This window comes from Collinsella aerofaciens (genome assembly GCF_902501475.1).
In the GTDB taxonomy this organism is placed as follows: Bacteria; Actinomycetota; Coriobacteriia; order Coriobacteriales; family Coriobacteriaceae; genus Collinsella; species Collinsella aerofaciens_AL.
Map to the genome: position 1 here is coordinate 1 of NZ_CABWIF010000057.1, position 57,671 is coordinate 57,671.

Consider the following 57,671-nt stretch of genomic DNA (forward strand, 5'->3'; position numbering starts at 1 on the left):
TCGTGGTCCATTGGAACACGAGGAGGCGCCAGGTTAAACTGAAGGGACTGACCCCGGAGGAGTTCCGGAGACAGTCCCTTGCGGCGTAGTTCTTATTTAAGCCGTCCAAGTTTTGGGGTGCAGTTCACAATGAAATCGGGGTCGTCGTTTCTAAAGCCTTCGATAGACAATCGGTGTTTACCTTAGCTCCCTATCCAAGTTAATTATCCACGCTCGTTCTCCGGTCGGAAGATTTTCTTCGCTCGCGTGTCCAGAAATCCACGCTCGAGCAGAACATCCAGGTCCGCACCCGCCCTTGTCTCGATCTGTAACAGCAAGAGGCCTATTCCGCTTCTACATGTTACAGATCAAGATATTCCTAAAACACCCTAAGTTTCATCTCAATCTGTAACAGTTAGATGCCAAATATCGGTCTTGGTGTTACAGATTTAGACAAACTGGAGGACGAGACAAACCAAAAACGGGATGGGCGCTAACCTGATGGCGCGCCACCTAAATAGAAACGGGCTCTGTCCCATATAGAGACAGAGCCCGAAACTCTCATGGAGCCAGTGACAGGAATCGAACCTGCAACCCACTGATTACAAATCAGTTGCGCTACCGTTGCGCCACACTGGCACACTTGGCGCTTTTGCGCGAAGCTAGTTAAGAATAGAGGAATTGCGGACGGGGTGCAACAGGCCGCACGGCGTTATACAAATATGCAAAATCCAGCAACGACACGTACCAGGCCCGTTCATTTCTGTCAGTTCGCCCTCAATCTTAAAACCCTTCGCAAGAACGAATAGTTTTTATTACAATTGGCTATATAAAACTATTCGTTCTGGCGAAGGGTTTCGCGATGTTGACCACGAAGGAAGCTGCAGAGTTACTCGACATCACCCCGCGCAGGGTGCAAGAGCTCATAAAAAACGGAGCACTTGAGGCACGCAAGGCTTCTGGTGTATGGCTCATCGATAAAGACAGCGTCAATGCACGACTCCGTTCCGTGACCAAAACGGGGGGACGGCCTCGTCGTGGGTACGGGAAAAGCGAGATTGCATTTACCCTCATGAACCGCACGCACGAAGTGGCCCAGCTGGTCTACAGCAGATCACGGAAAGACTTCACCCACATCGGCGCCGACGTCGATCGTGCCCACGCCCCTATTGGGGTTTTTGCTCCCAGCAAACCTGTATCGCTCGACTCCTTCCGCATCTGGTGGCGCGGCCGCGGTATCCCGCTCGCACGCATTGGGCTAGCCTCCCTGCTTGCAGAAGCCGCAGTCGATGTTCCCGATGAACTCGTGCAACGAAATCTTGGCCTCTCCTTATCCGACCAGTATTGGATTAGGCCCGAAGATTCCGGTCTCGCGTGGGAAGATATCAATTTCTTCAATAATGCTTTTGATGACGTCTCTCTCAGCATCGCACCCTTCGCCCCAGAGGGCAAAGCAGCCGCCGCAAAGCCCGACAACACCTCGGACGGCAATCTTCAAAAGTACTGGACGTGCGAGGGCAATCGCCGAATTCTGCATAAGGCAGGAGCGCACCTGAACCAGGAACCTTATAACGAGCTGGTGGCGACCGCGCTCCACCGTCGCATCCTAAACGCCTGCGATTATGTACCTTACTCGCTCGAGGGCACGGGCACTTCCGCCCTGAGCACATGCGATGTCTTCTTAACTGATGAAGAGGAATATGTCCCTGCGTTCTATGTAAACCAGCACGCAAACGCAGATGAACGGCTAACCGACTACGAGCGATATGTAGCAAACTGCGAGGAGCTCGGGGTGACAGGCGTCAAGGATGCCCTTGACCGCATGATCGTATGCGATGACATCATTGCCAACTACGATCGTCATTGGCGCAACTTCGGCCTCGTGCGAAACGTCAACTCACTGGTCTGCAGACCAGCCCCCATCTTCGATTCGGGCTCATCACTCTGGTGCAACATATCACTAGAGGAGCTTAGAGCGGGAGAGCACAGTTTTACCAGCGCACAATTTCATTCAAGCCCCGCCAAACAAATGCTGCTCGTCGAGGACATGGGTTGGTTTGACGGCGACAAACTCGAAGGCTTCGTTGGCGAGGCAATCGAGATTCTGTCCAGAAACGACGCGCTCACGGCAAGGCTGCCATATCTAAAAGAGGCGCTTACATGGCGCCTCCGTAGAATGATCGACATCGCTGAATGGAGTTAGCGAGACAGCGCCACGCCGCCAACTCCCCTACCTCCCGCGCAGAGCCTTGAGCTTGGCCAGGGCATCGGGGCTCAGGCGACTGCCCAGAGTCATCTTGATCTGCGGAGCTTCCTCTGCCTCGTGAACGTCGTTATCGATCTGCTTGATCTCGTCCACCAGCATGCGGCTCGAGATGCGCGTAACACCCTTGCCCATGACGACGGCCTGGATTGTGCCGTCACTCGATACCACGGAGCACGCGCGGCCCTCCTCACGTGCCTCGATGCAGAGCTTCTGTACCACGGTATCGGCAGAAACGCCCGTCGGCGAAAACTCGATGCGCACGCCGCGGGCCGGCAGGTTGGGGCGCTCGCTGGAGATATTGCCCGCACCGTCAAACACGATCACGGCCTCGTAGCGGCCCTGGGCAAACGCCGCCACGTCGTTGATGAGGGCGGTGCGCGCCATATCGTGAACGTCGCTGGAATACGGATCGTCGGAATGGTCGTATACGAGCTTTTCGTAGCGTGGCGTGCAGTGGATCACATTGTAGCCGTCGACCACCAGCAGCTCGGGCTTATTGGAGTGCACCGTCGAGACCGGATCGGCTATGGCCTGCGCAAACGCATTGCCGCCCACACCATAGGTCGCGGCCGAAACAATCGGCTTGGCCGAGCCTTCGCCAAAGCGCTTGGCCTTGGACTTGGCGCGGTTCTTCTTGGACATGCGCTACTCCTCCCCCATGAGCTCGCCGGCGTTGCGACGCAGCCACTCAAAGCACAGCGCCGTGGTCGCCTGGGCAACGTTGAGGCTCTCGGTCATGCCGCGCTGGGGAAGCTTGGTCAAAAAGTCGCATTTCTCGAGCACCAGGCGCGAGATGCCGTCGCCCTCGGAGCCCATGACGAGCGCCACGCGACCCTCGAAGGGAGCATTCCAGCAACTGCCTTCGGCGTACTCGGAGGCACCACCCACCCAAAAGCCAGCGGCCTTGAGGTCATCGAGCGCACGGGCGATATTGGGAACCTGTGCGATGGGCAGATGCATGACGGCGCCGGCAGAAGTCTTGTAGCTGCCGACGGTCACACCGGCGGCACGCTTGTTGGCAATGATGACGCCCGCCGCGCCCACGACCTCGGCGGAGCGCACGATGGCACCAAAGTTGCCGTCGTCAGTCACATGGTCGAGCACCACGACAAGTGCCGGGCCCTCGCCTGCGCGGTCGAGAATATCGACGACATCGGCATAGGGGAAGTTGCCAACCTCGAGCGCGATGCCCTGGTGAGCGCCATGGCTCGACAGTGCGTCGAGCTGCGCGCGCTGCACATACTTAATGCGGACGCCCGCGGCGTTGAGGTCGTCGACCAGGCGCGACAAGGCTGCATCGAGCTCCCCGCCCTCGGCAATGAGCGCGCACTTGATGGGAAAACCGGTGCGTAGCGCCTCGGCGGCAGCACGACGGCCTTCGATAAACTCGCCCTTGGGAGCCTGGACAGTGTCGCGGTTGCGATCGTGCTGCGGACGTGCGGCCTGGGTGCGATCGCGCCGGCCCTTGGGAGCGGTAGCGCGGTCATTGCGGCGAATCGGACGCGAGCCAGAAGCAGCCTGCTTGCCACCACGAGGTGCACGCTTGCGATTGTCGGCCATAAGACGGCCTCCTTAAATAGATAACGAACAAGAATCGACCGTCCGAGCCGCGGCACCTTGCCTTTCAATCGTCGGGCATGACCACCAGGTCTATGCCCTCCTCTTTCAAGGCAATCTGCCGCACCTCAAACGGTCGACAAATACTAGAGACTCTTAATACGAGTGCCCGCAGCAGTATCCTCGATCGTCAGCCCGAGGTCCTTGAGCTGGTCGCGGATGGCATCTGCCAGATCCCAGTTCTTGGCGGCACGGGCCTCGGCGCGGGCCTCGAGAATCTTGGCAGCTGCCTCGTCCACATCGTCACCCGTGTAGGCAACCAGACCGGCGGCAACGCCCAGCAGACCCAGCGGCAGCTCGACCTTGGGCTCGGGAAGCTCGACGCCAAACGTATCGAGCAGCTCGGTCAGCGTATCGGCGGCAGCCAAGACTGCGGCCTTGTCGGCAGCATCGCCCGCCTGCTCCAAATATTGATTGCACTCGGTGACAAAGCCAAAGACGGCACCCATGGCACCGGCGGTGTTAAAGTCGTCGTCCATGCACTCCTTAAAGGTGGCACGGGTCTCGGCGGCCTTGGCGGCAAACGCCTCGGATGCTACCTCATCGGCGTCGGCCGTCGCATGGTTCGCGGCCCAGCGCAGGTTCTCGACCGTACCGGCGATACGCGTGAGCGAGTTCTCGGCACCCTCCAGGCGCTCCCAAGAGAAGTCGAGCGGCGAGCGATAGCTCGTCTGCAGCATCAACAGGCGCAGAGCCGCGGCAGAGTGCTGCTCGAGCACCTCGGCCAGCGTAAAGAAGTTACCAAGCGACTTGGACATCTTCTCGCCGTCGACCAGCAGCATGCCCGTGTGCATCCAGGTGTTGGAGAAGCCCTGGTGCCAGGCGCAGGTGGCCTGGGCGCACTCGTTCTCGTGATGCGGGAAGGCAAGGTCGGAGCCGCCGCCATGAATGTCGATCGGGGTGCCCAGATAGCGGTGCACCATGGCGGCGCACTCGGTGTGCCAACCGGGGCGGCCCTCACCCCAGGGGCTCGGCCAGCTGGGCTCGCCGGGCTTGGCGGCCTTCCACAGAGCAAAGTCGAGCGGGTCGTTCTTATCCTCGTTTTCCTCGATGCGCGCGCCAACCATAAGGTCGTCGATGTTGCGGCCCGAGACCTGACCATAGTTGGGATCGCTGCGCACGGCAAAGTACACATCGCCGTTATCGGCTGCGTAAGCGTGGCCCTGCTCGATAAGCGTCTTGATCATGGCGATCATGGGGCCGATCTCTTTGGTGGCGCGGGGGCGCACATCGGGATCGAGCACGTTGGCGGCGCGCATGACGCCGATGAACTTGTCGGAGAACTCCGTCGCGACCTCGGCGGCCGTACGGCCCTGCTCGTTGGCGCGCTTGATGATCTTGTCGTCGACATCGGTGAGGTTCTGGGCGAACGTGACCTCGTAGCCGCTCGCGATGAGCCAGCGGCGAATCACGTCAAAGCTGATGAACGTGCGAGCGTTGCCGATGTGAATGTTGTCGTAGACCGTGGGGCCGCACACGTACATGCGAACCTTGCCGGACTCGATGGGCTGGAACTCTTCCTTTTTATGGGTAGCGCTGTTGTAGATACGCATTCGTTACTCCTTAGCGGTTTTCTGTAGCAGGCAGACGGCCCAAGCGCCGACCCCCTCGCCTTGGCCTTCCCAGCCGAGCTTTTCGGTCGTAGTGGCGGCGACGCCCACGTTTTCGACGTCAACGCCCAGGGCATGGGCAAGGTTGGCGCGCATGGCATCGCGGTGCGGGGTGATCTTGGGTTGCTGACAGGCAATGGTGCAATCGGCATCGACAAACTCGAAGCCCAGCTCACGCGCATAGTCCATCACGCGAGCGAGCAGCACCATCGAATCGGCACCCTCGTAGGCGGGGTCGGTATCGGGGAACAGCTTGCCGATGTCTCCCCCACGGCAGGCGCCCAGAATGGCGTCGGCCAACGCGTGCGCGAGCACATCGGCATCCGAGTGGCCCAGCAAGCCGCGCTCGTAGGGAATGTCGACACCGCCGATAATACATCGACGCCCCTCCACCAGACGGTGAACGTCGTAGCCGTGTCCAATGCGCAGGTTACTGAACATGGGGAAGGTCCTCTCCCTCGGCCATGCGGCCGAGCAGAATCGCGGTTACGGGACGCAGGTCCTCGGGCACCGTCACCTTAAGGTTATCGCGCGGGCTCTGGACGCAGCGGACGCGCCCACCCATGCGCTCGACCAGCGATGAATCGTCGGTGCCGATAAAGCCCTCGGCAATGGCTGCAGCGTGGGCGCGCTTCATAGCATCGACGCTAAAGATCTGCGGCGTCTGCGCAGCCCAGTAGAGCTCACGCGGCGGCGTCTCGACGATGTTGTCGCCATCGACGATCTTGAGCGTGTCGATCGCGGGCTGACCACACACGACACCGTCGAGAGCACGGTCGCTCACGAGCACGTCGATCGCATGATCGATGGCCTCGGTCGTAATGAGCGGACGAGCGCCATCGTGAATGGCGACGTATTCAAAGCCCGCCGGAACCGCATGCACGCCGGCACGGGTGGAATCCTGACGGGTATCGCCGGCATCGGCAAAGCTGATGGGCGTGTCATAGTCAAACGGGTCGATGGCTAGGCGGCGCATCTCGGCACGGCGCTCGGCAGGACACACCACCACAATGTGGCCGACCTTGTCGCTACGATCGAACGCGCGGATGGACCAGCTCATAAGCGGACGGCCCGCTACATTGACGAGCTGCTTGCCACCGGGATTACCAAAGCGCTGGCCGCTGCCACCGGCAACGACCACGGCGCATACGGGCGCCATTATGCGTTCCCCTGTTTGGTGCCCTTCATGCGGTACAGGGAGTCCGCAAGAATGGCAGGGTTGTTAACGCCAAAGTCGCCCAGGCGCTCCGGATCCTCGCTGATGTCGTCCATGAGCTCCTGCAGCGAGCCGTACTCGTCGACGATCTTCTCGGCCACGCCGTCGCGCACGACGGACACGCGCGAAAGCGTGCGCAGGCCCAGCGGTGTCATGACGGAGTCCTCGTCCAGGTCGTCATAGCCCAGAACTGCCGCCACGTGCTGCGGGTCGGACAGGTCCTTAGGCGTCATGCGGCTCAGCTCGGCGCGGATCTTCTCGGCGTTTGCCTCGGAGGAATCGCTTGCGTAGTCGCGGATCATCAAGTCGTATTCGGTATCCATACTGGAGCCCGCGAGCTGCTCGAGCTGCATCTGCACGAGCTTGCCCTGGTTACCCAGCTTGACGATGCAATCCTTAAGCTCGGTCTTTGCCTGTTGCATGATCTCGAAACTCGAGAAGATGCCGGTGATGTCGGCGAGCGTAACGTAGTCGTCGAGCTCAAGGGCCGTCAGGCGCAGCAAGGAGCGATCGAGCGACTGACGGGTGGTCTGAAGCGTGGCGACGAGCTGGTTGACCGAGCTCATGATGGTGGTGACGGGCTGGATCTCGTAGCTCTTGCCGTGAACGTACACGTTAACGACGGCGCGACGGGCCGAGACCGAGATCACGATGGCATCGGTGAGCACCGACATGCGAGCGGCAGTACGGTGACGCATGCCCGTCTCACTCGTGGCAAGCGAGGGATCGGGATTGAGGTGGAAGTTGGCGCGCAGGATCTGGGTGAGGTCGCCATCGATAACGATGGCGCCGTCCATCTTGGAAAGCTCGAACAGGCGGTTCGAGGTAAACGAAATGTTGAGCGGGAAGCCGTCGTTACCGGCAGCGAGCACGTTTTCGGTGTCGCCGACGCAGATAAGGGCGCCCAGGTGACCGGCGATGATCATGTCGAGGGCGGTGCGGATCGGCTGACCAGGTGCCGTCAGGCGGATGGCCTGTTCCATACGCTTTTGCAGCTCGTTCTTATCCAAGGCATCGCTCCCATCGTATACGCTCCATAAACGCTAAATAGTTTCTCACGGTTTGTCCCTGCGGCGCTTGCGAAATCCGATGCTTACAGAATGAGCGAACACAGCTGAGAGCCCAACCCAAATCAGCTGTTCATGTGGTAGCATCGGGATTCGCATAAATGAGGGAGTAGTCGCGTGACCGGATTCGCCTCCGGTGGCGCGGTAAGTCAACACACTGGCCGATGCGGCCTGGCTTGCCTTAATGAACGAGACTCGTGGCTGTGCGCGCAACGCGTACGCCACGGGTCTTTTTTGTTGCTCCCCCGCCAGAAGTACACGCGGGTTCGCCCGCAAGGAGGGAGCCGAACTATGGGATTCGCAGAGCTTGCGCTGCTCGCCATCGGCCTTTCGATGGACGCCTTTGCCGTATCCATCTGCAAGGGCCTTGGCATGAAGAAGATCAACCTTAAGGTCGCCATGGTGCTCAGCCTGTTCTTTGGCGGCTTTCAGGCCGGCATGCCCGTAATCGGATGGGCGCTTGGCAGCCAGTTTATGGGCATCATCGGACCCATCGACCATTGGATCGCCTTCACCCTGCTCGCCTTTATCGGCGACAAAATGCTGTGGGAGGCCTTTACCGAGGACGAGGATGAAGACGACGGCAAGGATGCCGAAAAGATTGACCTGGGCGAATATCTAATCCTTGCCATCGCCACCTCGATTGACGCGCTTGCCGTGGGCATCTCGTTTGCCGCGCTCTCGGTCGATATCGTTCCCGCCGTGTCGCTTATCGGCATCACAACGTTTATCTTCTCCGTCGCCGGCGTAGCGATCGGCCACACCTTTGGCGCGCGCTACGAAAAACCCGCCACCATCGTGGGCGGCGTCGTGCTCATCCTCATCGGGCTTAAAATCCTGCTTGAGCACCTCGGGATCCTCGCGATATAAAAAACGCCTCTCATAAGCCAACGTCAATGTAGGAGTCTCATGCAGAGTTTTGCATAATGCCTATTCATGCAGACTTTTGCATGTCATACTGATATGCAAAAGTCTGCACGTTAGGAGATCGCCGTGGATACCCTTCCCATCACCACACCGCGCCAAGCTGGCATCTACGTGCGCCAGGCACGCGAGACTCAGGGTCTCACCCGTGCCGCCCTCGCCAAAAAGGCCGGTGTTTCGGAGCGCCTGCTCGCATCGCTCGAGCTAGGAGACGCCACCGGCATTCGGCTCGACAAGCTGTTGGCAGTTTTCGGTGCTCTTGGACTGGCGCTCGCCGCTCAAGGGGATATCGACGAATCGAAAAACGAGCAACAAGTCGACGCTCCGCATGCTGATTTGCAACCTCGTAGCACCCCCAGGCGCCATCACACTCAACGTTTTCACCATCGCAACCGTCGCAGTGCAGCCGTTCCAGCTCTTCCAGATACCCCCTTTACGTCCGAGCTCTACGACAGGGCCTTCGCCGATTTCGCCATGTCCAATCTCGGAGTCTCGATTGCCGCAAACGCATCTGCCCAAACCAGGCCCAAAGGGAGGTAGCCAATGGCCAGAAAAACGCTTCGGACTATTATTTGCGGCGTACCTGCGGGAACGCTCACGCAAGATGAGAACGGTCTTGTCAGCTTTGCCTACGATCGAGACTATGACGGGCCAGCCCTATCGACAAACATACCCGTATCAAATCGCATATACGGCCAACAGGTCATGAATCCGTACTTGTTTGGCCTTCTACCCGACAGCGAGGACCAACGAAAAGCGATTGCCGCCGAATTCAACGTTAGGCCCAACAATCCCGTTGCGTTGCTCAGCCATATCGGACTCGACTGTCCGGGCGGAGTGCAGTTTTGTGCCGAAGAAGATGCCGACGCCGTCCTGCATCGCGCTGGCGACTACCGCCCTATAGACGACCACGAAATTGCTCTCCGTCTCAAGTCGATCAGAGATGACCGCGATGCATCGTGGATGGGTCTAGATGAAAGTTGGTCACTTGGAGGCAACCAGGGCAAGTTCGCGCTCGCGTTCATAAACGGCCGCTGGTGCGAATGCATGGGCTCCTCGCCCACGACGCATATTTTCAAAAATGGCGTTTTCGGATTTAAACTCGAGGCTCTCAATGAGTTTGTCTGCATGAAAAGCGCCCAGCGCGCCGGTATCGCAACGGCAAACGTCGAATATCGTATGTTTGAGGACGAACCTGCCCTCATTGTTGAGCGCTATGACCGCGTGAAAGTCGAAGACGGAACGATCAGGCGCCTACATCAAGAAGACCTCTGTCAGGCACTTGGGGTGATGCCCGCCCAAAAGTACACAGCAGACGGCGGCCCGACCACCCGCGACATTCAAGAGCTCCTCGTAAATACGAGCCACCATCAACTTAACCTGTATCTGTTTACGCAGATACTGTTCTTCAACGCCATTATCGGCGCACCGGATGCGCACGCGAAAAACTATTCCCTACTCCTTGGAAACGACGGTGCAGCCATGATGGCTCGAATGTACGATGTCGCATCGGGGCTGGCATACGAGCGCATGCGCCGCCGGGCGCGTCTTGCCATGAGCGTTGGCGGCGAGAACCGTGTGGGGCGCATCGGTCCAGGCGCTATCCGCCGATACCACGGTATGGGCGACCCCGCGCTGGAGGCGGCGCTCACCGATGCCGGGCTATCCGAGAAGTTTTGCTTTGCGACCATGATGGACCTCGCCTACGAGGTACCCATTTGCATGGAAGAGGTCATGGACGAATACGCCGACCTGCCCGGCATGGCGGACCTGCGCGAGCACATGCTCGGCCCCGTCCGCGAAAACTGCCAGCGCGCCCTCGACCTCATCAAGGCGGATATGGGCTAGGTGTCCGTAATCTCCCATTTCCCAAAAGAAGAGAGGGGGCACCCGTCGCAAAAGCTCGGGTGCCCCCTCACGCAATGTCATTTGCAATCCACCAGCACGTGGCTCGGACTGCTGCTAGCGCAACCTTTACGCAGCGAGGCGCTTTAGGACGTCGATGAGCAGCTCGTAGAAGCGCTCGGCAGAAGCGAGCTCCATGCTCTCGTCCGGGGTGTGGACATCGGAGAGCGTCGGGCCCACGGCGATGGCGTCCAGGCCGTGCAGGGCCTCGGCAAACAGGCCGCACTCAAGGCCGGCGTGAATGGACTCGATGCGCAGCTCGGAGCCAAAGAGCTCGCGATAGCTCTCGACAAAGACGTCGCGGACCGGCGAATGCTCGGCATAGCTCCAGCCGGGATACTCGAACTCAAACTTGGCGTCGAATCCCAGGACATCGGCCAGCGTCTGCAGGCGGTCCTTGAACTCGTTCTGCAGCGAGGTGATCGAGGAGCGCGGGGACAGCATGATCTTGACTTGGTCGTCAGAGGTGGCAACCACGCCGATGTTGGAGGAAACCTCGACGGAGCCGTCGGTGGCGACGTTGCGGCGGATCACACCGTTGGGGGCAAGACGCAGAGCGCGAATAAGGGCAAGTGCGGACTTCTCGTCCATGGCCTCGACCTCAGTGTTGTCGGCAATCTCAACCGTGCAGGTAAAGCCGGGGTCGAAGACCTCGAGCTCGGCAGTAACGTCGGCGATGATGCCCTTTGCGATCTGGGCCGCGGCCTCGGCGGCAGCGTGGTCGGCGTAGACCAGAACAGCCTTGCACTCACGGTTGATGGCGTTGTCCTTGGTGCCGCCGTTAAAGCTAACGATGGCGGGCTCGCCGGCAACCATCAGGCGGTCGATGATGCGGGCCATGATGAGGTTGCCGTTGCCGCGCTCAAGGTTGATATCACTGCCGGAGTGGCCGCCCAACAGACCGGAAATGTCGAGCGTGAGGGTACTACCGGTCTTGTGCTCGCGCGCGATCGGGCAGGTGTAGGTAACGACGACGCCGCCGGCGCAGCTGACGGTGGCAACGCCCTCTTCCTCGGAGTCAAGGTTAATCATGGTGCGGGCGCTAATCTGGGACTTGTCGAGCGTCTCGGCGCCGACCAGGCCAGTCTCCTCGTCGGTGGTGAACACGCACTCGAGGGCGGGGTGAACAATCGAATCGTCATCGAGAACAGTGAGCATCAGAGCGACGGCGATACCGTTGTCGGCGCCCAGAGTGGTGCCGTTAGCGGTGAGGACACCGTCCTTGACGACCAAGTCGATACCGTCGGTCGTAAAGTCGTGCTCGACGGAACCCAGCTTGTCACACACCATGTCGATGTGACCCTGCAGCATTACGGTCGGGGCATTCTCGGCGCCGGCAGATGCGGGCTTGCGAATGATGACGTTGTAGACCTCGTCCTGATAAACGTCGAGACCGCGCTCCTTGGCAAATGCGACCAGGAAATCGCTGATGCCCTTCTCGTTGCCAGACCCACGGGGGATCGCGCTGACCTCCTCAAAGAAATGGAACAGCTGGGCGGGCTCGTAGCCGGTAATCTTGTAGTCCATGGTGCCTCCTTGGCGCAACTGGTTAGACAGTAAGACATGCGACTTGTATATTCCCAGACTTTGCGTGCATAAACCAGTCGAAAACGCCGAGCGCCCTCGCATCATCGGCTAACGGCGGGGAAACGCCACTTTATTAAGATAAAGCAGGTTAGACGGACTGCGCCGAAGGGACGTTGGACCCTTCAACCAACCTCAAAGCTTGATCAACGTTTATGCATACGCCATTGGTATGTTTAATGAGGTTTTTGTCCTCCGTCACGACGTAATCGGCATCAATGCGATTGGCGACGCCCAGCATCAGGTCGTCCTCGAAGTCGTTGTGATGATACTTGAACACAAAGGAGTCGAAGACCTCGTCTGCACCGACCGGCGCGATGAGGGCGAGCTCGCGCATCTGCCGAACGCATGCCCAGGCCGTTTCGTCCGCCGCCGCAATGGCGTTATCGCTCAGCGAACCATTCTTCCTTCGGCACTCCCTCTTAATCGCCGCCGAGACAAGATACGAGACATCTTTGACCGAAAGAGACGAAGCAAACAGGGCAATCTGCTCCGAGACATCGGCAATCTCGAATAGACGGACAACATCCGCTGTCCGGTCCGACCTTCCAGAAAAGTAATCCATCCATACGTTGGTGTCGATGAGCAACTTGAGAATGCCGTCTGCACTCATAGCTCCACCCACTCGGGATAGCGCTCCGCCATTGCTTCCTCATAGAGGTCATCGTAGTCACCCGAGAGGTCGGGAACAGGGATGCCGTATTTGAGGCACGCATCGTGCACGATGTGGCTGCCCTGCGTAACCCTTGATTCCACCGACGCAGTCGCTGGCACGTTAGAGCTCGGTACCGCAACCCCCGATCTCGAGGGCATGCATCCGTTGACGACCAGATATTCCCAAAGTGTCCGCACCGCTTGAGACGGCGTCATGCCGATATGCGCCAGCACGGCGTCCCCAGCCTCTTTGAGTTGGCGATCCATGCGCACATTCATCTGGACCGGCCGTGAGTCGAGTACCGATATAGGCATGCTAGCTCCTTCTGCTATACATATTTATATTTCGAGTATAGCACCATTTACTCATAAAAAAGGGGCGCCCCGACAGGAGTGCCCCTTCGCAAAGCTATGTTAATCCCTACAGCGCGCCAGAGCCGGCTTGCATCATGCCGCCGGGGCCCGAGGTCACGCCGCCGCTCACGGGCGAGGCGTTGCCGGTGTGCGGTGCCGCCGGGACGGTATCGCCACCGAGTGTGCCCGCCGGACGCGGTGCCGGGATCTCGCCCGTGCCGTGGCTAAAGACAAACTTGCCATCGGCCACGTCGCACAGGACGGTATCGCCCTCGCCCCACTCGCCGGCCAGAAGCTCCTCGGACAGCGGGTCCTCGATGAGCTTTTGAATGGCGCGGCGCAGCGGACGCGCACCGTTGGTGAGGTCGGTGCCCTCGGCCACGATCTTGTCATAGGCCGCATCGGTGAGCTTGATGTTCATGCCGTTGGCAATCAGGCGCTGACGCAGGTCGTCCACCAGCAGGTGCGCGATCTTGGTCAGGTTCTCGCCCGAGAGCTTCTGGAACACCACAATGTCGTCGATACGGTTGAGCAGCTCGGGGCGGAACAGGCGCTTGAGCTCGCCCATCGCACGGCCCTTGATCTCACTCGAGGTGAGGCCCTGCTCGCCGGTGGTGCCAAAGCCAACGCTCGCATCCTGCGCGATCTCGCGGGCGCCCACGTTGGACGTCATGATGATCACGGTATTGCGGAAGTCGACCGTCTTGCCCTGGCTATCAGTCAGGCGACCCTCCTCCAGCACCTGCAACAAAATGTTGAAGATGTCGGGGTGCGCCTTCTCGATCTCGTCGAACAGCACGACCGAGTACGGGTGACGACGAACGGCCTTGGTAAGCTGACCGCCCTCGTCGTGGCCCACGTAACCCGGAGGGCTACCGATAAGCTTGGAGACCTCGAACTCGCTGCCGAACTCCGACATGTCGAAGCTGATGAGCGCGTCCTTACTGCCAAAGAGGTACTCGGCGAGCGTCTTGGCGAGCTCGGTCTTGCCTGTGCCGGTGGGACCAAGGAAGATAAAGCTACCACCGGGACGACGCGGGTCCTTGAGCGGCGAGCGGCTGCGGCGCACGGCCTTGGCGACGGCCTCGACGGCCTCGTCCTGGCCGATAATGCGGGTCTTGAGCACGCTTTCGGTCTGCAGCAGGCGACGGCTCTCGCTCTCGGTGAGCGAGGAAACCGGCACGCCAGAGGTCACGGACACGATGTCGGCAATCTGACTCACGTCGATGGTGAGCGGGCTGGCGTCGAGCTCGGCGGTCCAGGCGGCCTTGGCCTCGGCGAGCTCAATCTCGGCGGCCTTCTGCTGCTCGGTGATCTCGGCGGCCTTGTTCATGTCGTCGCTCTCGGTGGCCTCCTGCGCGGCGGCCTTAAGCTCCTCCACGCGATGCTCGGCCTCACGCACCGGCTCGGGCGCGCGATTCGCGGCGATGCGAGCGCGGGCACCGGCCTCGTCAATGAGGTCGATAGCCTTATCGGGCAGGAAGCGATCCTGGATGTAGCGGTTGGAGAGGTTCGCGGCGGCCTCGATAGCACCCTGCGTATAGCGCACATGGTGGTGCTCCTCGTAGCGCGGCTTGAGCGCGGTCAGGATCTTGACCGTGTCCTCGACGCTCGGCTCCTCGACATCGATGGTCTGGAAGCGACGCTCGAAGGCCGGGTCCTTGGTGAGGTACTTGCGGAACTCCTCGGCCGTGGTGGCACCGATGATCTGGAAAGCACCGCGTGCGAGAACGGGCTTGAGCATGGAGCTCGCGTCGATGGAGCCCTCGGCAGAGCCGGCACCGATGATGGTATGCATCTCGTCGATAAACAAGATAACGTCGTCGGCTTCGGTCGCCTCCTGGATCACGTTCTTGAGGCGCTCCTCAAACTCACCGCGATACTTGGCGCCCGCGACAAGACCCGGCAGGTCGAGCGTCCAGATATTCTGGTTCATGAGGTTCTCGGGCACGTTGCCGGCTGCAATCTGCTGAGCCAGGCCCTCGACGATGGCCGTCTTGCCCACGCCGGGGTCGCCCAGAATGAGCGGGTTGTTCTTGGTGCGACGCGAAAGAATTTCCATCATGCGCTGGACTTCCTTTTCGCGACCAATTACAGGGTCGAGCTCGCCGTCGCGCGCCTTCTGCGTCAGGTTGGTGGCGAACTGCTTGAGCGTGTCGGTGCCGCTCCCCTTTTGCTGCGAGGCGTCCGAGCCGCTAAAGAACGGCAGGCCCGCACCGGGACGACCGGCGCCGGCTCCGGCGAGCGGACGCTTCTTGTCCTGATCCTTGGCGGTAAGCTTTTCGATAGCCTTTTTAATGGAAGCGGACGACACACCCAGGCGCATGAGGATGTCCATGGCCATGCCGTTGCCCTCTTCGACGATGCCGATCAGCAAGTGCTCGGTCGACACGTAGGTCTGGTTGTTCTCACGCGCCACGCGGAATGAACGCTCCATCACGCTAATGACGAGCGGCGTAAAGGCGAGCTTGGCCGCCTCGGTCTCCTCACTGGGCTCGGGAACCGTGGTCTGGACCTCTTTGAGAGTATCCATGATGTCATCGTAGGAGATGTCGAGCGAGCGCAGCGCCTCAGCGGCAATGCCCTCGTCCTCCTTGGCAAGCGCGAGCAGCAGATGCTCGGTACCCACCTTATTTGAATGAAGATCGAGCGCCTCCTGCTTGGCCATGGACATGACCTTGCGCGCTCGATCGGTAAATCTATCTAACATGCTCGTTTCCTTACATGAGTTCATCGAAATCAAAACGCCCGCCCGTCGGCGGCGCTTTTGTCTCTTTACCCACAGGTTGTCTATGTTAACAGCTGGAGGAATATCTATAAACCCGGCTCACATGAATGCAGGTTATGACCGCATCGCGGGACTCACCGCGCGATGCGCGACAGGCGCCCCGCAAGAGAAACCCTAGGTGTCTTTCACCACGTCGGGACTCGTCGCACGCGATGCGCGATAGGCATCGGCCTCCTTGGAGACGCGTTCGAGCAGCTCGGATGTATCGACGCCCTCGACTTGCGCGACCGTTTCCACCGTCTGCATGGCGACCGCCCTCAGGTACGCGCACGCGCTGTCCCCCAGCTGCTCGAGGTCTATCTCCTCGCCGCCCTCCCGGGCAAAGCCGACCGCCATCACAAAGCCCATGATGCCCGAGACCAGAAAGCCCACCGCAAAGCTCGAATCTGCCTTGAGCTCTTCTCCGTCGGGGTGGACGATCTCTCTCACGCGGTCGATGATGATCGTATGGATGCCCTGCACGACCTGCTCGGCGGCACCCGCCCTCATGGTGATGACGATGCGCCGCAGCAGGCAGCGGACGTCGCGCCGGTCGAACGCCGAAAGGTCGCCCTCGCTCGAAAAATGCCAGAGGGCATCGGTGATGAGCTCGTTATCCTGCAGCAGCTGGGCTATGGCGATGGCGACGAGTTCATCGAAATCGTGAAAATAGTAGTAAAACGTTCCGCGATTGCACTGGGCGGCGCGGGTCACCTCGCCAACCGACAGCTCGAAGATGCTGTTGTTCTCGATGAGCTCCCAAAACGCCTCGATGATACGGGTGCGTGCATCGGGCGCATCGGCGTCCTTACGCGGTCTCGCCATGCGCCTCACCGCACCCCTGCGCCTTGGCGTTCATGATGAGCATCTGAAGACGGTTCTCCACGTTGGCGAAGCTCACGTCGGGATCGTAGTCGAGCGGCAGGAACTGCGCCGTGGGATACTGCTCCTTGAGCGCATGGATGAGCCCGCGCCCCACGACATGGTTGGGCAGACACCCGAACGGCTGCAGGATCACGAAGTTGCGGCAGCCGCGCTTGGCGTGCTCGAGAATCTCCGCCGGAATCAGCACGCCCTCGCCCGCATCGAACGTATGGTGCAGGATCTTATCGCTCGCGCGCACGAGCTCGGGCATGCGCGTCGGCGGCTCGTAGAGCGGGCTCGCCGCGCCCAGGCGGTCGCAACGGTCGTGCGCGAGCTCGAACAGGTTGTCCGCCGTGGCGTACCAGGCCTTTTCGGGCAGCGACAGGTCGACGTGGAACTCGCGCGACTGCGCATGCTTGTAGAAATAGGTCTTGCGGATCACGTCGGTCATGCGCGCCTCGATGACCTCGAGCCCGTTGTCCTCGAGGTAGCGCTCGATCTCGTGGTTGGCGCCGAGATGGAAATTGAGCAGGTACTCGCCCACGATGAGAACGGTCGGATGCGGGTTCGAGCGGTCGTACGGAACGGCGTCCATGATCGCAAGCGCGCGTTTGAAGCCCGTCGCCTGGCCTCTCAGCCCGGAGCGCTCCATGCCCTCGATAACCTCATCGAGCGCGCGGTCGAACGCAGCGTCCGCCGCGCCCTTCTCGAGCTCGTAGGGACGGATGCGCCTAAGCATGGCCTCGAGGGCATCGATCATGGGAAGACCGTAGGCGATCTGGATGCTCGGGCCAAGGCCGAGCTTGAAGCCCGGATGCGCATTGTGGGCATCGACGTCGTCGTTGGTGAGCACCGGGACATAGTCGTATCCCGCGTCGTCGAGCGCGCGGCGCAGCAGGGGCATGTAGTGCGTCAGGCGGCAGTCGCCGATATACTTGCCAGTCACCACGGCGACGTCGTGCGGGTCGTACTTACCGCTCTCGAGTGCCGCGAGCGCCTCGCCGATCACGATTTGCGCGGGGAAGCAGATGTCGTTGTGCACATAGCGTTTGCCCAGGCGGATGGCATCCTCGCGCCCGATATCAAGGGCCTCGGCGCGCACGCCCTGATTGCGCATCGCCGCGGTCATGAGCCTGCAGAACGCATGGGAGGTGTTGGGGACCAGCGCGATCTTGTCGTGCCGGTCGCGCTTGGTGTACTTGACCTTATACGGGTCGTCGAGCGGATGGACCGCGTGCACCCGGGCGCCCTCGGCACGCTCCTCCGCGCGACGACGGTTGACCGACTCGATAAACGAACGCACGCGAATGCCAATGGGACCGGCGACGTCGCTCTCATCGAGCTTGATCATCATCGGAACCTTGGAGCCCATCTCGCCCATCATGCGCGCGATCTCGTCGGTGAGATACGCATCGTGGCCGCAGCCGAAGCTGCCCATCTGCACGAGCTCGAGCTCGGGCGTCGATGCGACGATGACCGCGCACGACAGCATGCGCGCATGGTAGTTGTTCACGATGTCGATGCGGCTGTTGGAAAGATCGACGTTGCAGACCCCCGGCACCGCATCGGGCGTCAGCACGGGGATGCCGCGCTCAGAGAAGAGCTTGGGCAGCCCGTGGTTGACCAGCGGGTCGTTGTGGTACGGGCGCGAAGCGATCACCACCGCGTAGCCGCCGTCCTCGCGCACGTTCTCGAGCACCTGCCTGCCGCGCAGCTGCAGCTGGTTCTCAAACGTCTCCTGCGCGCGGTCCGCCTGCTCGGTCGCCTTGGCAACCAGGTCGGCATCGATATCGAAGGTCTCCTTGCACCACGCCTTGAGCTGGCGGTTTCGGTCGCCCTCGTCGTACCAGTGGAACAGCGGCGTATCGAACGGAACGCCGAAACGCTCCTCCGGGTTATCGGAATTGCGCATCACGTAGGGGTATCCCTTTACGACGGCGCACATCCACTCGCTGGTAGAGGCGGTGTTTTCGGTGGGCACCGTCGTGATGATGGGCATGAAGATGCGGTCGACGCCGGCGTCGACGAGATTGCGGATGTGCCCGTGGACGAGCTTGGCCGGGAAGCACACGGTGTCGGATGTGACGTGCGCCAGACCGCGCTCGTACATCGCCTTGGTGCTGCGTCCCGAGACGCGCACCTTAAAGCCGAGCGTGCTGAAGAACGTCGACCAGAACGGCATGGTGTCCCAGAACTCGAGCACACGGGGAATGCCGATCGTGACATCGCGCCCCCCGCAGACGGGAACCGTGGGGTACAACTCGAACAGCAGCTTCTCGCGGTCGACAAAGAGATTGGGGGCAGCCGCGGTCCGGTCGCGCCCCGTGCCGGGTGCCTGTGCCTCGCAAGCACCCTGCGGACGCAGCTCCTCCGCCGCGGGAACCTCGCGCACGAGCTCATCCCATGAGATGGCGCCGCCGCGCGGGCAGCGATTGCCCGTGACGTAAAGCGAGCCGTCGCCAAATGCCACGACCGCGCGCTGGCAGCGGTTGTTGCACCGACGGCAGGTAACGCCGCCGAACTCGCGATGCTCGAAGCGCTCCACGGCATCGAGCCCGATAAACGACGTGCCGGCGTCGCCCTTGCGGCATTCCTCGCGCGCGAGCAGGGCGATACCGATAGCGCCCATCAGCCCCGGGTGGGGCGCACGCGTGACGGGTTTGCCCAGATACTGCTCGAATGCGCGCAGCACCGCGTCGTTTCGGAACGTGCCGCCCTGGACGACGACTTTGTCGCCCAGACGGTTGAGATTTGAAACGCGAATGACCTTGGTGAACACGTTCTCGATAATCGAACGGCAGAGACCGGCCATGATGTCGCCCGGACCCTTACCGCGCCGCTGCTCGGAAACGACGCTGCTGTTCATGAACACCGTGCAGCGGCTGCCGAGAACGGCGGGGGCTTTGGACGAAAATGCCTCGGTCGCGATATCCTCAACGGCTATTCCGAGGTTTTTGGCAAAACCCTCGAGGAACGAGCCGCAGCCCGCAGAGCATGCCTCGTTGACGACGATATCGGTCAGCACGCCGTGGTTGAGCCAGATGGCCTTCATATCCTGTCCGCCGATGTCGAGCACGAAGGTCGCATCGGGAACGCATGCGCACGCGGCGCGGGCGTGCGCGACCGTCTCGACCGTATGGTAGTCGGCGTGGAACGCGCGCGCGAAAAGCTCCTCGCCGTATCCCGTGGTGCCCACGGCATCGATCGCAAGCGTGACTCCCGCTGTCTCCCAGCGGTTCTTCAAGCTGACAAGACCCTGTTGGGCGACGTCGAGCGGTCTGCCGTTATTAGACGCGTAGAACGAATCGACAAGCTCACCCGCCTCATCGACCAGGGCGAACTTGGTCGTCGTGCTCCCCGAATCGATACCGAGCGCCACACGCACCGTCTCTCCGGGCGCATACGCATCCGGACCCTTTGCCGGCGTCTCTTTGCCATGGCGTGCCGTAAAATCCGCCTGCTCGGCAGGTGTGGCAAAAAAGGGCTGGGCAAGACGTCCCTCCCCGCTTGCGGGCGCGACCGTCTCGAGCTTATCCAGCCGGACAAAAGCGTCGGGAAGGTCGATCGGTTGGGACGATGCGAACATGTCGGTCAGCGACAGGGCGGCACCGCGCGCGACCATGATCTGCGGATCGCGCGGGACGATAACCTGATCGTCCGATAGATTCAGTTGCTCCCGGAACACGCGGACCAGCGTGGGGTTGTAGGCGAGCGTACCGCCCTCGAAGATTACCGGCGGCTCGATGTCGATACCCTGGGCCAGACCGCCGATCGTTTGGCGGGCGACCGCGTGAAGCGCCGAAAGCGCCAGGTCGGTGGTAGGAATGCCCTCGTTGAGCAGCGGCTGGATATCGGTCTTTGCGTACACGCCGCAGCGGCCCGAGACCTCGTGGACGGTCGTTCCCCGGCTTGCGAGCTGCTCGAACTCGCCCGATTCGGTGCCGACCCCCATGAGCTTTGCCATCTCGTCGATAAATGCACCGGTACCGCCTGCGCACGAGCCGTTCATGCGCATGTCGGCAACCTCGATGTCTCCCTTATCGTTGGTGCGGAAGAAGATCATCTTGGCGTCTTGGCCGCCCAGCTCGATGGCGCAGCGCGTCTGCGGATAGAACCTGCTGATCGCGAGCGCGTTGGCGACCACCTCCTGAACGTACGAGGTGCCCAGCGCGGTCGCGATATCGCGCGCACCCGAGCCGGTCACCGCAACGCGCAGTGACTCATGGGGAAAGCGCTCGGCGAGCTCGCCGAGCATGGCGTGCACGCTCGCTGTCTGACACGCCCCGTGGCGGCGATATCCCCACCACGCCTCGGTCATATCCTCGTGCATCGCGTAAACTTTGGTCGTCGTCGACCCTACGTCCAGTCCTACTAGCAACGCCATAATGCTCCGTCTCTCGCATTTTTCCCGCTAGAGATATACCACTCTACGTAATACAACAGACTGTTGTATTTAAACTCCGTATAAAAAGCGGCTGCCGAAACGCTTCAGCAGCCGCCGAATGCACCAACAGATTGTTCTGCGCGCTAGCACGTCGGGCAACGGAGCAGCACGGGCCCTCCGGTCATGCGCACCGCTCACGCCCGCGATGTCGCCGAGAGAGCTATCCACGCTTAGGGCTCCAACCAAGCAAGTCGCCCGCGCTCAGCAGATCCCTAAGCGAGCTACTCGCACTCAGGAGCCATAGCCTGCTCCAAGAGCTCGGCATGCTCCTCCTCGAAAACCGTCCCCACAGGGAAGGCGCGACGGAAGACGAAGCGGGAAATCGGACCGGCTACCAAAAGGTTCCACGGCAGCGCCATCACAAAATTATGCGGGATGTTGATCATCCAGATCGCGGGCACGGAATACAGGTTCGCAAGGATGCCGCCGGGCATGTGCGTCAGACCCTCACAGGCACCGTACAGCGACATGATGATGACCATGGGAACGACCATGCAGGAGCTGACGGCGAGCGTCATGGCAAGTGGCGAGCTCTTGCCCGGCGTGACCAAGTACTTAAAGGCGAAACCCTTGGCGAGCGGGCTGGCGACGAACCAGTCGCAGCACATGGCAAAAATGTAGGCAACGGGGAAGCCGAGCCACGCAGTGGCAACGACCTCGCCGTTGATGGCCCCGTGCTGCAGGGCAACGTTGTAGATGCTCATCCAGAGCACCATGCAAAAGCACATGATAAAGGTGAACAGCAGGCTCTCTCGTTTGTTGATAGGCATAAAGGGCAGATTCCTCTCTGTGTTGTACCGCGGCGCCACGCAACAAAAACGGGCGGGCAAGATGGAGCTGTTGGAACTTCATCTCGCCCGCCCGTGGTACGCGCGTCTGCGACTACTTATGTGGTGGAACCAGCCTAGCACGAAACGCATGCGCTTCGTAAGCGTTGAGTTTATGAAGATGCAGGGCACCGATAATCCCCCGACCCCATAAGTTGCGGTGGAATACGGACTGTTTTGACCCTTTAAGCAGCAATTCAGTCCCTATTTCACCGCAACTCATTTGGTGCAAAGTAACCTGTCTCCCTTGCACCAATTAGCTGGTGTGGCGCCAGCGAGGGTCGGTGAGCGTACGCGCCACACCCAGGCCAACGGGCAAAAACGCCACGATGAGCACTGCGCGCACAAACCAGCCGAGCATATTGACTGTGTCGAAGGTGCACATGTAATACATCGAGCGATACAGATACAAACCCGGCACCATAATGACAATCGAAGGCACCGTGAGGGCGATACGCGGGTAGGTGAGCTTGACTTCGGCCAAGCTTGCCAGCAGACCCGATACCAGCGCGCCGATAAACGCTGCTGCCTCGGGAGGCATTCCCGTGCTGAGGCCCAGGAAGGGAATCATCGTCGGCGCATCGACAAGGGTCAGACGCAGGGTATTGGACACGGCGCCGATCAACCCAGCTGCCGCGGCCATCTTTACCGGGCTGTTGAACATCACCGAGAAGCCGAATACGCCAACGAAGCTCATCACCACGCGTAGGAGCGTAAGGGCAAGCGGCGAAAGGCCCAGTGGGGCAAAGTCGTCCGGCGCCAGGCCAACACACTCGGCAACCATCCAACCTACGAGCGTCGCCATCACAATAATCGATACGGCATATGAAAGGCGCTCGATACCGCTTCGCATGTCGAGCTTAGCAATGTCGAGGCCTGCCGTAATGAGCGGAAAGCCGGGAATCACAAAGAGCATGGCGCCGATATAGCCTTCTTGGTGCGACATTGCCCCCGGTATGACCTGGCCAAGGCCGAGCAATGCCAGCAGATACGAAACGCAAGCGAGCGCAACACCAGTCGTCAGCGCGCTGAACTGACCAAGGCCTTGCTTGAGAATATGGGAGCGAGCAAAGTTACCGACACCAGCGCCTACGAATGCACAGGCCATCTCGATAGGGCCGCCGCCGAGCAAAAAGACGAAGGCGCCGCAAGCACAGGCTGCCGCAAGGCCCTGTTGCCAGGGAGAGTAATCGGGCTTTGAGCTCTCAACGGTCCTGAGCATCTCGTGATACTCGTGCACCGTGAAGCGACGACCATAGGTCTCGATTTCCTTGAGGAAACTCTCCATCATCCAAATGCGATGGGTATTGACGCCCGTTGTGGGCAAGCTGACGACCTCATTAAAGCAGTGGCCATCTTCGATGCAGGTGCACTCAAACGACAGAAGACTTAAGTCAACGTGGATGGTGACACCGAGTACGGCGGCAACACGATTCATGGTATCGCGCACGCGCCAGGCACCCGTTCCGCTTGCCAGCATAAGCATGCCGGTGCGGCAGATGATGGATGATTTATCGGTGAGCGGCGCATCGACGGCAAGCTCATCGCCTGCCGTCACGATCTGGTGCCAGTCAGTTTTCATATGGAGCGCGCCGGCACGAACGCCGTGGTGCATGGGGGCTCTCGAAAGCAGCGAGTTAAGGCGCGAAGGCTGTGAGGGCTCCGCCGATTCGCCCTCGTCCTCGTCGGGCTCTTCATCGACCAGATCAAAGGAATCAAGCGGCGCTGGCTCGCGACGGTCGATCAGCTCCTCGTCCTCATCATCAAAGTAGTTGAACTGATCGAGCATGTCCTCTTCGATTGCGCGCTCGCTCGCGTCGTCCATCCCGGTGCTCCCTTCCTATCGACTAACCCCCATCCTAGGCAGCAACGGCTAAAGGAAACATAAAAGAGACGGCTGTCATGCATGGAAGGCGCAAACCCCCAATGCGTCGGTAGATCCCCAACGACTAGGACTGTCCCCAAGTGCCGGCAGAAAAGGAACGTCCCTAAGTGCCAACCAGGGCAACACCGCAGATAGAGGACGGACAGCGAAAGCCCGCCAGAGCGAGCAAGGTGCCTTCAAGCAAAATGGCGCCGCAGGTTGAGCATAAGTCAGCGAGCGGGCCGCATTTGAGACAAGGTGACGTGAAACGAAAGGGCGCTGACCTTTCGGTCGCGCCCTTGAAGTTGAACGTCAGATTGTCCAAATGCGGCCCGCGTAGCGTCGAGCCGTTACGCGGTTCGTAGAACCGCGTAACTAGTTAGTACATCTTTGCACCGGCGGGGATGGAGGCGTCGAGCTGGATCAGGTTGAGGCGCTCCTCGCCCTCCTCCTCGTGGACAGCGCTGATCAGCATGCCGTAGCTGGGAATACCCATCATCTTGCGCGGAGGCAGGTTGGTGATGGCGAGCAAGGTCTTGCCAACCAGGTCCTCGGGCTCGTAATAAGCGTGAATACCGGAGAGGATGGTGCGGTCGGTGCCGGTGCCGTCGTCGAGCGTAAAGTTCAGCAGCTTCTTGGACTTCTTGAGGGCCTCGCATGCCTTGACCTTCACAGCGCGGAAATCGCTCTTGGAGAAGGTATCAAAGTCGACGAACTCCTCAAACAGCGGCTCAACGGCGATCTTGGAGTAATCGAGCGTGGGCTTAAGCGACTTAACGAATGGGCTCGCGGCGTTGCCGGCCTCTGCAGCCTTGGCGGCAGCGGCACCGGACTGGAAACCCTTCTCGGGCTTCATGTGCGGGAACAGCAGGACGTCGCGGATAGAAGCCTGGTTAGTAAGCAGCATGACCACGCGGTCGATACCAATGCCAATGCCGCCCGCGGGAGGCATACCGTACTCGAGGGCGCGCACGTAGTCCTCGTCATACTCCATAGCCTCATCGTCGCCGCCGGCCTTCTCGGCCATCTGGGCAGCAAAGCGCTCAGCCTGGTCGACCGGGTCGTTGAGCTCGGAGAATGCGTTGGCGTACTCGTGGCCGGCGATGACCAGCTCAAAGCGGTGAGTCAAACGCGGGTCGTCCTCAAAACGCTTAGCGAGCGGGCTGACCTCGATGGGGTAATCGCACACGAAGGTCGGGTTGACGATGGTGTCCTCGCCCAGCTCATCGTAAATCTCGGCGATGATCTTGCCGGCAGTCCACTCGGGCTTGATCTCCAGGCCCTTCTCGCGCGCGGCGGCAGCAAGCTCCTCGACCGGCGTGTCGATGGTGACCTGCTTGCCGAGCACGTCGGAGACGATGTCGGTCATGGGACGGCTGGCCCACTCACCAGAAAGGTCGATGGTCTGGCCCTGGTACTCGATGACCTCGGGGTTGCCGATGGCCTTGTTAGCCGCCTTAATGACACCCTGGGCGAGCGCCTTCATGCCCTCGAGGTCTGAGAAGGCACGGTAGGCCTCCATCGTGGTGAACTCGGGGTTGTGGGTAAGGTCCATGCCCTCGTTACGGAAGATGCGGCCGATCTCGAACACGCGCTCAAAACCACCGACGATGCAGCGCTTGAGATGGAGCTCGGTGGCAATACGCAGGTAGCACTCCTGATCGAGCGCGTTGAAGTGGGTAATGAACGGCTTGGCGGTAGCGCCGCCCTGGATGGTCTGCAGGATGGGGGTCTCGACCTCCATGTAACCGTCGGACTCCATAAAGCGACGGAAGGTAGAGAGAATCTGCGAACGCTTACGGAAGGTCTCGCGAACGTCGTCGTTGGCGATCAGGTCGACATAGCGCTGGCGATAGCGGGTCTCCTTGTCGGAAAGACCGTGGAACTTCTCGGGCAGTGGACGAACGGCCTTGGAAAGCAGGGTCGCGCTCTTAGGGGCAACGGAAAGCTGGCCGCGCTGGGTGCGCACGACCACGCCGGTCACGCCCAGGATGTCGCCCAGGTCGAGGGCCTTGAGCGTATTCCAGGCAGCCTCGTCCATGTCGTTGATGCGGCAGAACAGCTGAATCTCGGCAGTCGCATCGCGCACGACGATGAACATTATCTTGCCCTGGCCGCGCTTGGCGACCACGCGGCCGGCGATCTTCACGACGTCCTCGGTGTCCTCGCCATCGGCAAGCTCGGCGTACTTAGTCTCGATATCGGCGACGTAGTCCTCAAGCTCAGAGTGCTCGGGATAGGGGTTCTGGCCCGCCTCGAACAGGGCGGCGCGCTTGGCCAGGCGGGTGGCGCGCTCGTCGTTGAGCGTCGATGCCTGATCGGCGGCGTTCTGGTTCTCTGCCATAAGTTAGCTCCTCAAACTAAAACGCTCCCCAGGATTCGGTCCCAGGGAGCGAAAACATACCTTTACGCGGGACCGTGGTCTAGCGTGCGATCTTGGCGATGGTGTAGACGCGAGTCTTGCCGGAAGGCGTAACGACCTCGACGGAGTCGCCCTCGCCGTGACCGATGATGGCGTGACCGACCGGAGACTCGTTGGAAATCTTGTGCTCGAGCGAGTTGGTCTCGGTGGTACCGACGAGCGTGACTTCCATGACCTCGCCGTTGGGATCAATCAGCGAAACGGTGGAACCGATGGAGACGGTCAGGTCGCCCGTGGTGGCAGCAACCTGAGCGTTGGCGAGGATGGCCTGGATCTCGGCAATACGAGCGGCGTTCTGGGCCTGCTTGTCCTTAGCGGCGTCGTACTCGGAGTTCTCCGAAAGGTCGCCGAACGCGCGGGCTTCCTTGATGTCCTCGACGATCTCCTTGGCGTAATCGCCCTCACGCCAAGCGAGCTCCTCGACGAGCTTCTGGCGGCCCTCAGCGGTCAGTACGATCTGGCTTGCGTCCATACGGATATCTCCCCAACTCTGATCAAACAATCAACTGTCAACAAAACGAAAAAGACCGGCTAGCCTGCGGGCAAGCCGGTCAGGTGCTCACCCCAAAGGGATGGGACTACTCTGCGTCCGCGTCGCTGTCCTCTGCCTGCTTCTTCTTGGCAGCAGCGAGCTTGGCCTCGAGCTCAGCGATCTCCTTGTCCTCCTCGGACTGCTCGACCACGACCTCCTCGGCCTGCTTGGTCTCGGCCTTATCGTCGCCCTCCATACCCTCACGGATATTCTTGACGGTAGAGCCGAGGGACTTGCCGAGCTTCGGCAGGTTCTTGGGCCCGAAGATAATCAGGACAACGACGAGAATAATGATGAGCTCAGGAGCCCTCAGTCCAAACATGTAGACCTCCACAATACAGCGAGACAAGCTCGAATGAGTATACCGCGGGTATCGCGGTATCACAACACTAGCTAAAAAAAGGGACCGCAAGAAGCGGTCCCTCCTCATGCTCTGGTCGGGTTGACTGGATTTGAACCAGCGACCCCTGCGTCCCGAACGCAGTGCTCTACCAAACTGAGCCACAACCCGTTAGCTCGACTATAGTAACAAAGATTTTCGCCGCGTGCTAGAGAAATTTTTATTTCTTTGGCGCGTCGATTTGAACCGTGTTGGAAATAAGCTCAGTCGCGCAGGCCCACCAGCCATTTTGCTGGGCAGCATCGGCAAGCCTTTCGGCCGTGGCAGCGGTGTCGCAAATGGCAAACGAGCAGGCACCCGATCCGCACACATCTACAGCAACGGTTCCGTCCTGTTTACGCAGCAAGTCGAGGACCGTTTGAATCTGCGACTCCATCTGTGCGGAAATGACACCAAGGTTGTTATGGATGAGTGCATATGCCGTCTCGGCATCACCAGCACGCAAGGCAGAAGCTATCGCGCCGGGCTTGTCCGCAGGCACCGGGGCCTCGTCAAAACGTCGATAGGCTTCAATTGTCGAAACGCTTGCCTCGCGCGGCTTGACCAGCACGACGGGCGTCGCGGGCAGCGCGGGGTACTCAGTTGCCAGCACGTCTCCCCCACCTACGTAGAACGCAGGACTCGCGTGCAAAAAGAACGGGACGTCGGCACCAATGCCCCGCGCAATATCGTCGAGCGCTGGGTCGGTGCGATCAATGCCCCAGAGCTCTGCCAAGGCGACAATGACCGCGGCCGCATCCGTCGAGGGGCCGCCCAAGCCGGCGCACAATGGAATGCGCTTCTCAATCGTCACGCAGATGTTTGCCTCGCGACCATAATGCTCGGCCATAGCAACCGCAGCCCGATACGCCGTATTCTTTTGCATGGGAAAATCTGATGCTGGAACCGTCTGGACGGTCAGCGCCTGCGCCGGCGTGACCGTCACGGTATCGGAAAGACCGACGGCCGCCATCAGGGAATCGACCCTGTGGTAGCCGCGGTCATCGCGCTCGGTATGAACCCCCAGGTAGAGGTTAATCTTTGCCGGCGCGGAAAGAGTCAGGGACCGATCGGTCACCGTTAATGCTCCTCGAGCTGATTGCCGAGCGGGGTAAAGATGTGCTCGCCGCTCTCGGGGTCGAACAGCTCGACCTGACCGGTGAGGACATCGATATACTGGTAGGACTGACGCGACTTGCGGCCGCGACGCTCGTCAACCTCGACGATAAAGACGGCGGGGTGGACGCTCTTGATGGTGCCCATGCGCTCGACGACGCGGGTACGGCCCATGTTGGCCTTCACCTTGACGCGATCGCCCACCATATCGGTCAGCTTCTCGTGGATGTCGTCGACGTGATTGACTTCCATCTCTTCCATGAACAGGGCCTCCAGAAGGTGCAATTCAAAAAGGGGATAATACCCCTAAGATAGACAAAACTCTAATACTATAGCACCCTGTTGTGGCCATACGCAAGTAGCTAAATAAGCCCCGTCCCAAATACGTACCAGACGACAACCTCGCATGACCAGTTGTTACGCGGTTTGGTAAAACCGCGTAACCTAAAGGTTGTCGGTGTCCAAGACGATGGTGAATGGGCCGTCGTTGACCAGGTCGACCTTCATGTCGGCGCCAAAGATGCCGTGCGCCACATGCTCAACGTCCTCGTGCACAAGCGTCAGGAAGTACTCGTAGAGCTCGTTGGCGACATCGGGGGCGCCGGCATCCGTAAACGACGGACGGCGACCGTGGCGGCAGTCGGCGAACAGCGTGAACTGCGACACCACGAGCACCTCGCCGTCGACATCGGCAAGCGCCAAGTTGGTCTTGCCGTTCTCGTCCTCGTTGATACGCAGCCCGCGGAGCTTGCCCCACAGCTTGTCGGCCTCGGCACGCGTATCGCCATGGCCAACACCCAGCAGCACCAGGTAGCCGCGTCCAATGCGGCCCACGCACTCGCCGTCGACCGTCACGCCGGCGTTGAGCACGCGCTGCACCACCGCACGCACGGTCTACTCCTCGCCTGTCAGCTTGGCGGACAGATGCTCGAGCGCGTGGAAACGATGGCTGATGGCGTTCTTCTCGTCAGCCGTCAGCTCGGCCATGGTCTTGCCCGGCGTGTCGACCGGCAGGAACAGCGGGTCGTAGCCAAAGCCGTGATCGCCGCGGCCCTCGTGCGCGATAACGCCCTCGCAGGCGCCCTCGCCATAGGTGACCAAACCGTCCGTGTCGATGAGCGCGACGACGCTCATAAAGCGCGCAGTGCGGCCCTCGTCGGCCACGCCCTCCAGATTCACGAGAAGCTTGGCGTTGTTGGCGGCATCGTCTCCGTGCACGCCCGCATAGCGTGCGCTATACACGCCAGGCTCGCCGTCCAGGGCATCAACGACCAAGCCAGAATCATCGGCAATGGCCATAAGGCCCGTCTCCTCAACCGCAGCCTGCGCCTTGATGATGGCGTTCTCCAAAAACGTCGTGCCGTTTTCCTCGGGGTCCTCAAAATCGCCCAGCTGGCCGAGCGCCACAAAGCGAACCTCGGGCATGACCTTGCCCAAAATGGCCTCGATCTCGGTGAGCTTATGAGCGTTTCCGGTTGCCACGACGATGGTCGCCGCCGGGTCGAGGGTGTCGATGTCGATCTTCTCAAGTGCCATAACTGGCCTCCTTGTCTCTATAGCAATACCGCGCCGAGGGCGACGAGGGCCTCTGCCTCTCCCCTCTCAATCAACGGCAGTCTTGTGTCTAGACGTCTCCGCAGATAAAACCTACCAAAATAAACCTGTCCCTTTTGGCAGGTTAGGCGAGGGCTTGGCGCTGGAGCTCGATGAGCTCGGCGATACCTTTGTCGCCCAGGTCGAGCAGGGCGTTGAGGCGTTTGCGGTCAAAGGGCGCCTGCTCGCCGGTGCCCTGGAGCTCGATCATCTCGCCGGTGTCGGTGGCGACGAGGTTCATGTCGACCTCGGCATGACTGTCCTCGGAATAATCGAGGTCAAGCAGCGTATTGCCGTCGACAACGCCCATGGAGATGGCAGCCACCTGGCCGGTAAGCGGGATGCGCTCGATCTTTCCCGCCTCGACCCACATGGCGAGGGCGTCGCGCAGCGCCACCCAGGCGCCGGTAATGCTCGCTGTACGCGTGCCGCCATCGGCCTGAATCACATCGCAGTCGACGGTGACGGTGTACTCGCCGAGCGCCTTCATGTTGACGACGGTACGCAGGCTGCGGCCAATGAGGCGCTCGATCTCCATGGAGCGGCCCTTGCGGTTGGCGTGCTCGCGCTTGCAGCGCTTGCCGGTCGATGCCGGCAGCATGGCGTATTCCGCGGTCACCCAGCCGGCCTTAGCTCCCTTTCGCCAGCCCGGCACGCCCTCCTCGATAGTGGCGGCGCACAGCACGCGCGTGTCGCCGAACTCGGCCAAACACGAGCCGTGGGCGTGCTTCATGACGCCACGGGTGAGCTTAACGGGGCGCAACTCGTTGGCGGCGCGACCGTTAGCGCGGTTGACCTGCATGTACTCCATAGAAATATCCTTTCGGCAAAAGATGTGGCGAAGGCTTTGGCGGCTGCCTTACATCTATTTCAGCTCATCGATATCGATATGTTCGATGCTCTTGAGCGGCTGACCAAAGATAAAGCTACCCGCCACCGCAAACTCGGCAATGTTATCGGCCGTCGTGGCAAAACGATGCTGCGGCTCGGCGGCGTCGCCCGCCAGCTGCTCGCGGCGCGTGAGGATATCGGTCAGCTCGCGCGTGGTCTCCTCGGCGGAACTCACGACGCGTACCCCAGGCCCCAGCGCATGGCGGATAGGTCCCACCAACAGCGGGAAATGCGTACATCCAAGCACCACGGTATCGATACCGTGGTCGCGCAGCGGCTCAACCGTGGCACCCACCAGCGCACGCACGGCAGGCGTATCGAAGATGTCCTCGTTCTCAAGCCACTGTTCCTGCAGATGTGCACCCGAGGCAAGCTCGTGTTCGACAACCTCGACAAAGCTCGAGGCAGGACAGCCGTATACATCGACGCCGGCATCTAGATCCTGAATGGCGCGCGTGTAGGCGCCCGAGCGAATGGTGAGGTTGGTAGCGAGCACGCCCACGCGACGCGTACGCGTGCTGTTGATTGCTGCACGGGCACCCGGCGCGATCACGCCGATCACGGGAACGTCGAGCACCTGCTGGGCCAAACGCAAGGCCGCAGCGGTTGCCGTGTTGCAGGCGATGACCATAATCTTGACGTCGTGCTTCGAAAGCCAACGACCCGCCTGCAACGCAAACGAGCGCACCTCATCCTCGGTGCGCGTGCCGTAGGGGCAGCGCTTGGTGTCGCCAAAGTAGTAGACGGACTCGTGCGGCAGCGCCGTCGCAATCGCGCGCGCAACCGTCAGACCGCCCAAACCAGAATCGAACACGCCAATCGGGCGCGTGTCGCCTGCCGGATTCTCGATATCGGACATTACCTCACCAGTCTCTCTCGAAAAGACATGTCCAAGTGCGGCGACGCCGCGCTACGAACGCGCCGCGACCAGCAGCTCTGCCGTCGCCGCCCAACCGTCGATAATTTTGCCACGCGTAACGAAAGCGTTCTCGCAAGCAGCCAGGAACTCAGGCGCGCCGGCGCTCGTCAGGCCATTCTCGACCAGGCAGAACGTGCCCACGTGATCGGCCATGTAGAAGTCGGACTCGGAATCGCCGAGCGCCAACGTCTCCTCGCGCTCGATCCCTAGGTGCTCGCAGAAGCGCGCAATGGCGACGCCCTTGTTGAGACCCGCGGGATTGATGTTGAATGCGCGGCCGTCCTCGACGCGATCGAGCTCGAGCGTCGTCGGCTTGGACAGGTGAGTCAGATGGCCGTTGCACGCCCAGATCAGACCGCAGCCGGCCTCGTCCAGGATGGCCTGAACCTCATCGTCGGGCACATCGCCGCGCATGCCGACGGTGACCTCACGGTATTTGTAGCCGGTCGACATGTCGTTGTGATACTCGATCTTGTGCGGCCAGCGGGCGAGGATCTTCTCGCACACGCCGGTCTGCTCGATCACCTGGTGCGGCGTGAGGCCGCAAGAGGGGTCGTAGGGCATGTCGCCGGTCAGATACTCCCAATCGTTGGCTTTAAGGTCGTACATGACCAGACCGCCCATCTCGCCAATGTAGGAGTTGAGGCCGAGCACGCGCGCGTCCTCGTGGATCATGGTACGGTTGCGGCCCGAGGTGGGAACCACCTGAATACCAGCGCGAGCGAGCGCCACGACGGCCTCGACGAGTTTGGTCGAGGGGTTGCCGTCGTTGTCGCGCAGCACGCACGAGCCGGGTGCAAGCATCGTGGCATCCAGGTCGGTAAAGACGTACTTGACCTTGGCCAAGCGCTCGCGCATCTCGCCCGAAAGCTCGGCGACGGTCGGCAGGGTATTGTGGGACATGGTTACTCCGTTTACGTAGAAGGGTTTGGACTTGGACGGCATGTTTTGATTGAGGGAACACGCTTATGGCGACAGCGCACTCAGGGCGCCGCCGCCATCATGGTTCATTAGTCAAACTGGGCAACATCGATCAGGCGATTGGCCAGCGAAAGGTCGCTCTCGATGGGCACGAACTCGTCGCCCACGTGCATGAGCTCCTCGTCACCCTTTGCCAGCAGCAAGACAATGGTGGGAGCATCGGGGTTGACGTACTCCTCGCGCGCCGCCTTGAACGCCGCATGCACAGCGGCTTCGCGATCGAGGATGATCTTGTTCGGCGTATCGTCGGGAACATGTTCGGCAAGCTCGCGACAGACCTTCATCGGGTCCTCGTGAGCCGGGTCCTCATTGGCAAAGATCATCAGATCGGAATACGGTGCGGCCTCGCGCGGAAGCTGCTCGCGGCGCTCCTGCGCCTTGCCGCCGGCAGCGCCAAACACCGCAATGACCGGACTAGCGGGAAACGCGCGCTTGACCGACGAGAAAAGCGAGCGGAACGAAAGCTGGTTGTGCGCGTAGTCGACGACACAAATCACGCGGCCGTCCTTCGACTCCACGACCTCCATACGGCCCGGCACACGCAGTTTTGAGAGGCCCTTCTTGATAGCCTCGATACCGATGCCGATCTCGCGCGCAGCGGCGATAGCGACCAGCGCGTTCTCCACGTTAAAGTCGCCCGCGATACCCAGCAGGACCTTCTCCCCCGCCTCGGACTCGTCGGCGCTCATGCCGTGCAAGTTGAACTCGATGTTAAAGCCGAGCATGCGGACATCGCTCGCCCACAGGCTTGCCTCGGGATGCTCGACGCCAACGGTCACCAAGCGCTCGGCCGTCGACGCTGCCTCTAGCACACGGTCAACCTCTTCGGTGCCTAGATTCACCACGGCGGTCTTTGCCTGGTCAAAGATCCTGAGTTTGCTCTCAAAATAATCCTCAAACGTGGGGTGTTCGATCGGCGAGATGTGGTCGCGGCCGATGTTGAGGAAGCACGCCACGTCAAACGGCAGATTCTCGACGCGTTGGTACTTGAGCGCCTGGCTCGAAACCTCCATGACCATGGACTGGCGACCGGACGTGCGACAGTTGGCGATATGGCGCCAGATCTCGGGGGCCTCGGGCGTGGTGTTGGTGCTCTCGTAGCACTCGATACCATCGTCGGTGTTCACCGAACCGATCATGCCGCAGGACTCGCCCGCCGCCTTGATGATGGACTGGAGCATAAAAGCGGCCGTGGTCTTTCCCTTGGTGCCGGTGATGCCCACGATCTTGACGTCGTGGTCGGGACGGTCATAGACCTCCGGCGGCAACAGGGCCATGGCCGTGCGAACGCTATCAACAACCAGCATCGCAGCACCGCTCTCCTTCGCCAGCGACTCCAGAGACTCGACCAGTGACTCCTCGCACACAAATGCGACGGCGCCCGCATCGAGCGCCATGCTCAAAAACGCGGGCTTAAAGGCAGCACCTTTGCAAAAGAACACGTCACCTGCCGAGACCGCGCGCGAATCAAACGAGCAGCCGGTCACGGCACGCTCGTCAACCTGCTCTGAGGCGCGCAGCTCGCCGCACACATCGAGAAGCTTGGCAAGCGTATCGACCGTGGTCACGGTCGCGGAATCCGAATGGTGCATCTTTCACCTTTCTCAGCCATTTGGCAGGGACGGTTTTATAGTAACTGAAACGCACCCATGCAAAAACGGCTCCCGGAGGAGCCGTTACGCGCAGGCGTTCGTAAGCCGAGGCTAGGCAGCCTGAACAGCGGGCTGGTCCTCGTCGATAAAGAAGCGCTTGTACCACACCAGGAACACGAGCGGCGTATAGATCTTGCGCTGGAAATCGCCCTTGCCCGCAAAGTGCAGATCGAGCAGGTGCATGAGCTCGTCGGTATCGAAGAACTCGCTTGCCCACGGCGCGGTGAAGTACTCCTTGACATAGTCGTACCACTTTTGCTCGCGCAGCCAGTAGACAATCGGCACCGGGAAGCCCACCTTGGGACGGGTGGCCCACTCATCGGGCAGCGACTTGTTGGCAGCGTGGCGGAGTACCTGTTTGTTGCCGTTCTCGTTGATGCGGTAGCGGTCGGGAATGTGCTCGGCGAACTCCATGACTTTGCGGTCCAGGAAGGGCACGCGCAGCTCCAGCGAGTGCGCCATGCACATCTTGTCGGCCTTGAGCAGAATGTCGCCCGGGAGCCACATGTTCATGTCCAAGTACTGCTTCTTGACCAGCTCGGGCTGACCCTTCACGCGCGCGTAGATGGGTGCAGCGAGCTCAAAGGCGCCGTCGCCGGTGTTGTACTCGGGCTTGAGCACGCCGTCGACCTCGCGCTCCGGCCATACCAGAGCCTGTCCCAGGAACGACTTCTCGGGAATCTCGGCACCCTTGACTAGGAAGTTATGTCCCTTGAAGTACGGCATATGCAGCGCCAGGTTACCGAGCGCGCGACGGATGGGCAGCGGCACCATCTTTTTGTACTTGCGCACCGGAACCGTGTCCTCGTAGTAGGCGTAGCCGCCAAAGAGTTCGTCGGCGCCTTCGCCCGAAAGCACCACGGTGACGTCCTTGCGGGCCATCTCGGCCAAGAACCACAGCGGCACGGAAGACAGGTTGGACTGCGGCTCGTCCATGTGATACTGGATGTCCTCGAGCGCACCGAAGAACTCGTCGGCGGTAATCATCTTGCGAACGTTCTCGACGCCGAGCTTATCGGAAAGCTCCTTGGCGTAGTTGGTCTCGTTGAAGTTCTTGTAGTCAAAGCCCACCGAGAAGGTCTTGTCGGGCATGAGGCAAGCGGCGATGTAGCTGGAGTCGACGCCACCGGAGAGGAACGACGCGACCTTGACGTCGGCGATACGATGGGCCTCGACACTCTCGTGCACGACCTCGTCCAGCTCATCGACATACTCCTCGAACGGCTTCTCGACGGCAGAGTAATCGCAATCCCAGTAGCGCTCGATGTTCATCTTGCCGGTCGGGATATCGACGGTAAAGTAGTGCGCCGGCGGCAGCTTGTAGACACCCTCGAAGAAGGTCTCCTCGGTTGCCGAATACTGCAGCGTCATGTACGGACGCAGGGCCTTTTTGTTGACCGCCTTGTGGAAGTGTGGGTAGTCCAGGAAGCTCTTGATCTCGGAACCAAAGAGCACGCCCGGAGCGCCGTCGCCCGCATCGGCCATGGGATAGTAGTAGAGCGGCTTGATGCCAAAGATGTCGCGGGCGCCAAAAAGCTTGTTCTTCTTTTTGTCCCAGATGACGAAGGCGTACATACCGCGCAGACGATCGAGTACGGCCTCGCCCCACTCCTCGTAGCCGTGCAGGAGGCTCTCGGTGTCGGCGCCGCAGTGGAACTTGTAGCCCTTGGCCTCGAGCTCGGAACGGAGTTCTTGGAAGTTGTAGATCTCGCCGTTGAAGACAATGACGACGCTACCGTCCTCGTTGGCCATGGGTTGGGCGCCAGCCTCGGTCAGGTCGAGGATCGACAGGCGGCGGAAGCCGAGGGCAACGCGGCCGTCGATAAACTGACCGCCCATGTCGGGACCGCGATGGACGATGCGGTCCATCATCTTGGTGAGCACCTCGGATTGGTTATCCGTCCCACCGACAAAACCGACAAAACCGCACATATACTATCCCCTCTGCTGTTGCTGGGCATCAAATCGAATCAGTAGCTTTTGAGTATACCCGAGGGCGTAAAGAGGGACGGAATGTTCAGGCAATCTCAACTGAATCAGCTCCGCTGTGACACGTGCCAGTTACCTTTAATGGATATGAGGTGAATGAGGCGATTGTTTTGCTATACTCTCTCCGCACGGGCGATTGGCGCAACGGTTAGCGCAGGTGCTTTACACGCACAAGGCTGGGGGTTCGAATCCCTCATCGCCCACCACTGAATTGGAAACGGTCCTCGCAAGGGGACCGTTTTGTTTGCGCCCATTTCATGGGATTCGAACCCGCCAGGGTGCGGAGCTGAGGAAACGCGAAGCGTTTTCCAGCGCAGCACGCGAGGAGCGGAGCGACGAAGCGGATGCGGGCGGCGCCAGCCGCACGCGGACATCCCTCATCGCCCACCACAGAATTGGAAACGGTCCTCGCAAGGGGACCGTTTTTGCTTGCGCCCGGTGCATGGGATTCGAACCCGCCAGCACGTCTGTCACAAAGGCCGTGGCCAAAAAATGGCAAAAATGAGTACTGCTACTTTGTTTGCAACATATAAAAAGATAGTATTTGCTTAAGTTACGCAACATATGTCCATTATAAGGACTAACAGTTGGATCAAAATCGTGCATTCATCGCCATTTCGACTTGCCATCTGGCCTTATTAGTCCAAAATTGCTGCTACCAAATCGGTAGCAGTACTCATATTTAATGTTTTTTGACCAGCGGGTCTCCCTGCCTTAGCAAATCTAAGGCAAAACGGGCTCCAGACCGCTGAATCATGCCACATAGGGCACGCCCGCAGTCCGGAACCCGGTCCAAATTGAGTTATTGCGCTGCGTTAGACCAAGACACCCGACAGGATCTCGATCAGACTGTCCACGTCGGCTTCCTCGCAGACGAGCGGCGGCAAGAAACGCAGCGTATGAGCACCCGTAGCGTTAATCACGGCACCGGCGGCCAGCGCGCGGGCAACAATATCATGTGCGTCGCCCGCGGCATCATCCAAATCACAGCCGAGCATCAGGCCACGGCCACGCACCTCTACCACATGCGGAAGCTTAGCCAGCGCCTGCTCCATATAGGCACCCACCTTGGCAGCATGCTCGGCATAATCGCCGCGCACAAGCGCGGAGAGCGTCGCGGCACACGCCGCGACGGCCAAGCAGCTACCGCCAAAGGTCGAGCCGTGGTCGCCCGGCTTAAACACGTCGGCAATCTCCTTCTTCGCCACGACGGCACCCATGGGCACGCCATCAGCAATGCCCTTGGCAAGGCTCATGATGTCGGGCTCCACGCCATAGGTCTGGAACGCAAACGGCTTGCCGGAGCGGACGATGCCGCACTGGACCTCGTCGGCGATAAGCACGGCGCCCACTTCGTGTGCCAGGTCGCGCGCTGCCGCCATAAACTCCTCGGTCATGGGGTGCACGCCACTCTCACCCTGGATCGGCTCGAGCATCACGGCACAAATCTCGCTCCCCAGCTGCTTAAAGATCGCACGCAGCTCGTCCACATCGTTGGGCGTGCAGGCCACAAAGCCACCCGGCAGCGGGCGGAAGCTGTCCTGCAGCCAATCCTGCATGGTGGCGGCAATGGTCTCGAGCGTACGGCCGTGGAAGCCGCCGCGCATGCACACGATGGTGTTGCCGCCATTACCGGCACGCTTGGCGTACAGGCGCGCGAGCTTCATCGAGCCCTCGTTGGCCTCGGCGCCAGAGTTGGCAAAGAAGGTCTCCCAAACCTGCTCATCCGCAGCCGGGGCACCAAGTGCAGCTGCCGTGGTCTCATCGCCGGCGACAATGGCATCGGCAAGCACGCGCGCACCATCTACGTCGTCGTTAGCAAGCTTGGACAGCAGCGCCGCGACCTGTCCGCGCTGCTCGATGTAGAAGTAATTGGAGACATGCATGAGCTTTTTGGTCTGTGCCTCGAGCGCCGAGAGCACAGCCGGGTCGCCATGACCTAGGCTGCACACGCCGATGCCGGCAAGAAAATCGAGGTACTCACGGTCATCGTCGCCGGTGAGCTTCATGCCGTGACCCTCGACAAACTCGACCGGAGAGCGGCCAAAGGTATGCATAACGTAATGGGATTCAAGCGATTGCTGAGCTGCAAGTGACATGGGATGCCTTTCGTTGGGCGCCAGACGGCGCGGGGCTATGGGTGCAGGAATGGGGCGGCTGCGGGTCAGCTAGACCGTCTGAAGCTTCTCGACCTCGTCAAGGTTCTCGGTCAGACGCGCAGCAAACGTCGAAAGCGGATGCGGATGCGTATCGAACTCGTAAGCCGTCTCGGTGGAATGGATCACGGTGCCGACGCCGGCATCGGTCAGCAGCTCCAGGAGCAGCGAATGCGGCGTCGTGCCATTGATGATGTGGGCTCGGAACACGCCAGCGGTAAGCGCGTCGACAGCCGCACGCAGCTTGGGAATCATGCCCTTATCGACCTCGCCGCCGTAGAGCATTTCGTTAACCTCGTCGAGCGTTAGGTTGGAGATAAGTGAGTCCTTGTCGCTAAAGTCCTTGTACAGGCCATCGACATCGGTCAAAAAGATCGCCTTATGCGCGTGGAGCGCCGCGGCAACGGCACCGGCGGCGGTGTCGGCGTTGATGTTGAAGAAACCGCCGTCCTCCCCCGCCGCGACGGTAGCGATGACGGGGATGTACTCGCTATCGAGTAAGCGCTCGATATAGTCGGTGTTGACGTGCGTCACTTTGCCCACACGACCGAGCTCGGGGTCGAGCGGCTCGGCGATGAGCGTGCCGGCATCACTGCCCGACACGCCCACGGCCAGATTGCCGTGGTGGTTGATGGCAGCAACCAGCTCCTGGTTGACTTTACCACCCAGCACCTCGCGCACGATATCCATAGTCGCCGGCGTGGTCACGCGTTGGCCGTTCTTAAACTCGACGGGAATATCGTAATGGCTCAGCGCCTCGTTGATAGCCTTACCGCCGCCGTGCACGATGACGGGGCGCATACCGATGATCTTGAGCAAAACGATGTCGCTCATCACGTCGCGGCGCAGCTGCTCATCAACCATGGCGGCTCCGCCATATTTGATAACAACCGTCTTGCCGGTCAGGTTCTTAATCCACGGCAGCGCTTCGAACAGCAGCTGCGCGGTCGCTTCGTTGGATTCGCTCGAACGACAATCGCGTGCGAATTTCATAATCTGCCTCGTCTTTCGTATCGTTATCGCGCCGTGCTCCGCTGTCCGCAATCGCGGCAAGATGCGCAGCGTGCCCGGAATCTAGGAACGGTAGTCGCCGTTGATGGAAATGTACTCGTGCGTGAGGTCGCAGGTCCACACGGTTGTTGCCGCGTCGCCTGCGCCCAGGTCGGCCGAGATCACGATCTCGGGCGCCTCGAAACGTCGTAGAGCCTCGTCCTCGTCAAAGGGAACAGTCAGACCATCGCGACAGACAGGCATACCCATCATGTCGATGGAAGCGTCTTCCTGATTAAACTTCACGCCGCACTTGCCAAGCGCCATAGCAACACGGCCCCAGTTGCAGTCGTGGCCGGCGATGCAGGTCTTAACGAGCGGCGAGTTGGCAACGGCACGGGCGGCGATATCGGCTTCCTCGTCGTTGGCGGCGCCGGTAACGTTGACCGTAACAAGCTTGGATGCGCCCTCACCATCAGCGGCGATATTGCGCGCCAGGCTCTCGCACACCTCGTGCACGGCAAATGCCAACTCGTCAAAGGCATCGGAACCCTCGACGATAGGCTCGGCATCTGCGGCAGCGGCGCCGGAGGCAAGCATGATGCAGGTGTCGTTGGTCGAGGTGTCGGAATCGACCGTTACCTTGTTGAAGGTCTGCTTGACGGTGGAGAGCAACAGGGCGTGGAGCGCCGCCGGCTCGACGGGGGCATCGGTAGTGATAACTGCGATCATGGTGGCCATGTTGGGCATGATCATACCCGAGCCCTTGCACATGCCGCCCACCGTATAAGCGTTGCCCGCATGGCCCGCGGCCTCACTGACGTAGGACACGGCGTACTCCTTGGAGTGCGTGTCGGTCGTCATGATGGCGCGAGCGGCATCGGCGCCACCGTGAGCGGAGAGCACCTCGTAGGCAGCAGGAATGGCGGTCTCAAACGTGTCGATCGGCAGAATCTGGCCAATCACACCCGTGGAGGCAACCAGAATCTGCTGGGGCTCGCAGCCGATGACCTGCGACGCGATGTTGCATGTCTCGCGCGCACAGGCTAGGCCGGTCTCGCCCGTGGCGGCATTCGCATTGCCGGAGTTGATTGAAACACCGGCGATAATGCCATAGCCCTTGTCCGCACCGCCCAGGTTGGCACGGCTCACCTGCACGGGCGCCGCACAAAAGCGGTTGGTCGTAAACACGCCGGCGCCGGGACAGGGTTTATCAGGCACGACGAGCGCATAGTCCAAGCGCTCGGGATTCTTCCGGAATCCCGCATGGATGCCTGCGGCCTTAAAGCCGGCAGCCGCCGTAACGCCGCCCTCGACGGCGCGAATCTTGATATCAATCAGGTCGGTGTTCATCGTCCCTACGACTCCTTATATCAAACAAAAAAGCGGGCATCGGCTGGCACGCCATACCGGTCGCAACTACTAGACCAGCTTAAAAGTGGCGCCCAACTCGATACCCGACTACCAAATCGCTAACAATCGAATGTGCTACACCGGGCACGCCACTGTGAGCAAGCCTCGTCGCTCGTCAAAGCCAAAAACGATGTTGGCGCACTGGACCGCCTGGCCCGCAGCACCCTTGCACAAATTGTCGATGGCGCCCGTCGCCACCAGCACGCCTGCACGCTTGTTGAGCGCAAGGCCAATCTGGGCGGCATTGGTACCGACGACCGAAGCCGTCTTGGGCTGCTGGCCGGCATCGAGCACGCGCACAAAGGTGCGACCGGCGTAAAACTTCTTGTAATGGTCGACGACATCCTCAAGAACCAGCGCGTCGAGAGCCTGCGGCGCGAGCGGCATCGTCACCGTGGAAAGCAGGCCGCGCTTGAGCGGTGCCAAGTGCGGGGTGAAGACGATGCGGTCGGCCAGGCCGAGTATCTGCTCGATCTCGGGCGTATGACGATGCTTGCCCACGCCATAGGCTTCCAGGTTCTCGTCCGCGCTGCAAAAATGGGTGCGGGCGTTACAGGACTTGCCGGCACCCGTCACGCCGCTGATAGCGTCAACGATCACGGGACCGCTCTCGGCCACCCAGCCCGCACGCACGGCAGGAGCGGCTGCAAGGCTCGTTGCGGTGGGATAGCAGCCGGCGCAGGCGACCAACACGGGCTTTCCGGCGGCATGGCTGGAAGCAGCAGTCTCTAAGTCCTGACAGAACAGCTCGGGCAGGCCAAAAGCGCGGGTCTTGAGCAACTCGGGGCTCGTGTGCTCAGCGGCATACCATGCCTCAAAGACGGACGCGTCGCTCAGACGGTAATCGGCCGAAAGATCAAAGCAGGAAACGCCCGCGGCAAGCAGCGCGGGCACCTGTGCCATGGCAGCCGTGTGCGGCACGGCAAGAAAAACCGCATCGCAGCTCTTGAGCTCGGGGGCGTCATGCGTGGTGAAAACCAGATCGCTCACGCCAGCAAAGCTCGGATACACCGCGGACAGCGGCTGGCCGGCATCGGCGTTGGACGTAATGGCAACAAGTTCAAACTCGGGATGGCCAAGCACGAGGCGAATGAGTTCGGCGCCGGCATATCCAGCCGCGCCGACGATTCCAACCTTCAAAGACATATCAGACTCCTTGTCTGCGATTTATGCACCGATGCGCATTTCGCAGCGGTCGTTATGAAGTGGGTTGAAACTTTAGCACCAAAAGATGCATTAACACGTAAATGGCTTGCATATTCATGCATTGAAACATTCCCGACACATTCGCTTGAAGGAATTGACAAATAGAGCGGGCCCCGTATTGACCGGCGCTCCTAACGGCGCCGGGCAATACGGGGCCCGCCCATGCGAAAACCAAGTTGTTAGGATGAGCCGGTTGGCTAGAGCTCGACCGGCACCCATTCGTCGTGATTGCAGATAAAAGCCTCGGGATCCTCGACGCTAAAGAAGACGAGCGTGGGGTCGTTAGGCCCCTCATAGTGCTCGCCCAGGCGCTCTAGATGCTTCCACCCGGCTTCGCGCATTTCGTCTAAAGCCCGGTCATCCAAGCCAGCGCGCCCGCGCAAGATGAGCCAGCCATGGCCCGGCCACCAACTCGTGGCCTCAAAGCGCTGGTTTTGCAGCAGCTCCTGCCACACATCTTTAGTGCGCGCCGTCACAAACCACAGCTTACCGTCCTGGATCTGCGCAAACGAAAACGGACGCACATGCGGCTGTCCGTCCACGCTCGTCGCCAAGTACCACGCCGGCACCGACGTCAGATACTCCAACACCGTATTCAATCCGTCCATGTGTCCTCCTGGCACTAGCTAATTCGGAACGGGTAGTTAATTTGAGACGCGCTAGAGCTCCAGGCGCTCCTCGCTGCCGTCGATATCACAGAAGCGCGCGGCAATATTGCGGACCGAAAAGAAAGCAAGGCGGCCGTCGTTGGCACTCTCGTGTTCCTCGCCAATGCCCACCATGTGCTTAAAACCCGCTTGACGCACCTTGTCGCTCGCAACTGCGTCGTCCTCAAGTGCGGCCTCGCCGGTCAACACGATCCAACACTCCCCCGGCTTCCAGCCCGAGAGCTCAAACTTGGGATTCGCACTCAGCTCCGCCCACACGTCCTTGTCGCGCGATGTGCAAAACCACAGCTTACCGTCATCGACCATGGCAAACGAAAACGGCCTCACGCGAGGCTGATGCCCGTCGGCCACATCGGTCGTGGCCAGATACCACGCCGGAATGCGCCTGAGATACGAACAGGCGCGCTCAAGCTGAGCCGTGCGGTCGTTGTCGGTCATAGGGACCCCTTTCTTGCGCCCGAATCGCGCCTAAACAAGTTGAAGATTGATGACGATGACGCAGATGAGCAGCAACGCCGTCACCACCGCCGCCAACGCATCGCCGCGGCCAAATGCAAGCGCATGCAGGCGCGTGCGGCCCTGCTCGCCGTGATAGCAGCGTGCATCCATGGCGTCAGACAGCGTCTCGGCATGGCGGAACACGCCCGTGAACAGCGGAATGGCCACACTGCCGAGCATACGCACGCCGCCGAGCGGGCCTCCCGTCACGCGCGCACCGCGGCTCGCCTGCGCATCGGCCGTCTGCTTCATCTCGGTAGCGAACTGCGGCATAAAGCGCAACGCGATACCCATGATCATGCCGAGCTCATGCGCCGGAAGCCCCACGCGCGCAAACGGTGCGAGCAGACGCTCAAAGCCCGCGGTGAGGTCGAGCGTGGGGGTGGTGAGCGTAATGGCGCTCATGCCGGCCATCATCAAGCTCAGGCGGCACGCCATAAACGCCGCAGAACGCAGCGAGCCCTCGCTTATCTGCAGAAAGCCGAGCTGCCACAGAATGCGCCCGCTCTGGTCGGAAAACAGGTTGAGCACTGCGACCACGACGACGATTGCCAGCAGCGGCGCCATCGATGATAGGACCCGGCGCAACGGCACCCGGGCCATGGAATAGACCAGCACGACGAAAATTGCGACCGGGGCCAGTCCGCGGAAGCCGCCGACGGTCAGCGTCGTGATCAAAAACACAAAGCCCAGGAGCAGCTTGGTGCGCGGATCCAGGCGATGGATCGCACTATCGCCGGGATAGTAGCTGCCAAACGAAAACGCCTCCATCAGCAGTCCTCCTCTCGCACGACCGTCTTGGATTTAGCAATGTCCGCGACGTTAGAGGGACCGCCCGAGCGACCGATTAGCAGGTCCATCAACTCATCTGCCAACGACTCAACCGTATAGAGCCCGCCGCGACGCAGCGGCACGCCCGCTTCCGCGAGCGCCAACGCCATGCGCTGAGCAGCAGGTACGCCCAAGCCGATCGACTTGAGCTCATCGGCATGCGCAAACACCTGCACGGGGGTTCCCTCGGCAAACACCGCGCCTTCGTTCATTACGACGATACGGTCGCAGCAATTGGCCAGGTCATCCATACTATGCGAAACCATGACAACGGTCAGGCCATCGCGGTGAAGTCGATCGATAAGCTCAAGGAAATCCCTGCGCGCAGCCGGATCGAGCCCCGCCATGGGCTCATCGAGCACCAGGACTTCGGGCTCCATGGCGAGCACGCCGGCGAATGCCACACGCCGTTGCTGACCGCCCGAAAGCTCAAAGGGACTCTTGTCGCCCACCGTGGCCAGGTCGAGGCCCGCGCGCGCGAGCGATGACTCAACGCGGCGGGCAACCTCGGGCTGCGACAAGCCAAGGTTACGCGGACCAAATGCCACGTCCTGTGCCACGGTCTCGGCAAACAGCTGACGCTCTGGATACTGAAACACCACGCCGACCTTTGCCTTAACCGCGGCGGCATCTTTCTTGTTTGCCAGGTCGAGCCCCAATGCGCAAACGGAACCCTCCTGGGGACGAATCAGGCCGTTAAGATGCTGAACCAGCGTCGACTTACCCGAACCGGTATGGCCCGCAAGGCCCAGAAACTCGCCACGACGCACCGTTAGCGACACATTTCGCAACGCCCAGGGGCTGCTAGGGTCGTTGCCCCAGAGGGCCTGTTTGTTCGATGCACCCTCGGCGGCTGAGCGCTTATGCCAACGACGACGCTCGCGGGCGCTCAGCGAATAGCTATACGAAAGGTGCGAAATCTCGATGACGGGCTCCGGCGCGTCTGCGCCATCGAGCGCAGAGGAAACGTTGTCGGGAATACGAAGATCGGACGCAAAAGGCCGCCCGACGATGCCTGTCCTACTCCGCTCGGCATAAGCCTGCGCTATATCGGCGACCATATCCGCCTCGCGCACCTGTGCGCAAATGGGCACGCCCTTCGCGCGAAGCGCCTTGCCAAGACAGCACGATGCCGGCATATCCAGGTTCAGCCGTGCAAGTTCGTCCGCCCGCATCAAGATCTCCTCGGGCGTACCGAGCATGGCAACGCGGCCCGCCTGGAAGACAGCAACGCGATCGGCCTCAGCGGCCTCTTCCATAAAGTGCGTAATCATCACGATGGTCATGCCGCGTTCGTGCAGCGCGTGACAGGCCTTCATAAGGCCCTTGCGCCCGCGCGGATCGAGCATCGAGGACGCCTCGTCCAAAATGAGCACACGCGGCTCCATGGCGAGCACGCCGGCAAGCGCCACGCGCTGCTTTTGTCCGCCCGAGAGAGCGTGGGTCTCGTGACGCTCAAAGCCCACCAGACCCACGGCCTTCAGCGCCTCGCGCACGCGCTGCGCGATCTGGGCCGATTCGACCCCTAAGTTCTCGGGACCAAACGCAACATCGTCCTCGACAAGCGTCGCCACAAGCTGGTCGTCGGGATTCTGGAACACCATGCCCGCAGTCGAGCGGATATCGTAGACCAGCTCGGGATCGGACGCGTCCATGCCGTTGACGCACACCGTTCCCGCATCGGGCTGCAGCAGCGCATTCAGATGCTTGGCAAACGTCGACTTGCCCGACCCATTGCCACCGAGGATGCAGAAAAACTCGCCGTCCTCGATATTCAGATCGACGCCGTCGAGCGCCGGTACGGCACCGTCATAGCTAAAGGAAACGCCCAGACACTCAATCATGCGCGGCCTTTGACCTGGTCCTTTTTAGGCGTGATGAGGTTGGAGACTGCTTTATACACCGCCAGCGTCAACACCGAGTTGAGCACGGTCTTGATGAGGTTGAACGGCAGCACGGCGGGAATCATGAGCGGGGCGATCACATCGACCGAGCCATACCAGAACCATACGCCAATGGTAAGGTTTGCGACCATGGACAGCACCGTAGCGGCAATGACGCCGAGCACCAGACCAATCACGGCACCCTTATAGGTATGCATCTTTTGGTAGACGATCGCCGCGGGCAGAATAAAGCCCAGCGTAGCGACCAAGTTCATAAGCGCGCCGACCCAGTCACCCGTGGTGAGCGCATGGATAACGATCGCCATGGCGGCAACAGCAGTACCGGCACCGGGACCGTACGCAAACCCGCACACCATCGCCGGCACCAGCGACGGGTCATACGTCAAAAACGGCGCCGAAGGAAGGATGGGCAGCTGCACGTACATAAACAGGGCGCCCAAGGCGCACATCAACGCCATGGTAACGAGCTGTTTGGTGCTCCACCTATTCGTGTTCTCAAAATGGATATGCTGCGACTGCTCAGACATAAGATCACCTGCCTCTTTCATCCGGACTCTAACCGTTGGTACTGGGATCTCACCAGTTCAGCCGGCATGCAAACCAACACACGCACGGGTCGCGGACTCATCGGCTCGGCCGCAGACGCCTCGCCTGCGCCACGGCACCCCTTTGGCACCGCCCGATTTACCGCCAGTGGGGAATTCCACCCCGCCCTGAAACAGCAATTGCAAGTGTAGCACGAGCAGGTATTAGCGCAAGTATGCCGAGGGTAATTTGTGGCGGGGATCAGTTGCCGCAACAGCCACGTTCCCCACCCATCCCAAAGTAACGCGCTTTTCGCGGCAAAGCCGCGAAACAGCGAAGGGGACACGTATCCCTATCGACCACATCCTTCTCCGCCCGCCGACCTCAAGGCCGTAAACGCAGGGAATCCGGGGGTGGGACGGGGACTTCTCTCCGGAATATTCCGCAGGACGCAAAGAGGCTCCGCAGCGCGAAGCGCGATGCGGAGCCTCTTTGCATGTCCGAGGACGTTCCGGAGAGAAGTCCCCGTCCCACCCCCGGATTCCCGGTGGGAGTTCTAGACCTTGTCGGCCTTAGTACATACCGCCGCCCTGCTGACCAGCGGTAGCGGCAGCGATAGCATCCTCAAGCTGAGTGTTCTTGGGCACATCGGAGACGGTAGCCTCGGTGATGAGGATCAGGCTGGCGACAGAAGCAGCGTTCTGCAGGGTGACGCGGCTGACCTTGACGGGGTCGAGGACGCCCATCTCGATCATGTCGCCCCACTCGCCGTTGGCAGAGTTGAGACCCTGGCCGGCGGGCAGCTCGGCAACCTTGTCGACCACGACAGCGCCCTCAAAGCCAGCGTTCTTGGCGATGGTAGCGACCGGAGCAGTCAGAGCCTTCTTGACGATGTCGACACCGATCTTCTCCTCGGGGTCGTCGAGCTCAACGGCGTCGAGCGCAGGAGCAGCGTCCATGAAGGCGACGCCGCCACCGGCGACGATGCCCTCCTCGACAGCAGCGCGGGTAGCCTGCAGGGCGTCCTCGACGCGGTGCTTGATCTCCTTGAGCTCGGACTCGGTAGCAGCGCCGACCTTGATGACGGCAACGCCACCGGAGAGCTTGGCCAGGCGCTCCTGGAGCTTCTCGCGGTCGAAGTCAGAGGTGGTGTTCTCCATCTCACCCTTGATCTGAGCGATACGAGCGTCGATGGCCTCCTTGGAGCCAGCGCCACCGACGACGACGGTGTTGTCCTTGGAGATGGTGACGGACTTAGCGGTACCGAGCATATCAGCGGTGATGTCAGCAACCTTCACGCCCAGCTCGTCCAGGGCAGCCTGGCCACCGGTGAGGACGGCGATGTCCTCGAGGATGCGCTTGCGGCGATCGCCGTAGCCCGGAGCCTTGACGGCGCAGACGTTGAGGGCGCCACGGATCTTGTTGAGGACCAGGGTCGGCAGAGCCTCGCCGTCGATGTCCTCAGCGATGATGAGCAGGCCGCGGCCAGCGCGCTGGACAGCCTCGAGAACGGGCATAATGTCCTGAACGCTGGAGATCTTCTGGTCGGTGATGAGGATGTACGGATCCTTCATCACGGCCTCCATGCGGTCGTTGTCCGTGACGAAGTAAGCGGAGACATAGCCCTTGTCGAACTGCATGCCCTCGACGGTGTCGATGGTGATGTCGAACGTCTGGGAATCCTCGACGGTGATGACGCCGTCCTTGCCCACGACCTCCATGGCCTCGGCGATCTTCTCGCCAACCTCGGGGTCACCGGCGGAGATGGTACCGACGGAAGCGATCTGCTCCTTGGTCTCGACCGGCTTGGCCTGCTTCTTCATCTCGGCGACGGCGGCGTTAACGGCCTTGTCGATGCCGCGACGAATGGCCAGCGGGTTGGCGCCAGCGGCGACGTTGCGCAGGCCGTCGTTGACGATGGCCTGAGCGAGCAGAGTTGCGGTGGTGGTGCCGTCACCCACGGTGTCGTTGGTCTTGGTGGCAACCTCCTTCACCAGCTGAGCGCCCATGTTCTCGATGTTGTCCTCGAGCTCGATCTCCTTGGCGACGGAAACGCCGTCGTTGGTGATGGTCGGGGCACCGAACGTGCGCTGCAGCGCAACGTAGCGACCCTTGGGGCCCATGGTAACGGTAACGGCGTCGGCCAGAGTGTTGACGCCCTTGGCAAGCTTAGCGCGGGCATCGGTGTTGAACGTAATGTTCTTTGCCATGGTAGGTAATCCTCCAAAAGAAATGTGACTCGCGCCGCCGCTTCCGAGTCCTATGCGGCGGGCGCGTTCAAAGACGAATCAGAGATTCTGACGAGACTAGGCCTCGACGACAGCGTAGATGTCGTCGGCGCGCATCAGCAGATACTTCTCGCCGTCGACCTTGACCTCGTTGCCACCAAACTTACCGTAGATGACAACGTCGCCGACCTGAACGTCCATGGGGATGCGCTCGCCCTTGTCGTTGACCTTACCGGCGCCAACGGCAACGATGGTGCCGCGCTGCGGCTTCTCCTGAGCGTTGCTGGCGATGTACAGACCAGAAGCGGTCTTCTGCTCGGCCTCGTCGGGCTTGACCAGGACGCGATCTGCAAGCGGCTTCAAAGACGACATGCTTGTTTCCTCCTTTTTGGGCCGCGCGGTTGAGCCGTGCGGGTTTCCCTACTTCGTTTGCGTACGCGTTGAATGGTACCCACGAATGGCGGGTTATACAACACGGAGTCAAAAAATCTTATTTTTTGGCACTTAGATTTTCTGAATGCCGGGGGATAACTTAGCAGTGGCTCCCGGGGCGGACCGGAGGGCATGAAGTTTGCTGCTCTACAGTCCTGCGCAAGACGGAAAGCACATTAAGTGCTTTCCTTTGCGTGCGGAACTCGCGACAAACTTCATGCCCTCCGGTCCGCCCCGGGAGCTAGGTTAACTAATTCGGGCCCGGCATTCAGAAAAGTCAGTGCAGCAAAATGGCGATGCGGATAGCGACATGGGCATGGTTTTCGCCGCGCGCACGGGTCCCCCGGGGAGCACCGTGCATTTTTGGGAGTATTCAGCAGGCCAGGGTAAATGCATACGCGCCGGACATACTTTTTTGGTCCCAAGGATGCTTTCAGCGGGCGGTTTTGGTCGGTGGGCAGACCCCGTTGGGACAAAAAGGCATGCCTCGCGTCGCACCGGAGCCCGAAATGACGTCAATCTCCACAACGTTACCCGACTGCAGCGGCGCCGGCGGGGCTTGCGTTGCTGAATACTCCGTTTTTTGCACGGCCCAGGCGGGGGTACATCAGGACCAGAAAGAACATCCCAGCCTTTTTATGCAATCTGCAATGGAAAGTATGCAAAACACCAAGAGACGGCATTGCTGATGTCCAAATTAAATGCGCGGGGCAGCGGCGCCACACCCCACGCTCAAATCAAGCAGAGCAGGGACGCTCATAGCGAGTCCCCACCGATATACAAACGCGGCTCGAGCGCCATCCCAAAATAGGCTGCCCGAGCCGCGCTTAACGGTACGGCATGATTATTAGCGCTCGTAAATCAAGTTACCTGCCAGGTAGGTGGTCTGAACCTTGGTAGCCTGGAGCTCTTGGGGGTCGATGGTGAGCGGGTTTTGGTCCAGGACTACCAGGTCGGCATACTTGCCGGGCTCCAAGCTGCCGAGGTTTTGCTCGTCGCCCGCTGCATAGGCGCTGCCCAGGGTGTAGTTGCGCAGGGCTGTTGCTGCATCGATGCGCTCGCTCGGTAACCAGCCGCCCTCGGGCCAGTGGCTTTTGGGATCCTGGCGCGTGATAGCCGTGTAGAGCACGTTCATGCTTGTAACAGCTGTGATGGGGCTATCGGTGCCGAAGGCTTGGCGGATGCCGCGCTGCTTATAGGTCGCAAACGGCCACATGATGCGGCTGCGTTCCAGGCCCAGATCGCGCTCGGGGCCGCCCGGGTCGAGTGTAATGTGACAGGGCTGGCTCGAGGCAACGACGTTAAGCTTGCGTAGACGATCGATGTCCTCGGGCAAGAGGTTCTCCAGGTGCTCGAGCGTGTTATGGCCGTGCTGGGGCAGGCCGTACAGTTCGGCGGCCTCCTCAAAGATATCGAGCGCGGCATGGATGGCACCGTCGCCGATGACATGGATGCGCACGGTATGGCCGCGCTCCGCGGCCGCCAGAACCAGCTTGCGCATGCGCTCGGCAGGAACCGTCAGGCGACCTTGATCGCCCGGGAAGCGCGGGTTGGTATAGGGCTCGGTGAGATAGGCCGTGTGTTCGCTCGACACGCCGTCGAAGAACTGCTTAAAGCCTGGCGCCGAAAGCAGCGCGTTGTTCGCGTAACGTACCTGCAGCTCTTCCAAGCGCGATTGGTCATCCAGCAGCGTGGGAAACAAATGGGCTCGGATGCCCAACTTGCCGGCTGCCTGCAGTTTGTCGTAGACGTCGTCGCGGATAAAATCGCAGCCCGGCATGGGCATGAGCGACATATCGCATATCGAGGTGATGCCCTGCTCGGCCATACGCCTCATTTGATCGGCGTAAGCACTTGCAATGCGATCCTCGCCCAGCCATTCAAGACAGCGCGGCAGCAGCTGCATAGCAGCTGCCTCGTGGGCGATACCCGTAAGCTCACCGTTTGAGTCTTTGTCGTAACTGCCACCCGCCGGAGGCTCGCTGTCGCGTGTCACGCCGAGGGCTTCGAGTGCGCGGCTGTTGAGCCAAAGCGTGTGCCCGTCGCCCGAATACATAGCGCAGGGACGATCGGGGAATGCCGCATCGAGCGACGCCTTGGTAGGATGCTCGGGCGGGTCCCAACGGTAGTCGCGCCAGCCCTGCGTCACAACCCAAGCGTCGTCGGGCAGGTCCTGGGAAAACTCGAGCGCATGTTGTACCAGCGCCGCCTCGGACGTGCCCATATCCATGAGCATGTACGGCGAGGAACCGACCGAGGTATGGAAGAAATGCAGATGAGCGTCATGGAAACCGGGGCAGACAAACTGCTCGCCGTAGTCGATAACCGGCGTGGCGGCAGGCGCGGCGGCAATCACGTCATCGGGCACACCGACTGCGACGATGCGATCGCCCGCAATGGCAATCGCCAGCTCGCGGGCGGCATCGATGCCGTCTTGCGCGGTAAAAACGTTCTTGGAGCAGATAATCCGATCGATATGTTGCATGGGCGTCCCCATCTCTGGCAGGAAATTCAACACTCCCGAGTGTACTCCCCCGCCCTTGCAACAAAACCCCAAGCGGCAAACGGCAACTTTACCAGCCCTAGCGGCAGGTGGCATACTGGAGAAAGCCTGTACGATTTTGCGATCAACCCAGCAAGGAGCAAATCGACTATGACGAAGACCAAGGCACAGCAAATTATGGCGGCGACCGAGGCTCGCGCGGCTGACGACGTCACCGCAGCCATCAAAGATATCGCTACCGAATTTGAGCCCTACATCATCAAGCAGCGCCGGCACTTCCATAAGCACCCGGAACTGAGCCTTGCCGAGGAGCGCACGACCTCCGACATCGCCAACCAGCTCGACGCCATGAATATCCCCTACGAGCGTCCGCTCAAGACCGGCTTGGTGGCAACGCTTCGCGGTACCGCGCCGGATGCCTACCGCGAGGACGGCACGCCACGCCGCCGCATCCTGCTGCGCGCCGACATCGACGCCCTGCCCGTCACCGAGCAGACCGGCGAGGAGTTCGCCAGCGTCAACGAGGGCTGCATGCACGCTTGCGGCCACGACTGCCATATCGCCATGATGCTCGGCACGCTGCAAATCCTGCGCCATATGACCGACGACATCCACGGCGAAGTCCGCATCGTCTTCCAACCCAGCGAGGAAAACGGCCAGGGCGCCAAGCTCATGATCGGCACGGGCGTGCTCGACGGCGTCGATGGCGCCTACGCCGCGCACATCTGGAGTGAGGTCGACGCCGGAACCGTGAGCTGCGAGCCCGGCCCGCGCATGGCCAATACCGACTGGTTCCGTATCGACGTACGCGGCACCTCGTGCCACGGCGCCATGCCCCAGCGCGGTCACGACGCCGTTATGGTGGCCGCCGAGATCGTCAACGCCCTGCAGACCATCGTTTCGCGCGAGATCAGCCCCTACGAGCCGGCTGTCATCACCGTCGGCGAGCTGCACGGCGGCACCGCACGCAACGTTATCGCCGGCACGGCCTACCTCGCCGGCACGGTGCGCACCTACGGCGATTCGACCCACGAGGAAATGCCGGAGCTCATGCGCCGCATCGTGGAGCATACCGCGGCCGCCTTGGGCGCCGAGGCAGAGCTCACCGACTACACCATCGCCAACTACAAGGTCGAAAACGACGCGGCCTCGAGCGAGCGCTGCCGTCAGGCTGTAATTAAGTGTCTGGGCCCCGCCGGCCAAGGCCATTATCGCGGCACGCTTTCGGGCGAGGATTTTTCGGAGTACCTGCGTCGCGTACCGGGCGTGCTCGCCTTTGTAGGTACGCGCAACCCCAAGATTGGCGCCACGTACGCCCAACATTCCTGCTTCTACAAGATCGACGAGACCGTGCTGGCAAAGGGCTCCATGGTGGCCGCCCAGTATGCTATCGACTTTTTGGCCGAGCCCACGCAAGAGGAGCTCGACGGCCCCGCGATTACCGCGGTCGCCGAAACCAACCCCGATCTGGCCGCCAAGTTGCGCTCTGCCAAGGCGACGACCGCCGAGGCTCGCGACGCCATCCATGATGCCCGAACGGCTCGCCATGCCGCGATCAAGGGCATCCACGACGCACGCGCTGCTGCACGCCGCGAGGAGAAGCACGACGAGTAGTCGTCACACCCATCCATAACAGCCTGGCTAAAGCAGAGCGGGGGCGGACGTATCGAAACGTCCGCCCCCGCTCATTCTTCAAGCGCTATTTCTACCATTTCTACCCCGTCCCCAAATAGCAGGCGGCGTGGCTACTCGTCCTGAGGCTCCTCGTCGGAGCTTGGCTCGGACGCCGGCTCAGGTGCAGGTGCAGGTGCCGGCTCAGGCTCAGGTGCAGGCTCGGACTCAGATGCCGTCTCAGGCTCGGGCGCCGGCTCAGGCTCGGTCGCAGGAGCGGGTGCAGGTGCCGGCGAAGCATCCGGAGCACCGTAACCCGAAGGGGTGGACTTCTTCTCGAAGGGCAACACAAAAGTCAGGACGTCGTCCTTATCCTCATCGGCCCACTCGCTTGCATAGCGTGCGGCCCAATAGCCAACGGCACGGTGCTTGAGCATCTTGCCAAAGACCGTAAGAAATACGGTGACGAAAGCGACCAGCACCAAGAACAGCGCGAGCGTGACGCCACCGCCGGTAACAATTGCCTCAATACCCGTAGGACGATAGTAGTAGCTATACATACCGACAGAGGCAATGGCGCCAAAGACGACCGTCAAGATCCATGTGACAACGTTGGCGACCAGGCCCGTCAAAAACTCGGGAAGGAACGAAGCGCAGAACAGCTTGGTCTTGTTGTGCTTAAAGGCCGCCCAGACCTTATCGAGCGAAAACGCGCTCTCGACACGCCCGGTCACCGCAAAGTGCATCACGGCGATGTCGGCGAACATCTTAAAGAAGACACCCAGAATCGCCGAGGCAATTAGCGCCAGGACAAGCAGGCCGAGCGAACCGAACAGCGCAGCCTCGAGCGCATAAGAGCCGTAATAAGAATACGAGCCCGCGGCGCCAATTACCACGCCCTCCACCAGCGAAAGCACTACACCGATAACGGGAATGGCAGCGATAACCTCGAGCACGACCGAAATAACGCTCGAAAAGACTCCGAGACCAAACGACGTGGAACGCATCAGCGGACGATCCATGCCGTCATCGATCTTAAGCGACAGATCGCGGCCCCACTCGATGCCAAAGCCGGAACCGCACACGCTCGCAATGCAAGCTGCCAAAAAGCCGATGGCAGCCGCAATGCCGCCAATAACGGGAATAAACAACACGAGCACCGACACAACGCAAATCAGCGCCGGCAAAAACGCGATTTGGCATACACGCTGAAGCACACCCGGGGTCTTGGTCATATCTTGGAACGCCTGAGCCACACAGCCCTTTGGCGCATTCGCCACGGGCGGTTGCGGAACAAACTGCTGGGGCTGAGGCTGTCCCTGGGGAGCGGGGCCAGCGGCACCAGCATTAGGAGCACCGCACACACCGCAGAACTTGTCGTTATCGCCCATGGGGGCGCCACACTGCGAGCAGAACATAGAATCATCCCTTCGTATCTTGAACAAATCACTTGGATCGCAAACGATGTCTTTAGCATCATTATTGCCCAATGTGGGGTCAAATACTCAAAGATGACCGATTTGCAAGATACACGGCGCCAGCAGGCGGTTCGTTGAATACGTCTGTGCTAGTTCGTTCCGCGGAAGCCCTTGCCGACAATCTCGGAGCTGTCGACGATCGTGATAAAGGCACCCGGATCGACCTCGCGCGCATAACGGCGCAGCTGCACGGCCTCGCGACGGCTCAGCACGCTCATGATCACCGTCACGCACTTGCCCGAGAAGGCACCGTAGCCGCGATTGATGGTCGCCGTACGGTTGAGATGCTTGACGATAAACTCCTCGACCTTAAGGGGCTCGGAGCAAATGACCGTGCAGACTTTGCGCAGGTGAATGCTCTCAATGGCTTTGTCGACCACAAGCGTCTTGGCAAACAGGCCGAGCACACAATACAGACCGACACGCGGGCCATACAAAAAGGCCGCGATGGCCACGATGCCGATATCAACCAACAGCAGCGCGCGGCCAATCTCGAGCGTCGTGCGGCGCTTGAGGATCATGGCAAGAATGTCCGTGCCGCCCGTCGAGGCGCCAATATCAAAGACAATAGCGCTGCCGAGCGCCGGCAAGATGACGGCAAAGCACAGGTCGAGCCACATATCACCCGTCAGAGAGACATCGGTCGGAATAAAAAGCTCAAACAGCGAAACATAGGCCGAAAGCGCAAACGAGGCGAAGACGCTCCACAGGATTGCCTTGCGCTCCAAAAAGATAAAGCCCAAGACGACGAGAACCGCGTTGATAATCCACATAAAAACGCCGACGGGCAGGGTCGGGAACAGCGTGGACAGAATGACCGACACGCCCGAGGTGCCGCCAAAAGCAAAGTGATTAGGGGTTTTAAACGCAACGATGGCGAAGGCCGTAAGAATCAGGCCCAGATTGAGCTCGGCAAAAAAGCGCGGGAAGCCCGGCTCCTGGCTGCGCTTTTGACCGACACGCTCGCCGCGCTCGATATCGGTGCGATCAACCACGCGCTCCATCGGCACCACGGGAGGACGATGCACCTCCTCGGCAGCACGCGATGCCGCCTCTGCCGCGGCGGCCTCAATCGCCCATGCCTTGCTTTCTGTTTCGTGCTCGTCGGCCATTACGGCAACCCCTCGTTAACAATTTGGAAACAATGCGCCCATTAGGGTAACGCGGAACGCGACGATTGCAACCCCTAGTTAGACGAGCGGTATGCCCACATCGGGGGGCATACAAATAACGGCCGGCCACGCTTTTGCTTGCGCGGTCGGCCGTTTAACGTTTTCGCAGATAAAGCCTGCCAAAACAAACCTGTCCCTTTTTGGAAGGTTACTCGTGCTGGCTGGTGCGGTGCTCGTACTCCTCGGGGGTGATGACGTCCTCGATGCGCAGGTTGACGCCCGCCACCTCAAGGCCGGTCATCGCGGCAAGGCGCTCGGTGACACGTGCCTTGACATCGTCGAAGATCGCGGGCGCATAGGCGCCGTACTCGATAATGACGGAGATGTTGACGACCACGCGATTGTCATCGGTGACCTCAACCGTCACGCCCTTGGTCAGATTCTCGGCACCAAACTGCTCCTGCACAAAGTGCATAAGGTTACCCTTCATGCCCAGGACGTGCGGCACCTCGCGGGTGGCCATGGCGACGATCTTCTCGATCACACCGTTGGAATAGGTCAGCGAGTCCTCGGACTCGTCTGTTTCCTCATCATCCTCGTCCGCGTCATCGGCGGACTCGGCCTCGACGAGCGCCTCATCCTCGAGCGTCACATCCTCGGCTTCGGCGACGGCCGCCTCATTCTCCTCGAGCTCGGTATCGGCCACATCGACCTTCGTATTAAAAGCCATGGTTCCTCCTTATGCCTGCCGCGGATGCGACAGTCGAATACATATTAGCGACCGCTAAACAGACGGCCGAAGAAGTTGACGATCCCGTTCTCGCCGTCGCGAATTTGGCCGATCACAGCGCCGATCAGCACGAAGAATGCAATGACGAGCGTGTCCCACAGGCCCAACGTGAGCACCAACACAGCGAGGATAAAGCCAGCGACGGCACCGAGCGTGGTGTTGGGATGACGCACAGCATAGCTCCAGATGGCAGCGCCCGTACCCTTGATGAGACCCATAGCCTCGTCAAAATCCGCGGCCGCCGCGTCTTGCAACTCAGTTGCCTCTGCTTTGGAATCAACAGGTTCGCTCGCCGGCGTGGCGCTCTGGTCAATCGTCAGGCGCGGCGTACGAGCGGTCTTATCTTGATTGGTATCACTCACCGGAAACCTCCACGGTCTGGACGGTAGTCTTGGACGGCAAAAAACGGACGCGCGTGGTCGTACCCGGCGTGCCGAGCATGGTGTCGCAAGCTTCCTCGATGCGCTGCTGCATCGCGGTAGCCAGAGATGCCACGTCCTTATCGTCAAGCGCGATAGCCTCGACCTTAAAACGGACGTGCGAATCGTCGGAGCCTTGGACGCGGGCCTCGACATGCTCGATCATCACGCGGTCGTCGCGCTCGGCAGCAGCTCTGGCGCACGAAGAAAGCGCCGCGAGCGTGACCTCGATATTGCGCTCCCCCGCCGGATGCACGCAGGACGGCTCACGACGAGCAAACATCAGGCGGAAGAAGCTTACCAGCACGCCGATCGCCACAACTCCGCCGCATGCCGTAACGACGACGCGAGGCATGGCGTCACGCAGCAGCAGCATAAAGCGATACGTATACGGTCCCCAGAACTGGCAGACAAGCGTACCCAGCGCCACGATGGCGGCGGCAAGATACACGATCGCTAGAGCTCGTTTGAGTACGCGCACGCGCGCTCCC

General features: G+C 60.7%; 49 protein-coding genes, 3 tRNA genes and 1 riboswitch. Of the genes, 7 read left to right on the top strand and 45 right to left on the bottom strand.

The features are described 5' to 3' along the window. Positions 1-2 precede the first annotated feature (2 nt). Positions 3-89 (top strand): IS3 family transposase, encoded by an 87-nt coding sequence (locus GDJ93_RS08770; protein WP_226812388.1) that lies wholly within the window; start codon positions 3-5, stop codon positions 87-89. A gap of 454 nt (positions 90-543) precedes the next feature. Here GDJ93_RS08770 and GDJ93_RS08775 read toward each other — a convergent pair. Beyond that, a tRNA-Thr gene (locus GDJ93_RS08775) sits at positions 544-618 on the bottom strand. 223 nt (positions 619-841) lie between these two features. On the opposite strand from GDJ93_RS08775, the gene GDJ93_RS08780 reads away from it, so the two are divergent. Beyond that, positions 842-2,182, top strand: a complete 1,341-nt coding sequence (locus GDJ93_RS08780) for a DNA-binding protein (protein WP_152068517.1) — start codon at positions 842-844, stop codon at positions 2,180-2,182. A gap of 27 nt (positions 2,183-2,209) precedes the next feature. Here GDJ93_RS08780 and GDJ93_RS08785 read toward each other — a convergent pair whose 3' ends face one another. The 6 genes from GDJ93_RS08785 to disA form a co-directional block, all read right to left on the bottom strand. Further along, complete coding sequence (locus tag GDJ93_RS08785; protein ID WP_006234978.1) at positions 2,210-2,887, bottom strand: NYN domain-containing protein; 678 nt, start codon at positions 2,885-2,887, stop codon at positions 2,210-2,212. A gap of 3 nt (positions 2,888-2,890) precedes the next feature. Further along, positions 2,891-3,805, bottom strand: coding sequence for a 23S rRNA (guanosine(2251)-2'-O)-methyltransferase RlmB (rlmB, locus tag GDJ93_RS08790; protein WP_152068518.1), 915 nt, complete (start codon positions 3,803-3,805; stop codon positions 2,891-2,893). Positions 3,806-3,948: 143 nt separating this feature from the next. Continuing rightward, on the bottom strand, positions 3,949-5,415 hold the full coding sequence (gene cysS / locus GDJ93_RS08795; protein WP_152068519.1) for a cysteine--tRNA ligase: 1,467 nt from the start codon (positions 5,413-5,415) through the stop codon (positions 3,949-3,951). Positions 5,416-5,418: 3 nt separating this feature from the next. Then, on the bottom strand, positions 5,419-5,913 hold the full coding sequence (gene ispF / locus GDJ93_RS08800) for a 2-C-methyl-D-erythritol 2,4-cyclodiphosphate synthase (protein ID WP_152068520.1): 495 nt from the start codon (positions 5,911-5,913) through the stop codon (positions 5,419-5,421). Beyond that, complete coding sequence (gene ispD, locus GDJ93_RS08805; protein ID WP_035137545.1) at positions 5,903-6,631, bottom strand: 2-C-methyl-D-erythritol 4-phosphate cytidylyltransferase; 729 nt, start codon at positions 6,629-6,631, stop codon at positions 5,903-5,905. Before ispD ends, ispF begins: the two co-directional genes overlap by 11 nt. Next, entirely contained in the window at positions 6,631-7,671 is a 1,041-nt protein-coding gene (gene disA, locus GDJ93_RS08810; protein WP_369796797.1) for a DNA integrity scanning diadenylate cyclase DisA, read from the bottom strand. The genes ispD and disA overlap by 1 nt, the downstream gene beginning before the upstream one ends. 375 nt (positions 7,672-8,046) lie before the next feature. On the opposite strand from disA, the gene GDJ93_RS08815 reads away from it, so the two are divergent. From GDJ93_RS08815 to GDJ93_RS08825, 3 genes are all read left to right on the top strand, one after another. Then, positions 8,047-8,625, top strand: coding sequence for a manganese efflux pump MntP (locus GDJ93_RS08815; RefSeq protein WP_152068521.1), 579 nt, complete (start codon positions 8,047-8,049; stop codon positions 8,623-8,625). Positions 8,626-8,748: 123 nt separating this feature from the next. Beyond that, positions 8,749-9,219, top strand: coding sequence for a helix-turn-helix domain-containing protein (locus GDJ93_RS08820; RefSeq protein WP_193221513.1), 471 nt, complete (start codon positions 8,749-8,751; stop codon positions 9,217-9,219). A gap of 3 nt (positions 9,220-9,222) precedes the next feature. Beyond that, the gene (locus GDJ93_RS08825; protein WP_152068523.1) at positions 9,223-10,527 is read left to right on the top strand and encodes a type II toxin-antitoxin system HipA family toxin; all 1,305 of its coding nucleotides are present in this window, start codon (positions 9,223-9,225) and stop codon (positions 10,525-10,527) included. Between the two features lie 126 nt (positions 10,528-10,653). Here GDJ93_RS08825 and GDJ93_RS08830 read toward each other — a convergent pair whose 3' ends face one another. From GDJ93_RS08830 to asnB, 21 genes are all read right to left on the bottom strand, one after another. Next, positions 10,654-12,111 (bottom strand): aminoacyl-histidine dipeptidase, encoded by a 1,458-nt coding sequence (locus GDJ93_RS08830; RefSeq protein WP_152068524.1) that lies wholly within the window; start codon positions 12,109-12,111, stop codon positions 10,654-10,656. Between the two features lie 148 nt (positions 12,112-12,259). Beyond that, entirely contained in the window at positions 12,260-12,781 is a 522-nt protein-coding gene (locus GDJ93_RS08835; protein WP_152068525.1) for a type II toxin-antitoxin system VapC family toxin, read from the bottom strand. Then, positions 12,778-13,137, bottom strand: coding sequence for a type II toxin-antitoxin system RelB/DinJ family antitoxin (locus GDJ93_RS08840; protein ID WP_152068526.1), 360 nt, complete (start codon positions 13,135-13,137; stop codon positions 12,778-12,780). Before GDJ93_RS08840 ends, GDJ93_RS08835 begins: the two co-directional genes overlap by 4 nt. A gap of 106 nt (positions 13,138-13,243) precedes the next feature. Continuing rightward, entirely contained in the window at positions 13,244-15,886 is a 2,643-nt protein-coding gene (locus GDJ93_RS08845; RefSeq protein ID WP_152068527.1) for an ATP-dependent Clp protease ATP-binding subunit, read from the bottom strand. 192 nt (positions 15,887-16,078) lie between these two features. Further along, positions 16,079-16,768: a TetR/AcrR family transcriptional regulator gene (locus tag GDJ93_RS08850; protein ID WP_152068528.1), complete on the bottom strand. Its 690-nt coding sequence runs from the start codon at positions 16,766-16,768 to the stop codon at positions 16,079-16,081. Continuing rightward, complete coding sequence (locus GDJ93_RS08855) at positions 16,752-21,191, bottom strand: acyl-CoA dehydratase activase (RefSeq protein WP_152068529.1); 4,440 nt, start codon at positions 21,189-21,191, stop codon at positions 16,752-16,754. Before GDJ93_RS08855 ends, GDJ93_RS08850 begins: the two co-directional genes overlap by 17 nt. Positions 21,192-21,472: 281 nt before the next feature. Then, complete coding sequence (locus tag GDJ93_RS08860) at positions 21,473-22,021, bottom strand: DUF2798 domain-containing protein (protein ID WP_022094319.1); 549 nt, start codon at positions 22,019-22,021, stop codon at positions 21,473-21,475. A gap of 313 nt (positions 22,022-22,334) precedes the next feature. Continuing rightward, positions 22,335-23,903, bottom strand: coding sequence for a threonine/serine exporter family protein (locus GDJ93_RS08865; RefSeq protein WP_226812569.1), 1,569 nt, complete (start codon positions 23,901-23,903; stop codon positions 22,335-22,337). Between the two features lie 418 nt (positions 23,904-24,321). Further along, on the bottom strand, positions 24,322-26,286 hold the full coding sequence (gene lysS / locus GDJ93_RS08870; RefSeq protein WP_152068530.1) for a lysine--tRNA ligase: 1,965 nt from the start codon (positions 26,284-26,286) through the stop codon (positions 24,322-24,324). 79 nt (positions 26,287-26,365) lie between these two features. After that, a complete protein-coding gene (greA, locus tag GDJ93_RS08875) occupies positions 26,366-26,836 on the bottom strand; it encodes a transcription elongation factor GreA (protein WP_006234960.1) in 471 nt (156 codons plus the stop codon). A gap of 106 nt (positions 26,837-26,942) precedes the next feature. Further along, positions 26,943-27,218, bottom strand: coding sequence for a twin-arginine translocase TatA/TatE family subunit (gene tatA / locus GDJ93_RS08880; protein ID WP_022094895.1), 276 nt, complete (start codon positions 27,216-27,218; stop codon positions 26,943-26,945). 112 nt (positions 27,219-27,330) lie between these two features. Then, positions 27,331-27,407, bottom strand: a tRNA-Pro gene (locus GDJ93_RS08885). Positions 27,408-27,456: 49 nt separating this feature from the next. Next, a complete protein-coding gene (gene ispE, locus GDJ93_RS08890) occupies positions 27,457-28,353 on the bottom strand; it encodes a 4-(cytidine 5'-diphospho)-2-C-methyl-D-erythritol kinase (RefSeq protein ID WP_226812570.1) in 897 nt (298 codons plus the stop codon). Between the two features lie 2 nt (positions 28,354-28,355). Then, complete coding sequence (locus GDJ93_RS08895; protein WP_006234957.1) at positions 28,356-28,652, bottom strand: Veg family protein; 297 nt, start codon at positions 28,650-28,652, stop codon at positions 28,356-28,358. Positions 28,653-28,835: 183 nt separating this feature from the next. After that, a complete protein-coding gene (gene dtd / locus GDJ93_RS08900) occupies positions 28,836-29,282 on the bottom strand; it encodes a D-aminoacyl-tRNA deacylase (RefSeq protein WP_148331907.1) in 447 nt (148 codons plus the stop codon). 3 nt (positions 29,283-29,285) lie between these two features. Further along, on the bottom strand, positions 29,286-29,927 hold the full coding sequence (gene rdgB, locus GDJ93_RS08905) for an RdgB/HAM1 family non-canonical purine NTP pyrophosphatase (RefSeq protein WP_152068531.1): 642 nt from the start codon (positions 29,925-29,927) through the stop codon (positions 29,286-29,288). A 142-nt stretch (positions 29,928-30,069) separates the two neighbouring features. Further along, positions 30,070-30,795 (bottom strand): ribonuclease PH, encoded by a 726-nt coding sequence (gene rph, locus GDJ93_RS08910; protein WP_099432108.1) that lies wholly within the window; start codon positions 30,793-30,795, stop codon positions 30,070-30,072. 54 nt (positions 30,796-30,849) lie between these two features. Further along, complete coding sequence (murI, locus tag GDJ93_RS08915) at positions 30,850-31,734, bottom strand: glutamate racemase (RefSeq protein ID WP_035137557.1); 885 nt, start codon at positions 31,732-31,734, stop codon at positions 30,850-30,852. Between the two features lie 51 nt (positions 31,735-31,785). After that, the gene (locus GDJ93_RS08920; RefSeq protein ID WP_152068532.1) at positions 31,786-32,697 is read right to left on the bottom strand and encodes an HAD family hydrolase; all 912 of its coding nucleotides are present in this window, start codon (positions 32,695-32,697) and stop codon (positions 31,786-31,788) included. A 107-nt stretch (positions 32,698-32,804) separates the two neighbouring features. Next, positions 32,805-34,367 carry a Mur ligase family protein gene (locus GDJ93_RS08925; protein WP_152068533.1) on the bottom strand — a complete coding sequence of 521 codons (1,563 nt, stop codon included), beginning with the start codon at positions 34,365-34,367 and terminating at the stop codon, positions 32,805-32,807. A gap of 111 nt (positions 34,368-34,478) precedes the next feature. Further along, positions 34,479-36,359 (bottom strand): asparagine synthase (glutamine-hydrolyzing), encoded by a 1,881-nt coding sequence (asnB, locus tag GDJ93_RS08930; RefSeq protein ID WP_117563808.1) that lies wholly within the window; start codon positions 36,357-36,359, stop codon positions 34,479-34,481. A gap of 187 nt (positions 36,360-36,546) precedes the next feature. On the opposite strand from asnB, the gene GDJ93_RS08935 reads away from it, so the two are divergent. Continuing rightward, a tRNA-Val gene (locus GDJ93_RS08935) sits at positions 36,547-36,622 on the top strand. A gap of 609 nt (positions 36,623-37,231) precedes the next feature. Here the strand turns inward: GDJ93_RS08935 and GDJ93_RS08940 are convergent. From GDJ93_RS08940 to GDJ93_RS08995, 12 genes are all read right to left on the bottom strand, one after another. Beyond that, positions 37,232-38,515: an aspartate aminotransferase family protein gene (locus tag GDJ93_RS08940; RefSeq protein WP_152068534.1), complete on the bottom strand. Its 1,284-nt coding sequence runs from the start codon at positions 38,513-38,515 to the stop codon at positions 37,232-37,234. Positions 38,516-38,584: 69 nt separating this feature from the next. Next, positions 38,585-39,565: an acetylglutamate kinase gene (gene argB, locus GDJ93_RS08945; RefSeq protein WP_117798529.1), complete on the bottom strand. Its 981-nt coding sequence runs from the start codon at positions 39,563-39,565 to the stop codon at positions 38,585-38,587. A gap of 81 nt (positions 39,566-39,646) precedes the next feature. Next, a complete protein-coding gene (gene argJ, locus GDJ93_RS08950) occupies positions 39,647-40,915 on the bottom strand; it encodes a bifunctional glutamate N-acetyltransferase/amino-acid acetyltransferase ArgJ (protein ID WP_152068535.1) in 1,269 nt (422 codons plus the stop codon). 135 nt (positions 40,916-41,050) lie between these two features. After that, on the bottom strand, positions 41,051-42,121 hold the full coding sequence (gene argC, locus GDJ93_RS08955) for an N-acetyl-gamma-glutamyl-phosphate reductase (RefSeq protein ID WP_152068536.1): 1,071 nt from the start codon (positions 42,119-42,121) through the stop codon (positions 41,051-41,053). A 257-nt stretch (positions 42,122-42,378) separates the two neighbouring features. Further along, a complete protein-coding gene (locus GDJ93_RS08960) occupies positions 42,379-42,789 on the bottom strand; it encodes a pyridoxamine 5'-phosphate oxidase family protein (protein ID WP_099432117.1) in 411 nt (136 codons plus the stop codon). A gap of 51 nt (positions 42,790-42,840) precedes the next feature. Then, positions 42,841-43,287 (bottom strand): pyridoxamine 5'-phosphate oxidase family protein, encoded by a 447-nt coding sequence (locus GDJ93_RS08965; protein WP_117648255.1) that lies wholly within the window; start codon positions 43,285-43,287, stop codon positions 42,841-42,843. A gap of 30 nt (positions 43,288-43,317) precedes the next feature. Continuing rightward, entirely contained in the window at positions 43,318-44,118 is an 801-nt protein-coding gene (locus tag GDJ93_RS08970; protein WP_152068537.1) for an energy-coupling factor transporter transmembrane component T family protein, read from the bottom strand. After that, positions 44,118-46,022 carry an energy-coupling factor transporter ATPase gene (locus tag GDJ93_RS08975; RefSeq protein WP_152068538.1) on the bottom strand — a complete coding sequence of 635 codons (1,905 nt, stop codon included), beginning with the start codon at positions 46,020-46,022 and terminating at the stop codon, positions 44,118-44,120. The genes GDJ93_RS08970 and GDJ93_RS08975 overlap by 1 nt, the downstream gene beginning before the upstream one ends. Then, on the bottom strand, positions 46,019-46,609 hold the full coding sequence (locus GDJ93_RS08980; RefSeq protein ID WP_226812571.1) for an ECF transporter S component: 591 nt from the start codon (positions 46,607-46,609) through the stop codon (positions 46,019-46,021). The genes GDJ93_RS08975 and GDJ93_RS08980 overlap by 4 nt, the downstream gene beginning before the upstream one ends. Before the next feature lie 5 nt (positions 46,610-46,614). Next, a riboswitch (FMN riboswitch) is annotated at positions 46,615-46,807 on the bottom strand. Positions 46,808-47,179: 372 nt separating this feature from the next. Further along, complete coding sequence (gene groL / locus GDJ93_RS08985; RefSeq protein ID WP_022094352.1) at positions 47,180-48,817, bottom strand: chaperonin GroEL; 1,638 nt, start codon at positions 48,815-48,817, stop codon at positions 47,180-47,182. 96 nt (positions 48,818-48,913) lie between these two features. Continuing rightward, positions 48,914-49,207, bottom strand: a complete 294-nt coding sequence (gene groES, locus GDJ93_RS08990; protein WP_040358989.1) for a co-chaperone GroES — start codon at positions 49,205-49,207, stop codon at positions 48,914-48,916. 907 nt (positions 49,208-50,114) lie between these two features. Next, positions 50,115-51,752, bottom strand: a complete 1,638-nt coding sequence (locus GDJ93_RS08995) for an amidohydrolase (protein WP_226812572.1) — start codon at positions 51,750-51,752, stop codon at positions 50,115-50,117. A gap of 168 nt (positions 51,753-51,920) precedes the next feature. On the opposite strand from GDJ93_RS08995, the gene GDJ93_RS09000 reads away from it, so the two are divergent. Then, positions 51,921-53,384: a M20 family metallopeptidase gene (locus tag GDJ93_RS09000; RefSeq protein WP_152068540.1), complete on the top strand. Its 1,464-nt coding sequence runs from the start codon at positions 51,921-51,923 to the stop codon at positions 53,382-53,384. A 131-nt stretch (positions 53,385-53,515) separates the two neighbouring features. Here GDJ93_RS09000 and GDJ93_RS09005 read toward each other — a convergent pair whose 3' ends face one another. The 5 genes from GDJ93_RS09005 to GDJ93_RS09025 all read right to left on the bottom strand — a co-directional run bounded on the left by GDJ93_RS09005 (position 53,516) and on the right by GDJ93_RS09025 (position 57,661). Continuing rightward, positions 53,516-54,799, bottom strand: a complete 1,284-nt coding sequence (locus GDJ93_RS09005) for a zinc-ribbon domain-containing protein (protein ID WP_152068541.1) — start codon at positions 54,797-54,799, stop codon at positions 53,516-53,518. Between the two features lie 149 nt (positions 54,800-54,948). Beyond that, positions 54,949-55,971 carry a YitT family protein gene (locus tag GDJ93_RS09010; protein ID WP_152068542.1) on the bottom strand — a complete coding sequence of 341 codons (1,023 nt, stop codon included), beginning with the start codon at positions 55,969-55,971 and terminating at the stop codon, positions 54,949-54,951. Positions 55,972-56,179: 208 nt separating this feature from the next. Continuing rightward, a complete protein-coding gene (locus GDJ93_RS09015) occupies positions 56,180-56,701 on the bottom strand; it encodes an Asp23/Gls24 family envelope stress response protein (RefSeq protein ID WP_138374888.1) in 522 nt (173 codons plus the stop codon). A gap of 44 nt (positions 56,702-56,745) precedes the next feature. Continuing rightward, positions 56,746-57,123, bottom strand: coding sequence for a DUF2273 domain-containing protein (locus tag GDJ93_RS10165; RefSeq protein WP_040358983.1), 378 nt, complete (start codon positions 57,121-57,123; stop codon positions 56,746-56,748). After that, positions 57,116-57,661 carry an Asp23/Gls24 family envelope stress response protein gene (locus GDJ93_RS09025; RefSeq protein WP_152068543.1) on the bottom strand — a complete coding sequence of 182 codons (546 nt, stop codon included), beginning with the start codon at positions 57,659-57,661 and terminating at the stop codon, positions 57,116-57,118. The genes GDJ93_RS10165 and GDJ93_RS09025 overlap by 8 nt, the downstream gene beginning before the upstream one ends. Between the last annotated feature and the right edge of the window lie 10 nt (positions 57,662-57,671).

What these genes read in the sequence shown, in the direction of transcription:
- murI (WP_035137557.1), bottom strand. Translation starts at nt 31,734, where the DNA reads ATGTCCGATATCGAGAATCCGGCAGGCGACACGCGCCCGATTGGCGTG.
- GDJ93_RS09010 (WP_152068542.1), bottom strand. Translation starts at nt 55,971, where the DNA reads ATGGCCGACGAGCACGAAACAGAAAGCAAGGCATGGGCGATTGAGGCC.
- GDJ93_RS08780 (WP_152068517.1), top strand. Translation starts at nt 842, where the DNA reads ATGTTGACCACGAAGGAAGCTGCAGAGTTACTCGACATCACCCCGCGC.
- GDJ93_RS08940 (WP_152068534.1), bottom strand. Translation starts at nt 38,515, where the DNA reads ATGTCACTTGCAGCTCAGCAATCGCTTGAATCCCATTACGTTATGCAT.
- GDJ93_RS08960 (WP_099432117.1), bottom strand. Translation starts at nt 42,789, where the DNA reads ATGGACGGATTGAATACGGTGTTGGAGTATCTGACGTCGGTGCCGGCG.
- GDJ93_RS08865 (WP_226812569.1), bottom strand. Translation starts at nt 23,903, where the DNA reads ATGGACGACGCGAGCGAGCGCGCAATCGAAGAGGACATGCTCGATCAG.
- GDJ93_RS08830 (WP_152068524.1), bottom strand. Translation starts at nt 12,111, where the DNA reads ATGGACTACAAGATTACCGGCTACGAGCCCGCCCAGCTGTTCCATTTC.
- GDJ93_RS09015 (WP_138374888.1), bottom strand. Translation starts at nt 56,701, where the DNA reads ATGGCTTTTAATACGAAGGTCGATGTGGCCGATACCGAGCTCGAGGAG.
- groL (WP_022094352.1), bottom strand. Translation starts at nt 48,817, where the DNA reads ATGGCAAAGAACATTACGTTCAACACCGATGCCCGCGCTAAGCTTGCC.
- GDJ93_RS08895 (WP_006234957.1), bottom strand. Translation starts at nt 28,652, where the DNA reads ATGGAAGAGATGGAAGTCAATCACGTCGACGACATCCACGAGAAGCTG.
- GDJ93_RS08995 (WP_226812572.1), bottom strand. Translation starts at nt 51,752, where the DNA reads ATGCAACATATCGATCGGATTATCTGCTCCAAGAACGTTTTTACCGCG.
- GDJ93_RS08920 (WP_152068532.1), bottom strand. Translation starts at nt 32,697, where the DNA reads ATGTCCCACAATACCCTGCCGACCGTCGCCGAGCTTTCGGGCGAGATG.
- asnB (WP_117563808.1), bottom strand. Translation starts at nt 36,359, where the DNA reads ATGTGCGGTTTTGTCGGTTTTGTCGGTGGGACGGATAACCAATCCGAG.
- GDJ93_RS08840 (WP_152068526.1), bottom strand. Translation starts at nt 13,137, where the DNA reads ATGCCTATATCGGTACTCGACTCACGGCCGGTCCAGATGAATGTGCGC.
- GDJ93_RS08980 (WP_226812571.1), bottom strand. Translation starts at nt 46,609, where the DNA reads ATGTCTGAGCAGTCGCAGCATATCCATTTTGAGAACACGAATAGGTGG.
- tatA (WP_022094895.1), bottom strand. Translation starts at nt 27,218, where the DNA reads ATGTTTGGACTGAGGGCTCCTGAGCTCATCATTATTCTCGTCGTTGTC.
- GDJ93_RS08825 (WP_152068523.1), top strand. Translation starts at nt 9,223, where the DNA reads ATGGCCAGAAAAACGCTTCGGACTATTATTTGCGGCGTACCTGCGGGA.
- GDJ93_RS08785 (WP_006234978.1), bottom strand. Translation starts at nt 2,887, where the DNA reads ATGTCCAAGAAGAACCGCGCCAAGTCCAAGGCCAAGCGCTTTGGCGAA.
- cysS (WP_152068519.1), bottom strand. Translation starts at nt 5,415, where the DNA reads ATGCGTATCTACAACAGCGCTACCCATAAAAAGGAAGAGTTCCAGCCC.
- GDJ93_RS08860 (WP_022094319.1), bottom strand. Translation starts at nt 22,021, where the DNA reads ATGCCTATCAACAAACGAGAGAGCCTGCTGTTCACCTTTATCATGTGC.
- argC (WP_152068536.1), bottom strand. Translation starts at nt 42,121, where the DNA reads ATGTCTTTGAAGGTTGGAATCGTCGGCGCGGCTGGATATGCCGGCGCC.
- ispF (WP_152068520.1), bottom strand. Translation starts at nt 5,913, where the DNA reads ATGTTCAGTAACCTGCGCATTGGACACGGCTACGACGTTCACCGTCTG.
- GDJ93_RS08970 (WP_152068537.1), bottom strand. Translation starts at nt 44,118, where the DNA reads ATGGAGGCGTTTTCGTTTGGCAGCTACTATCCCGGCGATAGTGCGATC.
- GDJ93_RS08850 (WP_152068528.1), bottom strand. Translation starts at nt 16,768, where the DNA reads ATGGCGAGACCGCGTAAGGACGCCGATGCGCCCGATGCACGCACCCGT.
- GDJ93_RS08975 (WP_152068538.1), bottom strand. Translation starts at nt 46,022, where the DNA reads ATGATTGAGTGTCTGGGCGTTTCCTTTAGCTATGACGGTGCCGTACCG.
- lysS (WP_152068530.1), bottom strand. Translation starts at nt 26,286, where the DNA reads ATGGCAGAGAACCAGAACGCCGCCGATCAGGCATCGACGCTCAACGAC.
- GDJ93_RS09000 (WP_152068540.1), top strand. Translation starts at nt 51,921, where the DNA reads ATGACGAAGACCAAGGCACAGCAAATTATGGCGGCGACCGAGGCTCGC.
- groES (WP_040358989.1), bottom strand. Translation starts at nt 49,207, where the DNA reads ATGTCGTCTTTGAAGCCGCTTGCAGATCGCGTCCTGGTCAAGCCCGAC.
- disA (WP_369796797.1), bottom strand. Translation starts at nt 7,671, where the DNA reads ATGGAACAGGCCATCCGCCTGACGGCACCTGGTCAGCCGATCCGCACC.
- GDJ93_RS08835 (WP_152068525.1), bottom strand. Translation starts at nt 12,781, where the DNA reads ATGAGTGCAGACGGCATTCTCAAGTTGCTCATCGACACCAACGTATGG.
- GDJ93_RS08965 (WP_117648255.1), bottom strand. Translation starts at nt 43,287, where the DNA reads ATGACCGACAACGACCGCACGGCTCAGCTTGAGCGCGCCTGTTCGTAT.
- GDJ93_RS09005 (WP_152068541.1), bottom strand. Translation starts at nt 54,799, where the DNA reads ATGTTCTGCTCGCAGTGTGGCGCCCCCATGGGCGATAACGACAAGTTC.
- GDJ93_RS08925 (WP_152068533.1), bottom strand. Translation starts at nt 34,367, where the DNA reads ATGCACCATTCGGATTCCGCGACCGTGACCACGGTCGATACGCTTGCC.
- GDJ93_RS08845 (WP_152068527.1), bottom strand. Translation starts at nt 15,886, where the DNA reads ATGTTAGATAGATTTACCGATCGAGCGCGCAAGGTCATGTCCATGGCC.
- rph (WP_099432108.1), bottom strand. Translation starts at nt 30,795, where the DNA reads ATGGAGTACATGCAGGTCAACCGCGCTAACGGTCGCGCCGCCAACGAG.
- ispD (WP_035137545.1), bottom strand. Translation starts at nt 6,631, where the DNA reads ATGGCGCCCGTATGCGCCGTGGTCGTTGCCGGTGGCAGCGGCCAGCGC.
- rdgB (WP_152068531.1), bottom strand. Translation starts at nt 29,927, where the DNA reads ATGGCACTTGAGAAGATCGACATCGACACCCTCGACCCGGCGGCGACC.
- GDJ93_RS08815 (WP_152068521.1), top strand. Translation starts at nt 8,047, where the DNA reads ATGGGATTCGCAGAGCTTGCGCTGCTCGCCATCGGCCTTTCGATGGAC.
- rlmB (WP_152068518.1), bottom strand. Translation starts at nt 3,805, where the DNA reads ATGGCCGACAATCGCAAGCGTGCACCTCGTGGTGGCAAGCAGGCTGCT.
- argJ (WP_152068535.1), bottom strand. Translation starts at nt 40,915, where the DNA reads ATGAACACCGACCTGATTGATATCAAGATTCGCGCCGTCGAGGGCGGC.
- greA (WP_006234960.1), bottom strand. Translation starts at nt 26,836, where the DNA reads ATGGACGCAAGCCAGATCGTACTGACCGCTGAGGGCCGCCAGAAGCTC.
- argB (WP_117798529.1), bottom strand. Translation starts at nt 39,565, where the DNA reads ATGAAATTCGCACGCGATTGTCGTTCGAGCGAATCCAACGAAGCGACC.
- GDJ93_RS08855 (WP_152068529.1), bottom strand. Translation starts at nt 21,191, where the DNA reads ATGGCGTTGCTAGTAGGACTGGACGTAGGGTCGACGACGACCAAAGTT.